This window comes from Cytobacillus gottheilii (assembly GCF_018582665.1).
GTDB lineage: Bacteria > Bacillota > Bacilli > Bacillales > Cytobacillaceae > Cytobacillus > Cytobacillus gottheilii.
Window position 1 is genome coordinate 4174294 of sequence record NZ_CP071709.1, and the last position, 57671, is coordinate 4231964.

The 57671-nt window shown below is 41.1% G+C and carries 48 protein-coding genes and 1 riboswitch (2 of these 49 only partly in view); of the genes, 13 read left to right on the plus strand and 35 right to left on the minus strand.

The annotated features are described in order from the left end of the window. The 5 genes in view from J1899_RS20625 to J1899_RS20645 are tightly spaced (at most 17 nt apart) and all read right to left on the minus strand, a layout consistent with a single transcriptional unit that may run on beyond the window. Positions 1-945, minus strand: partial view of a glycosyltransferase family 4 protein gene (locus J1899_RS20625; protein WP_214476415.1) — the 5' portion only. It extends 162 nt beyond the left edge of the window; 945 of the gene's 1107 nt are visible here — the first part of the coding sequence; it begins with the start codon at positions 943-945; its stop codon lies off the left edge, out of view. Further along, positions 942-1853 (minus strand): PIG-L deacetylase family protein, encoded by a 912-nt coding sequence (locus J1899_RS20630; RefSeq protein WP_214476417.1) that lies wholly within the window; start codon positions 1851-1853, stop codon positions 942-944. Before J1899_RS20630 ends, J1899_RS20625 begins: the two co-directional genes overlap by 4 nt. Positions 1854-1863: 10 nt before the next feature. After that, the gene (locus J1899_RS20635) at positions 1864-2901 is read right to left on the minus strand and encodes a GNAT family N-acetyltransferase (RefSeq protein WP_214476419.1); all 1038 of its coding nucleotides are present in this window, start codon (positions 2899-2901) and stop codon (positions 1864-1866) included. A gap of 16 nt (positions 2902-2917) precedes the next feature. Next, the gene (locus tag J1899_RS20640) at positions 2918-3631 is read right to left on the minus strand and encodes a WecB/TagA/CpsF family glycosyltransferase (RefSeq protein ID WP_066442402.1); all 714 of its coding nucleotides are present in this window, start codon (positions 3629-3631) and stop codon (positions 2918-2920) included. A 17-nt stretch (positions 3632-3648) separates the two neighbouring features. After that, a complete protein-coding gene (locus tag J1899_RS20645) occupies positions 3649-4926 on the minus strand; it encodes a nucleotide sugar dehydrogenase (protein WP_214476422.1) in 1278 nt (425 codons plus the stop codon). A gap of 419 nt (positions 4927-5345) precedes the next feature. Between J1899_RS20645 and csaB the strand changes: the two genes are divergently transcribed. From csaB to J1899_RS20665, 4 genes are all read left to right on the plus strand, one after another. Next, complete coding sequence (gene csaB / locus J1899_RS20650; protein WP_214478954.1) at positions 5346-6455, plus strand: polysaccharide pyruvyl transferase CsaB; 1110 nt, start codon at positions 5346-5348, stop codon at positions 6453-6455. A gap of 18 nt (positions 6456-6473) precedes the next feature. Next, positions 6474-7649 (plus strand): glycosyltransferase family 4 protein, encoded by a 1176-nt coding sequence (locus J1899_RS20655; RefSeq protein ID WP_214476424.1) that lies wholly within the window; start codon positions 6474-6476, stop codon positions 7647-7649. An 84-nt stretch (positions 7650-7733) separates the two neighbouring features. Beyond that, positions 7734-9257, plus strand: a complete 1524-nt coding sequence (murJ, locus tag J1899_RS20660) for a murein biosynthesis integral membrane protein MurJ (RefSeq protein ID WP_214476426.1) — start codon at positions 7734-7736, stop codon at positions 9255-9257. 15 nt (positions 9258-9272) lie between these two features. Beyond that, the gene (locus J1899_RS20665) at positions 9273-10853 is read left to right on the plus strand and encodes a glycoside hydrolase family protein (RefSeq protein ID WP_214476428.1); all 1581 of its coding nucleotides are present in this window, start codon (positions 9273-9275) and stop codon (positions 10851-10853) included. Between the two features lie 63 nt (positions 10854-10916). Here the strand turns inward: J1899_RS20665 and J1899_RS20670 are convergent, their stop codons facing one another. The 12 genes from J1899_RS20670 to J1899_RS20725 form a co-directional block, all read right to left on the minus strand. After that, complete coding sequence (locus tag J1899_RS20670; protein WP_214476430.1) at positions 10917-12926, minus strand: S-layer homology domain-containing protein; 2010 nt, start codon at positions 12924-12926, stop codon at positions 10917-10919. A 244-nt stretch (positions 12927-13170) separates the two neighbouring features. Then, on the minus strand, positions 13171-14163 hold the full coding sequence (locus J1899_RS20675; RefSeq protein WP_214476432.1) for a C40 family peptidase: 993 nt from the start codon (positions 14161-14163) through the stop codon (positions 13171-13173). Between the two features lie 278 nt (positions 14164-14441). Next, positions 14442-16343, minus strand: a complete 1902-nt coding sequence (locus J1899_RS20680) for a S8 family peptidase (RefSeq protein ID WP_214476434.1) — start codon at positions 16341-16343, stop codon at positions 14442-14444. Positions 16344-16557: 214 nt separating this feature from the next. After that, positions 16558-17934 carry an N-acetylmuramoyl-L-alanine amidase gene (locus J1899_RS20685; protein ID WP_214476437.1) on the minus strand — a complete coding sequence of 459 codons (1377 nt, stop codon included), beginning with the start codon at positions 17932-17934 and terminating at the stop codon, positions 16558-16560. A 573-nt stretch (positions 17935-18507) separates the two neighbouring features. Continuing rightward, complete coding sequence (locus J1899_RS20690; RefSeq protein WP_214476439.1) at positions 18508-24432, minus strand: SpaA isopeptide-forming pilin-related protein; 5925 nt, start codon at positions 24430-24432, stop codon at positions 18508-18510. After that, positions 24429-25127 (minus strand): class D sortase, encoded by a 699-nt coding sequence (locus tag J1899_RS20695; RefSeq protein WP_246586539.1) that lies wholly within the window; start codon positions 25125-25127, stop codon positions 24429-24431. Before J1899_RS20695 ends, J1899_RS20690 begins: the two co-directional genes overlap by 4 nt. Before the next feature lie 341 nt (positions 25128-25468). After that, positions 25469-26608, minus strand: a complete 1140-nt coding sequence (locus J1899_RS20700; RefSeq protein WP_214476440.1) for a response regulator — start codon at positions 26606-26608, stop codon at positions 25469-25471. 126 nt (positions 26609-26734) lie between these two features. Then, positions 26735-27742 carry a MupG family TIM beta-alpha barrel fold protein gene (locus tag J1899_RS20705; RefSeq protein ID WP_214476442.1) on the minus strand — a complete coding sequence of 336 codons (1008 nt, stop codon included), beginning with the start codon at positions 27740-27742 and terminating at the stop codon, positions 26735-26737. Continuing rightward, positions 27739-29100 carry a PTS transporter subunit EIIC gene (locus J1899_RS20710; RefSeq protein WP_214476444.1) on the minus strand — a complete coding sequence of 454 codons (1362 nt, stop codon included), beginning with the start codon at positions 29098-29100 and terminating at the stop codon, positions 27739-27741. Before J1899_RS20710 ends, J1899_RS20705 begins: the two co-directional genes overlap by 4 nt. Before the next feature lie 72 nt (positions 29101-29172). Beyond that, positions 29173-30027, minus strand: a complete 855-nt coding sequence (locus J1899_RS20715) for a MurR/RpiR family transcriptional regulator (RefSeq protein WP_214476446.1) — start codon at positions 30025-30027, stop codon at positions 29173-29175. A gap of 30 nt (positions 30028-30057) precedes the next feature. Then, entirely contained in the window at positions 30058-30966 is a 909-nt protein-coding gene (gene murQ / locus J1899_RS20720; RefSeq protein WP_214476448.1) for an N-acetylmuramic acid 6-phosphate etherase, read from the minus strand. A gap of 101 nt (positions 30967-31067) precedes the next feature. Further along, positions 31068-31928, minus strand: a complete 861-nt coding sequence (locus tag J1899_RS20725) for an HAD family hydrolase (protein ID WP_214476450.1) — start codon at positions 31926-31928, stop codon at positions 31068-31070. A gap of 418 nt (positions 31929-32346) precedes the next feature. Here J1899_RS20725 and J1899_RS20730 point away from each other — a divergent pair, with 418 nt between their 5' ends. Continuing rightward, complete coding sequence (locus J1899_RS20730; RefSeq protein ID WP_214476452.1) at positions 32347-33549, plus strand: glycosyltransferase family 4 protein; 1203 nt, start codon at positions 32347-32349, stop codon at positions 33547-33549. A gap of 50 nt (positions 33550-33599) precedes the next feature. Here the strand turns inward: J1899_RS20730 and J1899_RS20735 are convergent, their stop codons facing one another. The 3 genes from J1899_RS20735 to J1899_RS20745 all read right to left on the minus strand — a co-directional run bounded on the left by J1899_RS20735 (position 33600) and on the right by J1899_RS20745 (position 37372). Next, positions 33600-34334 (minus strand): SIS domain-containing protein, encoded by a 735-nt coding sequence (locus tag J1899_RS20735; RefSeq protein WP_214476454.1) that lies wholly within the window; start codon positions 34332-34334, stop codon positions 33600-33602. A gap of 569 nt (positions 34335-34903) precedes the next feature. Continuing rightward, positions 34904-36913, minus strand: coding sequence for a penicillin-binding transpeptidase domain-containing protein (locus tag J1899_RS20740; RefSeq protein WP_214476455.1), 2010 nt, complete (start codon positions 36911-36913; stop codon positions 34904-34906). Positions 36914-37141: 228 nt separating this feature from the next. Then, entirely contained in the window at positions 37142-37372 is a 231-nt protein-coding gene (locus J1899_RS20745) for a hypothetical protein (protein ID WP_214476458.1), read from the minus strand. An 89-nt stretch (positions 37373-37461) separates the two neighbouring features. Beyond that, a riboswitch (cyclic di-GMP riboswitch) is annotated at positions 37462-37575 on the minus strand. A gap of 168 nt (positions 37576-37743) precedes the next feature. On the opposite strand from J1899_RS20745, the gene J1899_RS20750 reads away from it, so the two are divergent. Further along, on the plus strand, positions 37744-38700 hold the full coding sequence (locus J1899_RS20750) for a methyl-accepting chemotaxis protein (RefSeq protein WP_066442383.1): 957 nt from the start codon (positions 37744-37746) through the stop codon (positions 38698-38700). Between the two features lie 49 nt (positions 38701-38749). Here J1899_RS20750 and trhO read toward each other — a convergent pair whose 3' ends face one another. After that, positions 38750-39700 (minus strand): oxygen-dependent tRNA uridine(34) hydroxylase TrhO, encoded by a 951-nt coding sequence (trhO, locus tag J1899_RS20755; protein WP_214476460.1) that lies wholly within the window; start codon positions 39698-39700, stop codon positions 38750-38752. Between the two features lie 112 nt (positions 39701-39812). Next, the gene (locus tag J1899_RS22780; protein WP_281420587.1) at positions 39813-39944 is read right to left on the minus strand and encodes a hypothetical protein; all 132 of its coding nucleotides are present in this window, start codon (positions 39942-39944) and stop codon (positions 39813-39815) included. A 177-nt stretch (positions 39945-40121) separates the two neighbouring features. Between J1899_RS22780 and J1899_RS20760 the strand changes: the two genes are divergently transcribed. From J1899_RS20760 to J1899_RS20770, 3 genes are all read left to right on the plus strand, one after another. Continuing rightward, positions 40122-41159, plus strand: a complete 1038-nt coding sequence (locus tag J1899_RS20760; protein ID WP_214476462.1) for a C40 family peptidase — start codon at positions 40122-40124, stop codon at positions 41157-41159. A 177-nt stretch (positions 41160-41336) separates the two neighbouring features. After that, the gene (locus tag J1899_RS20765) at positions 41337-42956 is read left to right on the plus strand and encodes an SWIM zinc finger family protein (RefSeq protein ID WP_214476463.1); all 1620 of its coding nucleotides are present in this window, start codon (positions 41337-41339) and stop codon (positions 42954-42956) included. Continuing rightward, positions 42949-45765: a DEAD/DEAH box helicase gene (locus J1899_RS20770; protein ID WP_214478958.1), complete on the plus strand. Its 2817-nt coding sequence runs from the start codon at positions 42949-42951 to the stop codon at positions 45763-45765. The genes J1899_RS20765 and J1899_RS20770 overlap by 8 nt, the downstream gene beginning before the upstream one ends. A gap of 59 nt (positions 45766-45824) precedes the next feature. On the opposite strand, the gene J1899_RS20775 is transcribed toward J1899_RS20770, so the two are convergent. The 3 genes from J1899_RS20775 to J1899_RS20785 all read right to left on the minus strand — a co-directional run bounded on the left by J1899_RS20775 (position 45825) and on the right by J1899_RS20785 (position 47048). Next, complete coding sequence (locus J1899_RS20775) at positions 45825-46178, minus strand: hypothetical protein (RefSeq protein WP_214476464.1); 354 nt, start codon at positions 46176-46178, stop codon at positions 45825-45827. A gap of 277 nt (positions 46179-46455) precedes the next feature. After that, on the minus strand, positions 46456-46686 hold the full coding sequence (locus tag J1899_RS20780) for a hypothetical protein (RefSeq protein WP_214476465.1): 231 nt from the start codon (positions 46684-46686) through the stop codon (positions 46456-46458). Between the two features lie 5 nt (positions 46687-46691). Further along, positions 46692-47048, minus strand: a complete 357-nt coding sequence (locus J1899_RS20785) for a single-stranded DNA-binding protein (protein ID WP_214476466.1) — start codon at positions 47046-47048, stop codon at positions 46692-46694. Positions 47049-47315: 267 nt separating this feature from the next. Between J1899_RS20785 and J1899_RS20790 the strand changes: the two genes are divergently transcribed. Beyond that, positions 47316-47735 carry a YwpF-like family protein gene (locus J1899_RS20790; RefSeq protein ID WP_066442376.1) on the plus strand — a complete coding sequence of 140 codons (420 nt, stop codon included), beginning with the start codon at positions 47316-47318 and terminating at the stop codon, positions 47733-47735. Positions 47736-47863: 128 nt separating this feature from the next. On the opposite strand, the gene J1899_RS20795 is transcribed toward J1899_RS20790, so the two are convergent. The 6 genes from J1899_RS20795 to J1899_RS20820 all read right to left on the minus strand — a co-directional run bounded on the left by J1899_RS20795 (position 47864) and on the right by J1899_RS20820 (position 52108). Further along, complete coding sequence (locus tag J1899_RS20795; protein WP_066442375.1) at positions 47864-48244, minus strand: hypothetical protein; 381 nt, start codon at positions 48242-48244, stop codon at positions 47864-47866. Between the two features lie 301 nt (positions 48245-48545). Next, positions 48546-48872: a hypothetical protein gene (locus tag J1899_RS20800; RefSeq protein WP_214476467.1), complete on the minus strand. Its 327-nt coding sequence runs from the start codon at positions 48870-48872 to the stop codon at positions 48546-48548. A 449-nt stretch (positions 48873-49321) separates the two neighbouring features. Then, the gene (fabZ, locus tag J1899_RS20805; protein ID WP_151573832.1) at positions 49322-49744 is read right to left on the minus strand and encodes a 3-hydroxyacyl-ACP dehydratase FabZ; all 423 of its coding nucleotides are present in this window, start codon (positions 49742-49744) and stop codon (positions 49322-49324) included. A 359-nt stretch (positions 49745-50103) separates the two neighbouring features. Next, positions 50104-50376 carry a DNA-directed RNA polymerase subunit beta gene (locus tag J1899_RS20810; RefSeq protein ID WP_214476468.1) on the minus strand — a complete coding sequence of 91 codons (273 nt, stop codon included), beginning with the start codon at positions 50374-50376 and terminating at the stop codon, positions 50104-50106. A gap of 13 nt (positions 50377-50389) precedes the next feature. Beyond that, on the minus strand, positions 50390-51238 hold the full coding sequence (locus J1899_RS20815) for a flagellar hook-basal body protein (protein WP_214476469.1): 849 nt from the start codon (positions 51236-51238) through the stop codon (positions 50390-50392). 30 nt (positions 51239-51268) lie between these two features. Continuing rightward, positions 51269-52108, minus strand: a complete 840-nt coding sequence (locus tag J1899_RS20820) for a flagellar hook-basal body protein (protein ID WP_066442370.1) — start codon at positions 52106-52108, stop codon at positions 51269-51271. 151 nt (positions 52109-52259) lie between these two features. Between J1899_RS20820 and J1899_RS22785 the strand changes: the two genes are divergently transcribed. Then, positions 52260-52385 (plus strand): hypothetical protein, encoded by a 126-nt coding sequence (locus J1899_RS22785; protein WP_281420589.1) that lies wholly within the window; start codon positions 52260-52262, stop codon positions 52383-52385. On the opposite strand, the gene mreB is transcribed toward J1899_RS22785, so the two are convergent. Together mreB and spoIIID are read right to left on the minus strand one after the other, a co-directional pair. After that, entirely contained in the window at positions 52378-53379 is a 1002-nt protein-coding gene (gene mreB / locus J1899_RS20825; protein ID WP_066442369.1) for a rod shape-determining protein, read from the minus strand. The genes J1899_RS22785 and mreB overlap by 8 nt on opposite strands. A 499-nt stretch (positions 53380-53878) precedes the next feature. Further along, on the minus strand, positions 53879-54151 hold the full coding sequence (spoIIID, locus tag J1899_RS20830; protein WP_066442368.1) for a sporulation transcriptional regulator SpoIIID: 273 nt from the start codon (positions 54149-54151) through the stop codon (positions 53879-53881). A gap of 716 nt (positions 54152-54867) precedes the next feature. Here spoIIID and J1899_RS20835 point away from each other — a divergent pair. Then, positions 54868-55524, plus strand: a complete 657-nt coding sequence (locus J1899_RS20835) for a LysM peptidoglycan-binding domain-containing protein (protein WP_214476470.1) — start codon at positions 54868-54870, stop codon at positions 55522-55524. Positions 55525-55668: 144 nt separating this feature from the next. Here the strand turns inward: J1899_RS20835 and spoIIQ are convergent, their stop codons facing one another. Then, positions 55669-56658, minus strand: coding sequence for a stage II sporulation protein SpoIIQ (gene spoIIQ, locus J1899_RS20840; protein WP_214476472.1), 990 nt, complete (start codon positions 56656-56658; stop codon positions 55669-55671). A 141-nt stretch (positions 56659-56799) separates the two neighbouring features. On the opposite strand from spoIIQ, the gene J1899_RS20845 reads away from it, so the two are divergent. Further along, positions 56800-57234: a VanZ family protein gene (locus J1899_RS20845; protein WP_214476474.1), complete on the plus strand. Its 435-nt coding sequence runs from the start codon at positions 56800-56802 to the stop codon at positions 57232-57234. 274 nt (positions 57235-57508) lie between these two features. On the opposite strand, the gene spoIID is transcribed toward J1899_RS20845, so the two are convergent. After that, positions 57509-57671: the final stretch of a stage II sporulation protein D gene (gene spoIID / locus J1899_RS20850; protein ID WP_214476476.1), read on the minus strand. The gene runs 857 nt beyond the window's last position; the window shows 163 of its 1020 coding nt (coding positions 858-1020); the start codon falls outside the window, past its right edge; the stop codon is at positions 57509-57511.

A 57671-nucleotide genomic window follows, 5' to 3' on the forward strand; every position in this document is an offset into this window, starting at 1 on the left:
GGACTTGTCATCTTTAATCGGTACAATCCAGCCAGTGCTCCCTGGTTCCACCAGTTCTTTTACGCCGCCAACATCGGTTGTGATTAGTGGGACATGCTGATTGGCCGCTTCCAGCAGGGCAAGCGGAAAGCTTTCACTGTAAGATGCGAGCAAAGCTACGTCTGATGCTCTGTAAATGCTATCAACATCCTGGCGGAAGCCCAAGAAGGTTACTTGAGCTTGAAGTCCTTCTTTTGCTGCCAGCTCTTCCAGTTCTTCTTTAATCGGTCCGTCTCCTACTAAAATCAGCTTCATGTCCGGGTTATTAAGACTTTTGATCGCCTTAAACACCACTTCATGTCCTTTGATTGGATGCAGCCGGGCTACCATTGTCATCACGAAATCATCTTCGCTGACGCCAAGGCTTTCTCTAGAAAGCGGAGCTGCCTTTTCTGCCGTAAACTCAATGCCATTATAAACGGTCTGAACTTTAGCAGCAGGAATGCCAAGACTTACAAGATTTTGCTTAAACGTTTCAGAAACAGCAAAATATCCGTCCATCTTCTTTAGTGCAAACATATTCAGCTTCGTAAAGGCTTTCCCTTTCACACCTGTTTTCATAAAATCAAGCTTTGGATCACTGTGCACCGTTGTTACCCAGATAATATCCAGCCTGCTTTTTAAATACGTTCCAAAGAGGTTGGCGCGCGGTCCATGGGTATGCAGAATGTCAAAAGAGTTATCCTTGATAAAACGGATCAGTTTATTTAGAACACTGAGGTCGTACCGGGAGGATTGCTTAAAGACATGCACATCGATGCCTGCTTCCTCGGCTTCCTTTGACAATGCACCTTCCTGCAAAACGACGAGTGAGACAGAGTCTTTAGGAAGCTTGGAAAGCAGCGTAATTACATGCTTTCTGGAACCGCCTGTTTCTCCTCCGCTAATAAAGTGAAGTATCTTCAACTTTGCTTCACTCCTTCTGCATTCCGGCTTTTCTGATACCATTCTTTTTTCAGATCTGCATTTTTCATGATGCCCCACAGTAAGGTTGCGGCTTTGTTGACCTGTTTAAAGATGCTGCTATATGAATGGCCTTCTGAGTCAATAATCCGGTATTGCGCCGAGAAGTGCTGCGCTGGAATCTCAAGAAAGGTTTCCACCGCTGCTACCTCAGAATCTGCCAGCATGTTCGTTTTTATTTTGCTCAGCTCGATAAATCCATCAAAGTCGATTGCCTGCGATTGAAAAATATCAACTGCTTTTTCCTTCACAACCGCTTCAGAAGAAATATCAATGACCGTATTAATCGCACTTGGCGAAATCGGGCAATTGATTTCGTATAAGCGGATAACACCGTCAAAAGAGGTGTCTGCAATCACATCAGCCAGAATTCTGCCTGTTGCGACATGATCCCGGTGACAGTCAATAAAGGTTGTACAGTAAATGATGCCTGGCTTTGTCTCATCTATAAGCTTCTCAAATGCCGCTCTTGTCTGCGCATTGCTTTCAATCGCTCCATCCGGAAAATCAAGAAAAACAAGGTTTTGAAAGCCCAACAGCTTCTGAACTTCATAGGCTTCATCTTTTCGCTTCTGCATCAGTTCGCTTTTGGAGAGGGAGGAAACACTGCCTGCTCCATCTGTGATATAAGCAACCGTCACTTGCTGGCCGTTTTTCACATGCTTTAAAATCGTGCCGCCAAGACCAATCGTTTCATCATCGACATGCGGAGCAAGCACAAGTACATTACCGTCACCAAGTTCGGCAGGTTTCAGGCTGTTCTGATAAAAGCTATTCAGTTTTTTGCGTGTATAGGGAAGGACAAGCGGCTTTGCCGCATTCAAAACAGTCCTTTTTATATTCGAAGCCATAATGTCACCTCTAAAATGAATCTACATCTGCGGGCGTAATGTACCAGTTTTCGATTGAATCATCTTCATTCATCGATTCATCCGCTGGTTTGCCGACGAGTGGCATCGGGTTGTCCTTATGAATAAAACGAAGTTCTCTTAATTGTTTAAAATAATTCGTATGCTCTAAAGCCCAAGTTTGGATAATCCCTGCTTCCTTCAGCTGCTCTAAAGCGGCATCCAGTAAAGTTGCTTGGACTTCCTCACTGTTTACACTGAGAAAATCTACAATCGTTCCGTTTTTCACGGTGCCGCGGCCAAATGACTTTTCTTCTATAGAAGTAACGGCATAGCCGACGAGTTCTTCATTAGCGTAAAGGGCAAGCATGTTATACTGCTTGTCCGGATGATGATGAAATCTCCAGTTCAGATAAGCTGCATCCCTTTTTAAAACAATCGGAGCAATGTTTTTTGCTTTTTCCCAGAGCACATCGAATTCTTCTGAACAGTTAGTGATCTGTTTTACGGTATATGGACTGTCTTTTCTCTTTGCAGGACGATGTTTAAATGGAAGGTCCACAATTGAGAGGAGAGGTTTCACGAAGGAAAGAAACGGGAATTTCCCAAGCGCTAAGCTTGAGGGGCGATTAAATTTCATTAAGCGCGGTATTCTCGCGATCTCCTTTGCACCAGTGTAGCGAATAAATAACTGTTTCGCTTTTTCAGCTGGGTATCCATATAAATAGTTCATTCCTCTTTCATTGGCTTGAACAAGCATCTGATTGTTCAGCTGCTTGTACAAACCTTTCCCCTGGTGTCTGGGAGAAACCATTGTGTCTGTTCTTGCCCCAAAGAGAACTTCCCTGCCATGCCACATCGCTTTAGCCGGCATAAGGGCGACATGTCCTGCCACCTCACCGTCTTCATCGGCAATTGTCATGACAGATTCTCCTGCCGGGTTATGTTTATATTTCCATTCCCAGTGATGGGCACTGCGCTCTTTCCCAAACACTTCATGGAACAGTTTATTGATTTCTTGCTCATCATGTTGTTTGTATGGACGGATCATCCTAAAAAACAACTCCTTAACGGCTTCTTAACACCTTTAATAAAAAGATTGGCAAATTCATTTGGCGCTTAAGCCTTTTCGGCTCTTTCAGCAAACGATACAGCCATTCAATTCCAAACTTGCGGAAAAATGCTGGAGCTCTTTTCGTCTTGCCGGAAAAAACATCAAAGCTTCCGCCGACTCCCTGGAAAACCTTTACGTTTAAAGAGCTCATATGTTCTTTGATCCACAGCTCCTGTTTCGGACTGCCGAGTGCAACAAACAGAAGCTGTGCACCTGAATCATTGATTTTTTTTACAAGTGCTTCGTTATCCTTCACATAACCATTTTCATAGCCGGCTACATTTAATGAAGGAAAACGATCTTCAATCTTTGTTTTTGCCTCTGAAACAATCTCTTCTTTTGCTCCATAGAAGAAGACCCCAAGGTCCTCTTCTGCAGCAAAACGCAATAGCTGTTCCATCATATCAATGCCTGTTACCCGTTCAGATAGGTCGCCGCCTTTGATTTTAGAGGCTAGGATCATGCCGATGCCATCGGGAATTTGATAGGTGGAATCATTGATCAGTTCTTTGACAAGCGGATTTTGATTGGCTGTGATGACCTTTTCAGGGTTTACAGCAATCACCGTTGACTGTTTTCCATCTTTGATACGCATGCGCAAGTCGTCTAATATTTCGCTGTACGTCATAACTGAAACGTTAACGCCTAAATATTGTTCTTTTTTCATCACGTATTCCTAACTTTCTATTCTTGGATCGATTTAAGGTTCATTAAATTACCAATTCGATAAACCGTTAACTGTTCTTCATCTAAGTTTGTGCAATTTTTCGTATCAAACACGACTGGTGTCCTCATTAATGAAGCTAATTCTTCACCGTTCAATGACTTAAATTCATTATGATCGGCTAAAACAACAACCAGATGCGCATCTTTCACTGCTTCTTCAAAAGAAGATAGCGGGAATTCTACTTGCTCCTGCTGCACGTGCGGATCATAAACTTTCAGATCATAGCGTTTATTGTCTAACAGCATTTCAACAATCTCGAGTGCCGGGCTTTCGCGGACATCATCAATATTGCCTTTATACGTTAATCCGAATACAGCCACTCTTGGCTGATCCAGTTCTGCTGTTAAGCGATGCACTTGTGTTGTCACAAAATGCGGCATTGAGTTGTTAATATCGCGGGAAAGCTTAATCAGCTTCGCTTCCTCTGTCGCTTTTTCCACGATAAAGTACGGATCTACTGCCAGACAGTGTCCGCCGACTCCTGGTCCTGGGTGGTGAATATTCACTCGAGGATGCTTGTTGGCAAGCTCGATGACTTTATGAGCATCAACGCCAAGACGCTGTGAAATTTTTGCCAGCTCATTTGCCAGGGCAATATTTACATCACGGAACGTATTTTCCATTAGCTTTGACATTTCTGCTGTCACAGCTTCCGTTTCAATTACATCACCAGTGACAATTTTGCGGTATACATCAGCAGCTTGCTTCGCCGCTTCTGGTGTTGTACCGCCAACGATTCTTGTATTTTCAACAAGCTCAATTAAAATGCGGCCAGGCAATACGCGCTCAGGACAGTGAGCTAAGTATAGATCTTTCTCTGTATCAAAGCCTTGTTCCCTTAGGATTGGAGCAACGACATCATCCATTGTGCGCGGAGGAATGGTTGATTCTACGATGACAATATTGCCTTTTTTCAAGTATGGCGCGATCGCTTTTGTTGCGCTGATCACATAATCTACATTGGCTGTTAAATCCTCATGAATTGGTGTCGGCACAGCAATGATGAAGACATCCGCTTCTTCCGGTGTAACCGATGCACGAAGTTTGCCTTCATTTACCACCTGTTTCACGATTTCCGGCAGCCCAACTTCTTCAATATGAATTTCACCACGGTTCAGCTTTTCGATAACGCGTTCGCTGACATCTACACCAAGCACATTGTAGCCTGCGCGTGCAAAAATCGCAGAAGTTGGAAGACCGATATACCCTAAACCGACAACACAAATTTTCTCCATTTATAAGGACCTCTCTTTAATATGAAAATTTCTACATTATAGGAATTAATTTTGTTAGCTAATGAACATAGTAAAACATGTCATAGTTCGACACAAGTGAAGGTGGACTTAGTTCCAAATCACTCTAAGCCTGCTATAGTTTTTGCGTGCTGCAATGCTAAGAATGTACAGCATGCCTGCATTCCAGCAAAAAAACAGCCAAGCTATGCCGAAGTTCGACACAATCCTAACATAGTATAACAAATTCAACCAAACGTTGCACCAATTACATTGAATGTCCACCATGCTAATGTTAAAATAAAGTTTAGCTTTTTTATACTAACAAGCATTCTAACCTAATCAATAAAGAAGAAATTAGAATGAAGGTAAAGGAAAGCTATTTCCGCATGGATAAAATGACACAAGGAGGAAATACTTCTTTGAAAATAGTGATCTCTGGATTTTATGGACTTGGCAACACAGGTGATGAAGCAATTCTTGAATCAATTGTTGATAATTTAAAGGATGAGCTCGACCACCCTGATTTAACCGTCTTCTCTCTATCTCCGAAAAAAACGGCTGAAACGTATGGTGTTAAAAGCGTTTATAGAGGATGGCGCCATGATTTTAAAGGAAAAGTGAAAGCGCTCCGCGAAGCTGACTTACTAATTAGCGGCGGCGGCGGTCTTCTTCAAGATACGTATCCAACGAAGTTTTTGTTCGGCCCCCTTCCTTATTATTTATTAATTGTGTTTCTTGCCAAGCTTTGCGGCACTAAAGTCATGTTCTTCTCGCAAGGTATTGGTCCCGTGAACTCAGCCTGGGGGAAAATATTAATGAAAGTATTTGCCAATATGGCAAACTTTATTACGGTTCGTGACCAGCACTCGAAGGATCTTCTCCATAAGCTCGGCGTGAATCGTCCTGAATCAGTCGTGACAGCTGATATCGTGTTTGCGTTTCAGAAAAAGGAGGATACAGCCTGCATCGATTCTCTTCCATTAAAGGGAGATGAAAAGCTTGTTGCTGTCTCTGTCCGTCCATGGTTCCAGCATACAGACCATTACAAACAGATCGGCATCGCACTTGATCAGCTGATTGAGGAAGAAGACATCACACCTGTATTTGTGCCGATGGAAGGTCATCATGATGTGAAAGCTTCCAATTTTGTATTGGAGCATATGCAGCATGGCGACCGCTGCTATGTATTAGGACCAGACTTCTCGCCAAATCAATACTTAAACTTTATCAGCAATTGCGACCTTACAATCGGGCTGCGTTTGCATTCGCTTATCTTCTCCGCTCTTGTTGCTGTTCCGCATATCGGGATCAGCTATGATAAAAAGGTGGAAAGCTTGTTAAAGCGTTCTGGCATGTGGACATACTCTTTTCCGCTTGAAACATTGGATGCTGCACAACTTGTAGATAACAGCAAAAAGGTTCTTGCCAATCATGCAGAACTGAAGGCAATGATTGAAACAAATGCACAGGGCATGCGCAGGGATGCTCTTGAAAATATTGACATGATGAAGGAACGATTTTTGAAATAACGCAAGGGAGAGGGCATTATGAAAATCCTAATTACGACTGTCTTCGATTACCCTCATGCTGGGGGATTATCGACACATGTAACAACATTAAAAGCAGGCCTTGAAGCAAGAGGACATGAAGTCGATGTTCTTTCCATCAGTGACGCGCCAGGCTGGCAAAAGAAATTTTATGCGCGTGGACCAAGCTTTGTGTTAAACAAAGTGAAAAAAGGCAAAGGCATCATTTGGAGCCGAAAAGCACGCCAAAACATGCTTCACAAGCTGATTGTAGAAAATAAATCGAAAAACTACGATATTATCAATGCCCAAGACGCATTTGCTACCTTTGCTTCATTGGAATCTGGCATTCCGACGGTTTCTACTGTTCATGGCTATATGGCTTTTGAAGCTGTCAGCGCCGGTTCGGTTGAGGAAGGCAGCGAAGAAGCGAAGCTATTGCAGGAGATGGAAAAAAAGGCATATAGCTCTACTCGCAAAGTCATTACGGTTGATCAGCGCATTAAAGACTATGTGAAAAAGCAGGCAGGAGTGGACGGCACCGCGATCCGCAACTTCATTGATATTCACGACTTTCAACCGGCAACTGATAAGAAAGCTGAGCTCCGCAAAAAGCACGGCTTTTCTGATGATGACCTGGTTTTCTTTGTACCGCGCCGTTTAACAAAGAAAAATGGCGTCATCTATCCGACCCTTGCTTTCCCAAAAGTATTGGAGAAATTCCCGAATGCAAAGCTTGTTTATGCAGGAATGGGCGAAGCGTTTGAAGAGCTGAAGGCTCTAATCGCTGAAAAAGGACTTGAAAATCAAGTACAGCTGCTTGGCGCCGTGCCGCATGCGAAGGTAAAAGAATTCTTCGCGTTATCGGATGTTGTTCTAGTGCCAAGTGTGCACTCTGCTGGTGTAGAGGAAGCGACCTCTATTTCCGCGCTTGAAGCGATGGGTTCAGGGATTCCGCTTATTGCCTGTGCAGTTGGCGGTTTAAAGGAAATCGTCAACCATGAGCATGACGGATTATTGGTAGAAGAGAAAAATGTGGCAGAGCTAGAAGATGCGATGCTGTTTCTGCTGGAAAATCCGGAAACGGGTGCACAGCTTGCGAAAAATGCCCGCCAAAAGATTGAAGACGAATACTCTCATTTGGCAGCAGCAGAAAAATATGAAAGCATCTACTTATCCGCATTAGAGAAAAACTAATTCACAGATCTTTTTATCAACTGAGACGTGCAGAGAATATGCTCTGCACGTCCTTTTATGAAATCGTCAGGAAGTGAAAAACGTATGGCTTCATTAAAAAAATCTGCTATTTTACTCACTTTATTAGCAATTGTCGTTAAGCTCTCAGGCTTTTTGCGCGAAAGTATAATGACAAGCCAATTCGGCGCCAGTCATTATACAGATGGCTATATTATGGCCTTTTCTTTTATTACCCTTGCCCTTGCTATGATTTCGGGCGGATTCAACAATGTGTTTCTGCCCCTATATGTAAAAAATAAAAAAGAAGATCCGAAAAAAGCAGAACAAAGTGCCAATGGCATTATGAATGCTACAGTCCTGATTTTCCTTGTTCTGTCTGTGATCGGCTATTTTATTGCTCCTTATCTTGTTCCGCTTATCTTCCCAAGTGCGCCAGCTGATACAGAAGCAATTGCAATCAGTATTACGCAATTCTTTATTCTTTTTATCAGTGCAATTGCGTTAAATGGAATACTGGATTCCTATTTGCAGGGAAGACGGATTTTTGTTCCTTCGCAAGTATCAAAGCTTGTCGCTACCATCATGGGTGTTGTGTTTGTCCTGCTCTTTTCTGAACAGTGGGGCATCAACAGTCTTGCTTATGGATTTATCGCTGGAACGATTTTAGGTTCAGCCATTCAATTCTATTATTTGCGGAAAAGCGGCTATCACTGGCAGCCTACCCTGAAGATTGAAAAGGAATTCGGCAAGACATTGCTCGTGCTGCTAGTTCCTTCTTTGCTGAATTCAGTTGTTGGCCAGATTAATATGTTCGTCAATAAGTCCTTCGCTGCCAGTACAGGGCTAGATGGAGTTGTCACCTATTTAAATAATGCTTCGATGCTTGTGACCATTCCTCATGCGATTTATGGAACAACGATTGCTGTTATTATCTTTACCCTTTTATCAGAGCAGCTTGATAATCCAAAGAAATTTCAGTCAACCTTTTTTACCGGCATGCAAATTTCGTTTGTCACATTAATGCCGATCGCGGTTGGATTACTGCTTGTTGGTGAACAAACTCTTTCCTTTATATTTGAAAGAGGAAAATATACCGCAGAAGATACGCATAGCGCCTATCTTGCTTTAGTTTTTTATGTACCTATGATTGTCACACAAGGTTTACAGTATATCGTTTCAAGATCAATGTATGCCCGCGGCAAAACAGCCATCATTTTCCGCATCAGTGTGACGACTATCATCTTAAATGCCTTTTTAAACTGGCTATTATTAAAACCTTACGGCTATACCGGACTTGCTTTATCCAGTTCCTTTGTATCGATGTATTATTTAGTGGTTTCAGGTTTTGTCGTGTATAAGGACTTTGACCGTTCTGAACTTTTCAAACTGCTGAACCTGATTGTCCGTGTCTTAATTCCAACCGTAATTATGGCCGTGCCCCTTTATCTGCTGCAGAAATTCACGGCTATTACAGAGTTATATTCGCTTGTACAATTAATGATCTTAATTCCGCTAGGAGCTGTTTTATATACGGGCGGATTATATGTATTTTATAAGGACGGCTTCAGACAGCTGCTTGCGATTGTGAAGAAAAGGAAAAAGGCGTAAAAGGAGGCATAACAGATGAGAAAATTAATAGCAGCTCTTATCCTCCTGATTGTTCTTTCTGGGTGTGAACAGCCAGAGGAACCGGAAGATTTTCGTCTTTCACTTGGAAATACAGATATAACGATAGCATCTGTTGTAAAAGAACAAGTAGATGATTCCAGCCTGCTTCCGGTTTATGAGGATCAAACCTATACACTCGAACTTGAAGAGGCTGGAACACTCGTTTTAAAAACGCGCTGTATCGATAACGGTGACTTTCTCGTCACGGCTCAGCTAACAGGTGATGAATCCGAGAAAGCGACCGCGAGCCTAAAGCTATCCGTAGACGAAGCCAATCGGATTGAACTGAATGATTGGGATCAAACCTTTATTGAGCGTCCTCATGATAAAAATACGGGCGAGGATCTAACCACCCAGCCAATTGGTTTATTTACTTCCAGTTCTTTTGAAGAGCAGCGCAGTCAAATTGTGCTGGGCAAACAATATGTTTCTACTGTCTTAACCACTAATTATGAGAACGATCATAAAAGTACGGTTCGGGTGTTAGAGAACGAAACAAAGAACTACCAAGTGCAGCAGACTGATGAATCAGTTTCCCTAGAAATCGAGTTGAAAGCGGAGCCTGGTGAGATCGCAGAGAGCTGGTTTATGGTGTCTGACGAATCATTCTTTTCTTCTGCAGAAGAGGAAGAAAGCTGGGTCACATATGTGCTTGAAGATTATAAAGAGGCAAACGGCTGGCTCACGATCGGCGGACCGATGAAAAAATTGCCTTGGTCCATAGAGCCTTATACACAGGAAGGCTATGGCCGCAACCTTGGAGTCATGGTCGACCGGGAAGCCATTGACCGCTTTGGTGAAACAGGCGAACGCTATTATTATAACTTGATGATTAATAGCGCTGCAGATCTTTATGAATATCGGAAAGAAAAAGGCACAGACGTATGGGAAACTGAATACACGAGCACTTGGCTAAAGGATGCATATGGTCTGACAGCGCCTTATATTGATACAAGACATAATGAATTCATCGGTTTATATTTAGCAATGATTGGTGATTATGCGGATTTGCCGGATCTAAAGCAGGCTCAGTTGGATTATGCCGATTACCTGCTGGAGCAAATTGCGATTGACAATGTGATTCAAACAGAAAACGGCTTCTATATTGCTGATTATTTTTCGCCGTATGATATGAAGCAGAAAACACATGCTTCCATGAATCACGTGCTTGGCGGAGCCAATCTGCTGCTTGATAGTTATATAGCCACAGATGATGAAAAATATTTAGAGGCCGCGAAAAAAATCCGCACAGCGATCGAGGATCTTGCGGATGAATGGGTCCGCGATACTGGCGACCTCTGGTATCAGGTTAATCCGGATCTAACCTTCTCCGGCAATGACTATGAACAGCTCACTTTACTGGATTTGCTGAAGCACCAAAACAAATGGGAAGCTTCCGGCGATACCAAAAGTGCTGTCATTGATGACTTTATCACATCAAAAACAGCGTACTTACTAGAAAATGATGTGGTGTTGATTGATGAAATTCAGGAGCTTTTAGAAGAGCAAGGATTTGCTGAAGAATTGGGGATTTAGAAATTTTCCTCTATAGACAAAAAAGAACCAGATTCCCTTTATTGGGATCTGGTTCTTTTCATTTTAATTCGTTTCAATTTTATCTGCTAAGTCAGAGCGGATATACGCGTATGGATTTTTTCCAGTCGTATCTGCATCAGATAAAATTTTATACCAGACATAGCCGTCAGCTGCTTTTTCTTCATCAACGATCACAATTGGCATTTTTGCCGCTTTGTACGTATATACTAAGTTTGTTGTACCTACAGCTGATGATGGTGTGCTGCGAATATTTGTACCAGGTGTATTTGTCAGCGCCACTACTTGCTTGTTATTGTAATCTTTAAAGCCTAACGCTTTGTCGATTCGGTACATATGGCCAGCTAACTTAGAGCCCCAGTAAGCATCTGTTGCGTATCTTACGTTAAAGCCCATTCCTTTGTTTCCTGGTGCAGCACCGTTGCTTCTCCAATCACCTTGGACTGCATATGCCTTATTTAAATATTTATCAACAAGCGCATCCACACTGTCTGTCGGCTTTGGATAAGCCTTCGCTCCGGATGGATCGCTGTCATACGCTTCAATTCCAAAGAGATTATTTAATCTTAATGCATTATTACTCATTCCGTACTGGCTTTCATGCATTGCCCATCCAAGTACTAAAAGTGCATTAATATTCGATTCAGCTTCAACCTTTTTCAGGTATGTGCCAAGTCCTTTGACTTTGCTTTTCTCAGTTGCATCTTTATAGACTGATAATCCAGTAGCTTCTAATTGAGCTAGTCTTGTATCAATATAATTATCTAGTTCAGCTGCTGTATATGGTGTTTTCGTACGTGCAGATAGAAATTGATAGTATGGGTAAAGTTCTTTTCCTACATAAGAAGTAGAAGTGCCTAGATTGTTGGTATAGAACTTTGTACCATCCCAGCTGTAATATCTGACTCCTTGCTTTAGCGCTGAAGGAGCTTTGCCAATTTCATAAGAACCATACTGGTTTGTTCCAGGATTATAAATGCTGTGAACAAGCTCAGCTCTTGCATTGACAGTATAGTAGTTTTGATTCTTAATCATTTTGGCAGGGACAAGATGGATATCCGAGTGTTTCACGTAAGCTGTTCGGCCGCCAATATATACCTTAACAGCTTCTTCAGTTGACTCAATATATTTTAACTCTTCCTGAGCTGGCACCGCAGCTTGAACAGATCTCAAATCTGATCCGCTGTATAAGCTTGTCGTAGCATTTCCGATTGAAGGACTCGCATACGCCAAGCCTGAAGCCATTTTTATAACTTTGCCCTTGAGGGTAATAACCTCTGAAGAAGAATTCCAGCTTGCTTCAGCTTCTGCAAAGGTTTTATATTTTTTAGCTGATTCTACTAATTCTCCATTTTGATCAATCTTAGAAATCACATAAGGTTTTTCTTCAATAGGCTGTCCAGGTTCGCCCGGCAGCTGATTTTCAAAGTCTTCCATTGCGTGAATCATACGAATGATAAATGCAGCAGCTTCTGCTCTGGAAGCTTGTCTTGCTGATTCAAAACGATATGTTTTTCCATCACTGTTCGGAAAACCAATTGTAATGTTAAGTTTTACGCTAGCTGCGATCGCTAGACGCGAAGAAGAAGCTGTAACAGTATCAAAATCCGTCAAAATGGATGGTTTTTCGAAAGGTACATCTATATTTTTATAATCAAGAGCATTTTTGATCATGATGACCATTTGCTCACGTGTGATTTGGTTATCTGGCTTAAAGTTTCCATCTGTTCCGCCTGCAATGATTCCTGCATCAGCAGCAGCATTGATTCCAGGTGCCAGTTTGGATGTTACAGCCACATCGGAGAATTTATGCGGAGCTTCCGGAAGCTTTAAAGCACGTGCAAGGAAAGTAGCAAACTCGCCTCTCGTTACTTTGTTGCCCGGTTTATATACGCCTTCACTATATCCAGTCAGAATTCCTTTTTGAATCGCTTCTCTCAATTCAGTTTCGAGCTTGATACCCGTGATGTCATCCGTGGCAGCCTGTCCAATTCCTGCTGGCAATAACGACAATATAAGAGCGACGGTAAGCAACAGAATCTTTGCTTTTTTCAAAAGTATTTCCCCTCTCTTTTCCGTTGTAAAGTGGCAATCTAAAAATCACTAACTATCATTCTACCAGAAAATTTCCGTTTCATGGTCGTTTTCGGCTATTTTTTTATAGGGAAAATATCCTATTCTATTTTGAAACTTTTTTGCTTCTTCATACGTCTAATATAATAAGAAACAATCAAGTGAACTTTTTAAAAGAAAAAAGCTGACCTTAGCAGTTGCACTGCCCGAGCCAGCTTACAAATAATTATTTTTTAACATTCATAGAATTGAAGATCGCTGCTGTAAAGAAAGCTCTTGTCGCACGATGTGTTGCATAATAACGATCTGTATCAAAGATTGTCGTGCTATCGATACTGCTCATCGTTACGATTGCATCATGAGCCCAATATGCTGGAGTAATGTCACTATATGAACTCGTATTTGCTTCAGCAATTTTCATTTCATTCAATTTAAATGCGCCTTCAAGAATGACAGCCATTTCCGCTCTAGTCATGTAAGCATCCGGACGGAAAGTACCATCTTTAAATCCATTGATAATGCCTAATTCTTTTATAGCTGCAATATCTTTTGCAAAGCGTGAACCTTTTGGAACATCCTTAAATGCGCTAATATTCTTTGGAGTCTTCTTCAGTACGCGGTTAATGATTGCTGCAGCTTGTCCTCTTGTTACAGCTTGGTCTGGACGGAAAGTGCCATCTTCAAACCCTTGGATGATTTCGCTGTCGCTTAATGCATAGATTGCTTCAAAAGCAAGATCCTTTTCACTAACATCAGAGAATCCTTCATCAGCTAAAATTCTTGTTGCACCGTAATACTTTGGTCCCCAGTAAGAGCTGCTTAAAGAATCAATCTTAATGCCGCTGCTTGAAGTTGCGCTGATAAATTCATTATTTCCTATGTATATGCCGGCATGTGTGATGCCTGCTTTGCTATATGTACGTTCAAAAAATACTAAATCACCAGGCTGCAGGTTTTTCTTCGCTACTTTTGTACCTGCATGATACTGACTTGATGAAGTACGAGGCAGATCGTAGCCTGCTTTTCCGAATACATACAAAACGAATCCTGAGCAGTCAAAGCCTCGCGGTGTTGTTCCTCCATATACATACGGAACCCCCAGCTGTGCTTTGGCAATTTTTATGATTTCTTCTTGGGATGATTGTGCGAAAGCTGTCGTGAATGGAAGAACCGAAAATATCAATACTAGAAGGATCACCTTCGAAAACTTTTGTCTCATCTTGCCACCTCTGCTCATTTCATTTCATATTTACTCGTAAAATATCAAATCTTGGAGTATGTAGTTACATTCTACCAAATGAGGAAGGTAATTTACTTTACTATTCTATTACAATTGTAGTAGAGGTGTTTATTTGTATGGCGAGTGGGTAAATACCCGTTTGGATAAGGGATAAGCGAATTAAGGGGATTTCTTTTATGAATTTATATTACAATTGTGTTACAGAAGTATCATACATGAAAAAAGATGCTGCCAAAGTTCTGCAGCATCTTTCTATTTTAATAGAGTCCTTCTGCTCTTGCGATGAAGACGGAGAAGGTGGATCTTGCCATTTTTTCGTAAGGTCGGAATGTGCCGTCGCTGTATCCTTCTGTAATGCTGGCGGCAGCTAAGCGGTCAATCGCCTCATAGCCTGTTACTTTTTCATTTACGTCTTTAAAGTTCATAGAGACTGAGTCTTGCAGGTCGTAAGCATTGGCAATGAGGATAGCCATTTCCGCTCTTGAAACCGGCTCATCCGGACGGAATGTGCCATCAGGATAACCTCGCAGAATATTATTTTGTGCTGCTGCTTCTATATATCCTGAAGCAGAATTGCCGCTCGCCACATCTTTAAATCTTGTTGATCTTTTCTCACCATTGTAGCCTAAAGCACGGCCAATCATGGCAACAGCTTCCGATCTTTTTACAAGCTGAGATGGACGCAGTTCATTCTGATCGTATCCTAATAGGATCGACTGATGATTTAAATACATCATATACCTGCTATACCAGACAGAATTATCAATATCTCTATATGTCGGCTTTGCTACATCGACATTAACAACAATGCCCGCTTTTCTTTGCTCAACACCGTTTTGCAGCGGAATAATGGTGTATTCAATGCGTCCTTTTAAACCATAGTCTTCGAATGTGTGATAAGATGCTGCAGCATTAATGACTTTATCAAAGCGCTGCACTTTATATTGACTATATTGCTTTAGAATTTCGCCCATCTCTAATGTCACTTTTCCTTTTTGATCGACATTATAAGAGATCGAATCAATTCCGCTGTTATCTTGCTCTAATTGTGCTAAACCAAAACCATAAAAACGGTCACGCCCTGTAGGTCCGAGATCTTTTGCTGTTTCTTGAAGCAGCTGTCTCATTTCAATATGTGTAAGAAGCGGATATTTTTCTTTATATAATGCAGCTAACCCCGTTACAAACGGAGCAGCCATTGAAGTTCCTGTCATTTCTGCATATCCATCTGCCTTAAGCGCTGTTGGATATGTACTATAAATATAATCTCCCGGAGCCGTCAATTCCACTTCCATTCCGGTGGAAGAGGTTGGGATTCTCGTCTGATTTTTGCCGAACGCTGATACAGCAATGACATTGGAGAATTTAGCCGGATACATGACCGTTTCACTTGTCCCTAATTCTGTTCCTTCGTTCCCTGCTGCTGCAATAACTAGAATTCCTTTTTGGTAAGCTTTATCTATCATTGCCTTAATCCCCAGATCTTCCACATCTGTTGTTAAGCTTAAATTGATAATGTCTACATCCTTGGATATTGCCCAGTCAAGCCCTGCCATAAAGGTCGATGTCGTTCCTCTTCCTCTAGAGTTCAATGCTTTAATCGTATAAAGCTCTGCATCTGGGGCAACTCCCACAATACCGATGTCATTGTCCTTTGCTCCGATAATGCCAGCTACATGTGTGCCATGTCCATTATCATCGTTATAGGAATCTGTACATTGAGATAGAACACATACGCCATCCGTAATATTTAGATCGGGATGATTTCGATCCACACCAGTATCAAGAATCGCAATCTTAATGTTTTTCCCTGTTAGAACAGTGGACTGTCTTTCTGGGATCTGCATTGTTTCATGTCCCCATGGTGTTACTTGGGCACTCGTTTGAACAGGCTGATCGGGTTCTGCTTTCGTGATCATATTTTTATCTGTTAGTTCCTGGATTTGCTCCGACGTTGCTTTAACCGCTGCAGCATGTATGTTCTCAAAAGATCTAAGTACGGTAAGACCTTCTGCCTCAAGTTGGGAATCTTCTATATCAGCAGATAAGAAAACAATATAATTTTTATAGCTGGTCTCGGCAGACGCAGCAGCCGTGCTTGAAGCAAACCATACTGCCAGCAGCAAGCCAGCTAGCATTCCTACCCATTTTTTCTTCAAAGTCCAGTGCCCCCTTTTCTATTACGCTTATAATTTATAATAATAGCATATTTGTATCACTGCTTTGGTCTATCAGGCGATGATTTTGATTTCCATTTGCCCAAATCGCTGCTGCCTGATATGAAAAAAACAAAAGGCTATCCAGTTGCCTAGAATAGACCCTAGTGGATAGCCTTTATTTAGAAACGTTTATTCACTTTTATAAAAGGGTAGATTAATATAAATTAGAAACGTCGAAGCCTTTTGCTTTATAGTAATCTAGGATCCCATAATAGATCGCTTTTGCTGCTGCATCTCTCCACGAAGGTGATGCAAGCTTGGCGTTATCTCCCTTATTATCAATGAAACCTAATTCTGTCAGAACAGCTGGCATGCCGTTTTCGCGAAGAACATGGAAGTTGCCGTTCTTCACTCCTCTATCACTTAGCTTGCCGGCAGCAATAAGTCTGTCTTGAATTTTTGTAGCAAGCAGTTTGCTGTCTGCAGAGTTTGTGTTTTTCGCTGCATAATAATAAGTCTCAGAGCCTTTAGCAGAACCATTAAATGCATTCGCATGAATGCTGACAAATACATCTGCGTTGGCATCTTCAGCAATGTCAACACGCTCATCTAGAGTAAGGTACACATCGGTATTTCTCGTCAGCTTATGCTGAAACGGAGTTTTTTCTAATAACGCTTCTACCTTAAGAGCCGTGTTTAGAACAACATCTTTCTCTTTCAATCCATATCCTATTGCTCCAGGATCATGCCCTCCATGACCAGCATCAATAACGATCATTTGCTGACTTAATCTATTATCATTCCCTGTATCAATGTCGGCATCCAAGTAAGCTGAATGAACCAACCCTTCAGTGCTGCCTGAGCGAACATATACCCATTGGCCAACTGAATAAGCCACTTCTACCTTCGTTCCTTTTACTAGGCTGCCAACTGCAGGATAGTAAGTTGAAGGACCAGAACGCACATTTAAGGATGATGCTGTAACTGTTCTCTCAAGACTGAAATTTTCAGTCGGATTCAGTCTCAGCTTGTAATTGATGGCTCTGGCAAGAAACACAGAAAAGTCTGCCCGAATCGTTGCTAAATCTGATCCAAACGTACCATCAGCCATACCTCCTGAAATTCCTCGGTTCATTAGTGCTTTGGCTGCTCCAGATAATGTGCCTCCAAAATCGTAGTTAAAGGCTTTGCTTAGGATAACGGCCATTTCACCGCGGTTTACAGGATTATCCGGCCTAAAGCTTCCATCACTGTATCCCGTAATGACTTTGGCATCTGCTGCTGCTTGTATGTAGCCAGAAGCAAAATATTGTGAACCTACATCCGAAAACTGTGTGCTTCTTTTGGTCTCGTTCAGATTAAGGGCACGGCCGATCATTGCTGCCGCCTCACCTCTTGTTACAACCTTCCCGGGGTTAAAGTAGCCATCAAGCGATCCAGTGACAATTTTACCATCGAACAGATACTTAATTTCTTTGTAAGCACGGTGGCTAGTGCTCACATCATTGAAGGATGAAGCTGCTTTGGACACGGTTTCTGACAAAGGTAGAAACAGCAAAGCTAGCACAACCGCGAGAACAATTTTCCTCATTAGCTTACTCCTTTCGGCATTTTCCTACATACTATCATACTATTATGATATTTTGAATCACACAAATTGGCTAGTTTTAGTAGAAATTTGTCTAATTCAGTCTCTATCTATATCGACATTGTTTTTAAGAAATTTATAGGTATAGTGGAAATAAGTAGAGTTATTTCCATATGTAATATTTTCCAACTTCATTTCCATCTAAATATCTGGCAGGTATAAAAAGTAGCTTTGATATCTTAAAATAATATTTCTAAAATACAATCATTAAAGTCATGGTTTGGAAAGCAAGCCCGTTGCATTGCGCTGCGGACACTCGCTTTCCGAGGGGAGGAAGCTGAGCCTCCTCGGAGCACGCTCCTGTGGGGTCTCAGCTTTTCCTCTACTTCCCTCCGGAGTCGAGTGTCCTCCGCTCCATTTCACTCATGTTTTTTTAAAAAATTTTTTAGTAAAAAAAACTGAATGATTAGAAGATATACCTTTTAATCATTCAGCCCTATAGTTTTGTAAATACTTATGTTCCATCATCAAAAAAAGCCAGCTTAAGAATTATCTCAAGCTGGCTTTCTACTATTATTATTTCATATCTGGTTTCCTGCGATTTGATACTAGTAGTGCTGCACCAATTAGCAAGAATAGTAAACCTGAATATACATAGATTGAGTTGCTTGCTTCCCCTGTTTGTGGGAGTGTTTTCCCTGGTGTTGGTTTTTCATTTTGGTTATCAGGAGTTTTAGCTGGATTTTCACTTGGGTTTCCTGGTTTACCTGGCTGTTCTGGTTCACTTGGATTCCCAGGGTTTACTGGTTCGTTTGGATTGTTCGGATTTCCTGGATTTCCTGGAGTGCCTGGTTCACCCGGTTCGCTCGGTTCGCCTGGTTCGCCTGGTTCGCCCGGTTCGCCCGGTTCGCCCGGTTCGCCCGGTTCGCCCGGTTCGCCCGGTTCGCCCGGTTCGCCTGGTTCACCTGGTTCGCCTGGTTCACCCGGTTCGTCTGGATCTGGATAGACTGGGATAAGCTGATTGCTCATCGTTAACTCTGTTACAGTCAGCTGATTTTTTACGATTTTAAATTCAATTGGTGTTTTATCTACATAATAGCCAACTGGCGGCTTAACTTCAATCAGCTGATAAAAGCCTGGTTCAAGGTCTTCCACGTAAATCTCGCCATTTTCATCTGTCGTTAACCTAGTTTTCCCGTCAACTTCTTTATACTCTTCTGTCTCTGTTGCTTTATACATTAGGGTAAAGATAGCACCCTCTAATCTTGTTTTTTCATTATGGTACGCAACTTTTTTTAGCTTAAATGCCTGCATAATTTTATCATTCTCGATTGTAATTGCATTTTCAGCTTGATCGATCGTAATCGTAATATCAGCGTCCGTTGAAAGAAGGTAGCCATTTGGTGCTTTGATTTCTTTTAAAGTATAGTGACCGTATGGAATTTTTGACAACTCTGCTTTTCCATCTTTATCGGTTACTAATTTGCCAATAAGCTCATTATTGTTATTGTAAAGTTCAAACTCTGCACCTTCTAGTGATGAACCTGTTGCTGCATCTACTTTGTGAAGGCTTAGATCTCCTTTTCCATGTTCATTCTCTTTTTCTACCTGCACAACAGCTGTTTGCTGGCTGGTGATCATGAATGGAACTGGTGTCTTATCTAAGTAGTAAAACTCTGGTGCTTTGACCTCTACAAATTGATACTCTCCTGCTTCCATATCATTGACAATGATGCTGCCGTTTTCGTTCGTTTTATAGCTACCGATCGTGATATAGCCGCTGTCTGTTTTCTTTTGAAGCTCAAATTCTGCGCCATTTAGCATTTTCGTACGATCTTCACTGTCCACTTTCTTAAGCTCGACTGCGCGGATAATCTTGTCGTTTTTCACAGTGACTTCTGGTGATGGTGCAGCAGAAGATAGCGTCACAGATTTCGTGTTTTCTGCATTAAACACATACCCTTCAGGAGCTTTCACTTCCTTCAGTGTGTATTGTCCGTATGGCAGATCTAAAATCTCCGCTTTTCCGTTTTCATCCGTCACTAATGTTCCGCTTAGCTCATTGTCACTATTGTATAGTTCGAATTCAGCTCCTTCTAGTGAATTTCCTGTTGCTCCATCCACTTTATGAAGGGTTAACTTTCCGATTCCTAATTCATTTTCCTTTGTCAGCTGAACTTTAGCAGTTTGCTTTTCTGTAATGGTAAATGGTACAGGTTCGGAATCTAAAAGATAGAATTTAGGAGATTTAACCTCAACAAACTGATAGTCTCCTGCCAGTAATCCTTTTACTGCGATACTTCCGTTTTCATCTGTTACATAAGTACCGACAGTCACATAACCGCTGCCTTCTTTCTTTTGCAGCTGGAATTCAGCACCCTGCAGTAACTTGCTTGAATTCTTGCTGTCCACTTTTATTAGCTCGACATCACGTATGATTTTATCGTTTTTCACTACTAGGGATGGTGAAGGTGTATCAGCGAAAACAATGATATTATCTGCCTCAATTTTTCCGATCACATAGCCTTCAGGTGCTTTCACTTCTTCTAAAGTATAGTTGCCATAAGGCAGGTCTAAGAATTCAGCGATTCCATCTTCGTTCGTTTTCAGTGTTCTGCTTACATTATTCTGGCTGTCATAGATTTTGAATTCAGCATCTTTAAGCGGCTCTTCAGTAGCGCTATCCACTTTCTGAATCGTCAGCTTGCCTTTGCCGCGCTCGTTTTGTTTTTTCACCTGTTTTGTTTGTATCTGATCATCATCAATAGTGAATGACACAGGGTCAGCGTTTAACACGTAAAATTCCGGTGCTTTCACTTCTATAAATTGATAATCTCCAGGCTCCAGATCCTTTACGACGATGCTGCCGTTTTCATCTGTTACATAGCTGCCTTGCTTCACATACTCGCTGCCTTCTTTTTTATGCAGCTCAAACTCTGCATCCTGCAGCAATTTTTGATTTTCTTTATCTTCTTTTATTAATTGAACGTCGGTGATGATTTTGTCATTCTTTATGACCTTTTCAGTTACCTCTTGTTCAAGCGTAACGGCTTCTGTGTCATTAATGCCGACCACATAACCTTCAGGCGCCTGATCTTCTTTCAGCAAATAGGTGCCAAGCAATAAGCGATCAAATGTAATTTCTCCGTATTGATCTGTTTCTCCGCTTGCAATCTCAGCTCCACTATCTGCGTCTAATAAAGTAAAGACTGCGCCGCTAAGTTTTTTGCTTTCATCATTTCGGTCCACTTTTGTTACCGTCAGGCTGCCAAGGACACCCTCGCCCGTTCCCATGCCCGTCGTATGTTTAACGGTGATAGATTCTTCTGACTCTGTGATCTCATCCGTAATTTCTTTTCCTGTAAAATTAACATCATTTGTAATCGTATCTCCAACTTTTGCGAGGATCATGGATTGATACTCCAGGATATATGGTGAATCAATTTGATTCTTAAAAAGAATTTCAAACGTTTCTTCACCATCGTCTCCTTCATTGATCGTTAGAGTGTATTCTTCTGGATCAAGCTTTGCTCCTTTTGCAACGTTCCCGCCGCTATCTACACTCGTTTCATATAGCTCAAAGGAATTTTGCAGCAGTTTTTGGTTGCTGCTTGGCGTATCAAAGATTTTTACGTCTGATACCGTTGATTGGCCAAAGTTAATATTAACCTTCCAATCTATAATTTTCCCATTTTGTCCACCAGACTTTTTCGCATAACTTCCGCCGTTATTGACAGAAACAGATGCTGTTAAATCTGTGACCTTTTCACCTTTATTATTCAATGTGGCTGTGTTGCTGTAGCTGCTTTTAATCATTTTATCTTCAAGGCTGGTATTAAAGGAAATTTGATAAGGTGAGTTTATGGCTTCTTTAAACTTTACTTTAAAGCCTTGCTTGTTCTCAGGATCCCACTCTACTGTGTAATCCTCATCTTTTACAAGTTCTTCTTCCTCTGTTCCATTTGGATCGCCTGTCAGTGACATTTTTCTTACTGTAAGTGACTCTCTGTCTAGTTTTTGATCATCAGTAATATAATCAACAACTTCCGCTTCTTCCAATTGCTTTAGGTTGTAGTTAACTCCTACCTTCCAGGTAATTTCTTTTGTTACCGCGTTATAGGAACCACTTTTAAACCCATTTGATTGTGTGTAGCTATCCGGTTCAAAGCTGGCAGTTGCTTCCTTGGATCGCGAATTATTTTCTTCATCTTTCCATGTCAGCAGTGCTTTGTTCTCAAGTTTCTTGCTGCCCTTGTCTTTACGGGCTTCATAGTTAAAGGTTGTAGCGTATGTGATTGTAACTTGTTCTGTTACATCCTTTAAAAAGTCAATATTAAAGCCGTTAGGAGTAAGCTCGACTGTATAATCTACGCCTTTTTCGTATTCCTTTTCGCCTTTAATAACAAGAGTGTCTTCTATAAACTCCAGTCCTTCATTTGGGAACGTATCTGTCAGCACAACACCACTCATCGGATACTTATCTTTATTGAAGACAATTTCCCATGAAGCCCTTTTCGTTTGATAGTTAGCGCCTTTGTAGCCTTTTGAAAGAATCTGCTGACTGATCCATCTTTTTCCTTCAGCACTTATATCACCGTAAGTTACTTTATTGGCGATTTCCGTGTTATTAAATACACGATCAATTGCTTTTGTTTTATACGTAATCTTGTGTGCTTTATTTATGTTTTCTTGAAACTTAAATGTAAAGCCGTTTTTGCCATCTGCTGCGGGAAGCTTTGTTACTGCGTATGAATGTTCATCAACTGGAGCAGTTCCTGCTTCATTTCCATTTTGATCAATCGTGACTTCACGTACATCAAATGAATCTTCAATTAATGTTTGTGTGTCATCAAAAAGATCTGTTAAAACGGCATTTCCGGCAGTAATTGGTTTTTCATTGTAGTTGTATTTGATTTCCCATGTGATTGTTTGTGTAATTGCATCATAATGTGCTGATCTTTTTTCTAGCGGCTTCCCTCTTTGCACACCAACGCTTGCTTCTGCTTTTTGCTCAGCATAATCGTCACCGCTTATGAATGCAGCATTTTTGAAGGAAGTGCCTTCTTGGTCTGTAACATCTGTTTTAAATGTGATCTGATATGCGCTGTTTATGTTGCCAAGCTGAATCTGGAAGTCGCCGCCGTCCGCTGTTTTCTCTAGAGAAACATTTACCTTTTCTCCGCGTTCAACACTGCCATTCAGCTTTGTATTGAGTTTATAAACTTCAACGGAATTTTCCTGCAGCTGTAATCCATTCGGAATTGGATCTGTAAAAACAGCATTTTCAATGTTATTCAGATGTTTATTTACATTGACTGTCCATGTAATTTCATCAGTATTATAGCTGCGGTTTGGAACTCCTTGTTTATCAATAGTGTTCCCGCTTGGTTCATATTTGATCGGAATATCTACTGATGCTTTCCCCTCAATCGGTGTTACCCTGACAATGCGTTCCTCTGTAACTGTAGTGGTTTCCCGAATGTTAGTTAACACTTGAAGAGTTCCTTTAATGTTGGAGCGTTCTTCAATAAATTGATTGAAAACAACTGTAGCATTTCCTGCCAGATCTACAGTAAAAGTACCGATCGATTGATTATCGAACATGATTTCCGTATTAACTGCCTCATAAATGGCTAATTCGGTAGGCACCTTAAAATGGTATGTTGCTCCATCCGTATAGCCATGGCCATTACGCAGAGCCCAGTCATAATCTACAATAATCGTTGTCTCACGCGTAACTTCGTTTACTGTTTCGTCATTGCTGTTTTTAAACGTAAGTGTAGCGTTTGTTAAGATTTCTTCGTTAATATCTATGTTTGGTTCTTTTTGCAGCAGCTGCTTATCATTTTCTTCTGCTTCATCTTTTATTGCATCACTATCTTCTGTACCTTCCTCAGCAGACGTCTCTTCACCCGTTACAGGATCTGTTTCAGATGGATTTTCGCTTGGAGGTGTTTCCTCACCGTCATTTTTTCCAGCTTCGCCTGGATCTTTTGATTCGTCAGACTGGTCTGGATCTTTAGGTTCTCCGGTTTGATCTGAATCCTTTGGTTCTTCAGTTTGGACTGGTTCTTCTGATCCGTCAGATTCTGCAGGAGGTGTCTCCTCATCAGCATCAGCCTCTCCAGTGATCGTGATTGATCCAGAACCGCTCAGTTCTTCTGTATGAGCCAAAACGGTTACAGAAATAGAACCATCTGTATTCACTGTATAATTTCCGATGATCTGCTCCCCTATTAACAGATCACCATTTTGCTCATCTACACTCACAAACTCCTCTGGTGCATTGAAATTATACGGTTTATCTTCCGTTCTTTCTGCGGCACTGTAGTTCCAAGTAAGTACTGCCGTCCCTTTTCCTTCTTCATCCAAGGTAAGATCTGATGGTGTCAGTGTAAAATCTTCCGGCTGGCTGTTTTCATTTGCCAGGGCACCAAGCGGACTTAAAAAACTTTGCAGAATTAATATAAACATAAGTAAAACTAAGCTTATTTTCTTCATACTTCCTCCTTATTTACCAGTTTTCCTTGTACAATTAAGCGATCCGTCGGATTTTCCTCCCCGATTGGTGTACATGTAACCAAGGTAAGATAAGGGCTCTCTTTATCTGAAAGGACATCCACCTGCTTTTGATCAACGACGAAAACTTTGTCGACAATAAATGTGTAGTCTTCCTGATCCATTTTCACATGGAGTTCATCTTGAACCTTCAATTCATTTAACCTATTAAATTGTTTTCCAAATGTGGCTCCGCGATGTCCGGCAATACTTACATTGTGAACACCCATCTTTTTTTCTGGTTCAATGATGCCTGCTCCCTTATTGAGTGCATCCACACTGACTCCGTCGAAAAAAAGCATCTCAAGATCAATGGCAGGAATAGACAGCATTCCCCTTGCATCCTTCGCTGCCACATATTCGGCCTGCTCATTCTGCTCCGGCTCTCCATCAGCTAATGCGGCTGTTTCCCATTCCCCAAGCTGTTCAAAAGCTGTGATTAATTCTTCCTGCTCCTCATGATATGCCCTTTTTTCATACTGCGGGAACAAGAGAAGCAGCCCTCCAGCTAAAAGGAACACTACCCCGACGACTGAACGAATCTTCTTTTTGTTGCTCATTTTCTCTCCAGTAATCCCTCCTTGCTTCCATAAAGCACTTCCAAAATTCGGAATGCCTTCCATATCATAAGGTTTCATTCTGAACAAATTTTGAACAATTCTGCGTTTCCTATGTAGGGTGAAAAAGTATGATGATTATGGTTCAAAATTGCTGGTGATCTATTCTAGTCTCTTGATTGTCTATTATGTATTGTGCAGGTGTTTTTGCTTCAATGGGTGGGTGTGAACATCTGGGAAGGAGTGATAGAGCTGCCACTGAGTCAATTACAGGGGATGTAACCAACATTGGTTCAAACGAAACACTTTGATATTCGGCGAATAAGTATTTTCTCACAATAAATCACCTAAATTCGCCAACACTGTGGGTCTACCCTCATTTTTAGAAAAAAAATAACCCCTTTTTTATTTGGGGCTGGCAGTCAGCTTTTGCTGGCTGTGAACTTCGTATTTTGAAAGCTGCTTTTATATAAATCAACCATTTCATGCGGAACATCTATCCCAAGCTCTTCCTGATAAATAAGCTCAATCTGTTCATATCGGACTAGCATTTTTGAAAGCTGTTTTGTTTGCAAGAAAAAGTTCATTTGGAGAAGCATATATTCTTCGTTATACGGATCAAGCTGCTGCAGTTTTTCTAGACATTTTTCAACACTGTCAGCAAATAATGTATGTTCCCAGTTCATCTGAACAAATTTCTCTAAAATTGCTTGCACAGTCTGCTTTAGATTTTGCCTTATTTGACTTGCCCAAAAATAATCTTCATCTTCAAGATAATCAGACTTATATAAATATAGGATTTTTAGCATATTCTTTTCTGCAGGTTCAGAATCATTCAGCAGTTCCTGAAGCTCCTGCCTGTCGCTTTGAAAATCAGCATCCAAGGAATATGTATCATTAGCCAATATGATGGGGTTTGTTTCAAGACCTGCTTCTTTAAGTGTTTTGCGAAGCTGATAAACAGTGGTATGCAGCAATGTCATTGCCTTATCAGCATGGATATCAGGCCAAAACTGATCGATTATTTTTGCTTTATGAACTGGATTCCCGCTATTTGACCATAGATAAGCAAATAGCTCTTTGACTTTTTTAGTCCGCCATTTAATCTCCATTCCGCTATTGTTCACTAAACGCAAGGATCCAAAAGAGGAGATATACACTCTTTGACTTTGAGGCTTTGTTTTTATAAATTCTTTGTAGATTTTTATTTTTTCTTTTACTCTTGAAATTGCCTTTTCTAAGCGTGCTTTTGAGACAGGCTTTAATAGATAATCAGCAGCATTCACCTCAAAGGCTTCTAACGCGAATTGAGGATGTGCAGAAACAAATATAATTTCTATTGACAATTGCTTCTCCAGTAATTTTTCAGCGAATTGCAGGCCATGTTCTCCGCCTAACTCCATATCGAGGAAAATGACATCCGGCGGGTTCTTCCGCATTTCAGACAAAGCGGCAGCTGGATCAGTAAAACTGCCTATAATATCTATCTCTTTATAGGATTTCAGCATTTTTTCAAGCATTTTAACAGCATACGTTTCATCATCTATTATGAATGCTTTCATTTCTTCTCCTCCCGCCGAGAATCATTCTCATTTTCTACTATTATACTATATTCTTATGAGAAATTTCCTTAATTTTCTATAAAAATAGGGTTTTTTTCGCAAAAAAAGAGGAGAGAACCCCCTCCTCTAAATCAGCTTTATCTTATGCTTCGGCTTGATGAACCTCAGCACCTCGATATCTGACTCTCTTATTCTCCCGATGATGTTCACACGTTCATCTGCAGGCAGGTCCCGCAATGTAATCGAGACTTCCCCATTGTATCGTCCATACTTCTCATTATCAGCTGTAATACAGCCTGTTTTCCGTTCGATCGTATTAGCAGCTGGTATTGGCTGTGCTGTTCGTGTGTTCATGAAACGCAGCACATCACGGGCAAAATCCGGTCTTGGTGAATAAACGTCTGCCGCGAAGGAAGAATCCTCCATATGCAGCGGAACAATGCTTTCAACTTCTAATGAGATCAGATTTTCAAGTAAACCTTCTCCACTATCAGGGTCACCGATATAAATATCATCCACACCCGAATCCATCAGTTCCAATGCTGCTGCCATTGGATTGTGCTGCCGATGCTTTTCAAGAGTTGGCAGACCGTCAAAAAGAGGACCGCGCTTCTCGCCAATACCTGGAATGAAGGCACTGATTTTAATGCCATAAGCTTGAAACAATTGATTTTGCTTTATAAAAAAGTTCTCATCCAAGCCTGTTTCTTTTTTCGGGTAAAAGTTATGCCAGGCGATGAGCTGCTCTGCTTTTAGTCCTCTTTCAAGCAGATCGATTAATTCTCTTTCCGGCACTGTACTTGCATTGATCGCCAGCTTATATTGCTGTGCAAGACTGAGAACAAAATCAGTGTCGAAGAATTCATCAAGCCGCAATCCAGCGACACCCAGATTTTGAAGCTCACTGAAATCGGAAATGCCTAAATGCTTTAATGTATGCTTCGAAACATCTGTATATACTTCCATTCCAGCTTCTTTCGCAGCGGAGAGCAGCTTTTTTGCCCGTTCTGCCAAGTTTCCGGATTCTTCTGGGATATGAAGCGAGGTAAACGCCTTGTTGACGCCGAGCTTTCCAGCTTCAGCAATGCGTTCCTCTGCCTTCTCATCGTTCAGGTAGAAGGAAATGCCGATCAATCAAATTCACCAGCCATTTCGTCTTTAAAGCCGAATAGGTAAGTGAAAATGAAACCTGCTACATACGCAATCACTAATCCGATTAGATAGTAAATGACTTCTCCCGGCACAACGATAAAGGCAAGCGGCAGCCCGGAAACCCCTACAGCCACGGTTGCGACATTATAGATCGCCTGGAAAGCTCCGCCGACACCGGCACCAAGACATGCTGTTAAGAACGGGCGGCCAAGCGGCAAGGTAACACCGAAAATAAGCGGCTCCCCGATTCCAAGGATTCCGGATGGAAGCGCCCCGCCAATTGCACGCTTTAAACGCTTTTTCTTTGTTTTCATATAGATCGCAAATGCAGCTCCAACTTGACCTGCTCCACCCATTGCAAGGATCGGAAGCAGCGGGTCATCACCAATCGAGTTGATTAACTCAAGGTGAACTGGTGTTAAACCTTGGTGCAGGCCTGTAACTACTAACGGAAGGAATGTAGCGCCAAGAACAAAACCAGCAACTGCTCCTCCGATATCTAATACAGCTAAAAGACCGTTCGTAATGCTATCAGAGATAAAGCCGCCAATTGGCATAAATACAATATAAGTTACAATACCAGTAATCAATAAAGCAATGGTTGGCGTTACAATAATATCAACAGATTGCGGAACGAATTTACGTACATTTTTCTCAACAATCGCAATGAAAATCGCTGCCATGAGGACCCCAATTAAACCGCCGCGTCCAGGCAGAAGTTCTTCGCCAAATAGAGTGATCGTTGCTGCAGCCGGGTTAATGATGAGAATGCCGGCCAAACCGCCCAATGCCGGTGATCCGCCAAATTCCTTCGCTGCATTTATACCGACTAAAATGCCCAGATACGTAAATAGTCCGCCGCCGATAACGGTTAAAATAATCGCAATCTGTGAATCTGCCGCCAGCCACTCTGCCTGAATCAACGCTTTTGAAATACCGGTAATTAATCCGGAGGCAACAAGGGCCGGAATCAGCGGGATGAAAATGCTTGCAATTTTTCTTAGGAAAAGTTTAAAAGGTGTTGCATTCTTTTTATTTATCTCAGATTTCACACTGGCAGCGCGATCTTTTAGATCAATTCCGCCCTCTGATTCTACTAATTTACCAAACTCTTCTGTTACAGAATTGACTTTTCCAGGGCCGATGATAATTTGCAGTGTTTCTTCTTCAACTAGGCCTAGTACTCCATCTATTTTTCTTAATGCATCTTTATTGACGAGACTTTCATCAGATGGCTGAACACGCAAACGAGTCATACAATGTGTATAGCTTGAAATATTCGATGCTCCGCCAAGTTGTTCTAGTATTTCTTTGGCTAATTTCTGGTTTTCTCCTGCCATTTTTTCTTTTCCCCCTTTTTGATTTGTCCTTCATCTGTGTAAACAACTGATTATTTGCTTACACCACCCCCCTTATTGATGATCCTTTAGAAATTGAATCGCTTCTCTAGTTTTATCAATGTGCTCAATGGTTTCACCGTATTCAGCGGTGGCCATGCATAAGAAAATAAAATCAATGATCAGAAGCTGGGAAAGTCTTGATGTAGTGGCTGCGCTCCGGAATGGCGCTTCTGTTGAGTCAGAAGTATATAGATGAATATCCGCCAAAGAGCTGACTGTGTTTTGTCCGTATTTTGTTAAGCTGATCGTTTTCATGTTTTGTTTCTTTGCCAGTGAAACGATGCTGACTGCCTCAGGTGTTTCGCCAGAATAAGAAATAGCGAACAGTACATCGTCTTGATCAGCGTTGGCAATAAGTGTTGCTACGAGATGAACATCCGTAAAAGCAGTTGCCCTCCTGTTAATTCTCAGCAGTTTCTGCTGAGCATCAACCGCGATAATATGGGAAGCGCCAATGCCAAAAAAGTGAACATTTTTTGCCTTTAAAAGCACCTCTATGGCGGTTTCCAATTCATCATGATGAAGCAGCTCAGTCGTATCCTTCATGCTCTGTATACTGTTGCTCATCGTCTTTTGAACGATGGAGTAATACGATTCGCCAGGCTCGATATCACGATAGCCCTGCTCCTCAGGTTTCATAAGGTCGCCTGCTATGCGCATCTTTAACTCCTGATAACCTTTTAAACCAAGGGATTTGCATAATCGAATGACGGCTGCACCGCTTGTATTGGCCTCTTGGCCAAGTTCGCTGACAGTGCGGTCAATCACAGCCTGCGGATGCGCTAAAATATATTCTGCAATTTTCCGTTCTGAAGCCGGCAGCTGCTCCAGTGTGTTTCGTATAATCTTTAAACCTCCGCTTGCCATTGGGTAACTCCTTTTTCCTGTTCTTCAGGTTTATTTTGAGGATAGCTGGATCGCTTTGCGCACATAGCCGCCAGCTTCAGCGAGCAAGCTTTGCGCTTCTGCTTTGCTTACGTCTGCTGTGATCATAATGATCGCTATTTTCACCTGCAGATCCGATTCTGTCAGCGCCTGCTCTGCTATTTCCCTATCTGCCTTCGTGATTTTTTGAATAATGCCAATGGCACGTTCTTTGAGTTTGTGGTTGCTCACATGCACATCAACCATTAAATTTTCATATGCTTTGCCCATAAGGATCATGGAGGATGTAGAAATCATATTTAAAATCATTTTATGAGCCGTCGCTGACTTCAGGCGGGTTGAGCCTGTTAAGACTTCGGGACCGACAATGACTTCTATATTAATTTCTGCTTCCTTCCCGATAAGGGATCCTTTGTTGCAGGACAATGCGACTGTGCCGGCCCCAAGTGCACGGGCGTATTTTAATGCTCCAATCACGTAAGGCGTTCTGCCGCTGGCCGCAATACCGATTACCGTATCATTTGCAGTAAGAGCAATTTCTTGTAGGTCTGCTTCACCTAACTCCGGCTTATCCTCTGCACCTTCAACTGCTTTAGTAAAGGCTCTTTCACCGCCTGCAATGATTCCTTGAACAAGTTCAGGGTCGGTGCTGAATGTTGGCGGACATTCAACCGCATCGAGGACGCCAAGTCTGCCGCTCGTGCCTGCGCCGATATAAATGAGTCTGCCTCCCTGCTTAAATGACTGAACAACCTGCTCAACCGCTTTTTCGATATCTGCCGTCACTTCTTTTACAGCAAGTGCAACCTTTTGATCTTCTTCATTAAATATACGTAAAATCTCCCCAGCGCTGGCTGTATCTATTTCCATTGATAACTCATTACGCGATTCAGTCGTAAGAGAAACTAGTTCACGATCCAATGTAAACGCCTCCAATTTTTCTTTCTAGCTGTTTCTGTTCTTGATGTTATTTTAACGTGATTGAAATATTAATTCAATATATTTTATTATATTTTAAAATTTTATTTCAATATATAGTTTTCAATGGCATAGGCAACTCCTGCCTCTTCGTTTGTTACAGTAGTGAAATTGGCAGCTTCTTTTACCTCTTCTGGTGCATTGCCCATGGCGATTCCCAGTCCTGCTGCTTTCAGCATACCAAGATCATTATAATTATCCCCAATGGCGGACGCTTCGTTTAAGGTGAAGCCCAGTTCTTCTACGACGGTTTGAAGTGCGTATTCTTTTGTGCCGTTTAGCGGTGAGATTTCTAGATTGGCATAATTTAAGCTGCTGCTGATGTGTATATTGAGTCTTTCCTCGTGCAGATCTCCGGCACACTTCATTGTTTTCTCTCTTTCAGCAATAATGGCGGCTTTGCTGATGTTTGGTGTGTTTTTCTCTAAGTATGTGCGAAGGTTCTCCGTATGCTGCACTGAACATTGGCTGCGGTAATAATCGCATCTTTCTTTGCTGGCGCCAGACTGCTCCAGTGCTAAGATGTTGTGTTCAACCCAGTGCTCATTCCGGTTGTTTTTCTCCGAAACAATAAGCTGATCACCTTCGTAAAGCTGTAAGTATAACCCGTTTTCCTCACAATAGGATGCTATTCTCATCAGGTCATTCTGTTTGAAATGGAGGGTGCTGCGAATTTCTCCATCATAGTTTTGAATGACGGCACCGTTATAGGCAATGATGGGTTCTGCTAAGCCGATATATTCTGCCAGCCAGCGTGTTGATAGAGGGGACCGGCCGCTGCACACAATGACATGCCCGCCTTTGTTGCGGTACTCCTGAATGGCTTCTACATTTTTTCTGCTAATCTCTCTGCTCTCGTCTAAAAGAGTGCCGTCCATATCAATTGCTAATACATGATACTTCATTACCTCTCCACCTTCCGATCTGCTCTGTCCATTTAATATGATGTATGCATAAATTTAAACAAATATTTCACTATCAGCATAATAGCTGTGAAAAAATATTTCAAATTACGATTGGCGTTTTATTTACCTTTCAGCCAACTTAACCGATAGCAAACCGGCAGAACCGCTGCTTGGTTCCTGAAACTTTTTATTTTTGAGTTTCGTTGTATGTATAGGAAGTAATTGTTAATAAAGGAAGGCTCACTGCCGATGATTATGTTTTTTTTCGTGCTGTAAACTTTGCATGATATTGGATTAGAATCCCTTCTCAAAATATTAAGAAAACTTCATATTAATTTAATACAGTGTTAATGATACTGAACTATACTTTCTATGGATTAACTGTATTTTTTAAGCATTAAAACTGGGGGACTACAAAATGAAAATTTTGATTACGACTGAATGTTATTCTCCTGTCATTAATGGAGTGGTTACTTCGATTGTGAACCTGAAGAAGGAATTAGAAAAAGCAGGGCATGAAGTCAGAGTTCTCACATTATCAGATGAAGCAAAATCATACATAGCAGACGACGTCACTTATATAAGTTCTTTAGGGATTGACAAGATTTACCCTGGTGCACGCATCACGCTCTTTAAGAATTATAAACACCTTCAGGAAGTAATCAATTGGAGACCGGATGTTATTCATACGCAATGTGAATTCAGCACCTTTCGTTTAGCAAAATATATCGCAAAGTGCCTTCGTATTCCCATTGTACACACGTATCATACCGTTTACGAAGATTACACCCATTATTTTTCACCAAACCAAAAATGGGGCAAAGCGATGGTTGCCCTTTTTTCCAGAAAGGTTTTGAAAAACGCCTCTTATGTGATCGCACCAACTGAAAAAGTCAGCACTTTATTAAAGGGTTATCGGGTAACACAGCCAATTAAAGTCATTCCAACTGGCATTGACTTATCGAGCTACACGCAAAACAAATCCATAGAAAACAGAAATAAAATTAGGGAAACTCTGCAAATTCCCGAGCAGAATCGCTTACTGGTGTTTGTTGGCCGTTTAGCTAAAGAAAAGAACCTGGAAGAAATCTTGTCCTATTTTTCACAAATTGACAATCAGAATTTGTCTTTACTCATTGTGGGCGATGGACCGCATAGGCAGTTCCTTGAAAAATATGTAAGGAATCTAAACATTGAGCATAAGGTGATCTTTACAGGGATGGTGGCCCCAAAGGATGTTCCAGCTTATTATCAGGCAGCTGATCTTTTTGTGAGTGCATCAAATAGTGAGACACAGGGCTTGACGTATATTGAAGCGCTGGCGAGCGGGCTGCCTGCACTCTGCAAGAAGGATGCTTGTCTGGAAAATGTAGTGGAAAACGGAGTAAATGGCTGGCTGTTCGAGACATTCAGTGAGTTTGAACGCTATATAAATGATATTTTCATCGATTCTAATGAATACAAAAAGCTGTCCGCTAACGCTGAAAAGAAAGCTTTTGATCATTACTCTTCTGTTGCGTTTGCCAAGCACGTTGAGAGTGTGTATGATCACGCCATCTCTTTCTATCAGAATCCCAGAAAGGATCTTGTTTACTTGAATCAAAGTGAATTGAATCAATGAATGAAGCCACAGCTAGCATAGTGCTAGTTGTGGCTTTTTCGTTGCCAGAGTTATTTCAATAAAGGGATTCTAGCCTGATATTTTTGGATGAGTTTTTCGTTATGTTCATCGGATCCGTCGATGTTGCCGCTTAGGAAGATGGGCGGCTCGAAGCCATTGTCGGCCATGAGTTTGATGGCTTCGGCAAAGATGGCATTTAGAATGACAGATCCAACTGCGGTTGAGGTTGGAGCAAAAGGCACCTTTACTTTTTCATAGGAAAGGATCGCGTCTCCTTTTACAGAGTAGTTGTCGATGGCTAAATCGACAGAATTATAAAGATGCTTGCCACTATTATGTCTGGACGGCTGGCTCTTAGAATATTCCATCGATGTGAGAGCGATGACATACGCTCCATTCTTTTTCGCTTGCAATGCAACGTCGACGGGTACAGGGTTTCTGCCTGAAGTTGATAATACAAATACGATATCCTCTGGCCGGATTTCAAACTGTTCTAGAATGGGGGCAACATAATCGTTTTTACGCTCTAACTGAGAAGATCTTAGCGCTCCCTCATGAAGCATGAGCGGCTCAATGAGGATCGGATTGATTGGCACAAGACCGCCTGCGCGATAAAATACTTCTTCTGTTAAAATATGCGAATGCCCACAGCCAAACAGCTGGATGATTCCGCCGTTTTGGATAGAAGCCGCTACCTTTTCAGCAGCCTTGATCATCTTTTCCTTTTCATTTTCCTGGACTAGCTGAATTCGTTGGATTGCTTTTTGGAAATATTGGTCGAGCATGTATGTATTCCCCTCCTTGGATGGAAATTTTGTGTTTTTTACTGAGTTGAATGGAAAGTTTTTGATGGTATTATGGCTTTTAAATGACAGAAAAGCGCGTATCGATGGGTTTCGGTCATTTGTATGTGTTTTTCGGTTATTTGGGTTTGTATTTCGATCATTTCGGAGAGCTTTTCGATCATTTTGATTTGTATTTCAATCATTCAGGAGAACTTCTCGATCATTTCCGTTTGTTTTTCGATCATTTTTAGAGATTTTTCGATCATTTTAACAGTTTTACGCCTTTTTTGGCTAATTTAAAAGCGATAGGGCTCAATTTTATTATTCTTCTCTTTAAAAAGCGGAAGGATACTCCTTTTTAAGGAAGGGCGGGACTCGGTTTCCATCAAAATTTTCGGTTTTCCTATCAAAATTTTTGGCTTTCCTATCAATTCGCAGCCGTTTCCTATCAAATTTTTCATTTTTCCTATCAAACTGCAAAAATCCTCCCTAACCAAACGCAAAAACATCCTCATCCATTATCCCCCAACAAAAAAACAAGCCAAGAGTTTTCCTCTTGGCCTATCCGTTTAGAACCGCTCCATATTCTTCTCAAATACATTTTTCACTTTTTCCACAACGATGCCGGATCCGCCTGCGTCTTCTACACTTTCAATCATCATGGCAATGAGCAGCTTTGGCGAATCTGGATTGTATGCAACAAACATCCCATTTTCCTGACCTTTCATGCCTACATTTAACTTAAGCTCGGCTGTGCCGGTTTTTCCGGCGAGCGGGTAATCGTCCATTTTGGCAGCACGGCCTGTTCCGCCTGGCTCTTGGATGACTTTTCGTAAAGCCGAATTCATTATAGCTACGGTTTCTTCACTAATGATATTTTCTTTCCAAACTTGGTTTTTTTCTTCGTTTTCTAACAAAACCGGCTTAATGAGTGAACCTTTATTTATGAATGGTGTGTAGCTGGCAGCAAGGTGGAGGATATTCATTTCCACTTCACCTTGACCATAACCGGAATCTGCCAGTTTTATTTCAGTGTCCATGTTGCCTGTATGTGAAGATTGAAGCGGATACACATATGGGATTTCTTCTTCAAAGCCAAATGCTTTTAACCCTTCCATGAAAGAATCCTTGCCTAACTGCAATGCTTCTTGAGCAAAATAAATGTTGTCAGAGTACATCATAGCCTGGTCGAAATTGACTGGTGAACCCGGATCTTTTACCCGTGTGACTCGATAACTTCCCCATGAGGTGTCCTTTTGCCAGCGCAGACCTTTAATATCTTTTGTTTCGTCTGCTGTTGTGATTCCCTCTTCAAGGCCAATCGCTCCTGTGATTGGTTTCATAACTGAGCCTGGCACATAGTTATGACTGAAACGGTTAAGGAGCGGCTGCTGCTCATTTTCTTCGAGCGTCTTCCACTCTTGTACTGTTAATCCTAATGAAGCAGCATTTGGGTCAAAGCTTGGACTGCTCACTAACGCCATTGTCGCACCTGTAACTGGGTCAATGGCGGATGCAGTGCCGGCATTGCCCTTCAATTCCTCATATAGATCTTCTTGGACAGTTAAATCTATTGTCAGCTGAATCTTTTCTCCATTTTCAACCGGCTTCTCCGCCAGCACTGCCTCTGATCCGTCTTCTTTCGTAATGCTGATTTTAATGCCATTTGTTCCTTTTAGCTGCGTTTCCAGTACTTGTTCAAGGCCCCGTTTTCCAATTAGATCTGTACTGGAGTAGCCTTTGTCTTCATTTTTCTCCAGTTCTTCAGCAGTAATTGGACCAACATACCCAATCAAATGTGCTGCTGATTCTCCAGCTGGGTAGACTCTGCCTTTCACATCCTGTTTTAAAACACCAGGCAGAGAAAATACTTCATTTAGAAGCCCTTCATTATCAGGAGAAACCCTTTTGATCGGTACAAAATGACCAGGCTGCACCCAATCTGCATTCAAGGCATTTTCAATACTCTCCTCGGAAATTCCTAAGCTCTGAGATAGTCCTTTAATGGTTGTTTCCTCATCATTTCCCATTTCCTCCGGCACGATGCCGATTTCATATAATGTGCCATTAAAAGCAAGCATATCGCCGGTGCGATCAATTATATCACCTCGCTGGGCCGGGATAGAGGCATAGTTTATTTTGTCATTAGCGCCGAGCTCCGGGAAAATAAGCGTTGTATCCCACTCTACAAACCAATTTTCCCCATCCTCATGCTCTTCCTTTATAAGTGTTGCATCATGCGTGAATTCTATTTTTCCTGCAGCACTATTCATTGACGCTGAAAAGGGAAGTGCTGCGCTTTCTTCCTCAAATTCCTGTTCTTTGTCTGCATTCGATGTAACCTCTATATCAGAGATTTGCAGGTCATTATACACTTTTTCATATCGATCTACAAAGTCATCCTCTGATATGGATTCCTTTGCTTTTGCAGAGAGTAAACGATACATATCGGTAAATTCTTGGTTATTCCAATGTTTAATATATTGCGAAAACTGATCTTGAGGCATAGGTTCTTTTGAACAGCCTGCTAAAACGATAAAAATCAGGAAAGAAGCAGCCAGTAACCATCTTTTTCTCATGAATCCCCCTCCTACTATATTCTATTTTATCATTCTCATTAGACAAATTTCTACAAGTTGCTCATGCTGAAAATGAACGTATGATGAAAAATTTTCACTAATGAAAAAAGCTGAACCTGCACAGGCAAATACTAGATGTCTGGGCAAGTTCAGCTATTATATATATGCGCTAATGGCATTCTTATTAATGAAAAATAGGAAAAGTATAAGTTCAGTAAATTTACGTTTCTAGCAGGGAATCTTTTCTAGCTTTTGATCCGTGGCTTGAAGCAGTTTCTTTGAAGCATGTGAAAGATTTTGCAGGCATTCTTTTCTTAAATCTTCATGGCACACGAAGTTAAACTTAAGATCTAATTCCAGATTTTCAGCAATCTGAGCAATTTTATTTTTCTCTTCTTTTAAAACATGACGCTGAATTTCCTGTTCAAAGTAAGCTACTGTTCCAAATAGTACCTCCATCGTCCTCTCTCCTTGTCTAATTTTTTAACACCCGTTCATGCTGGCAGCCCGACCATCATAGTCCAATATAATTAGAGATACTCCTTCTTTTCGGCAGCAAGACTAATAGCCTTTACTTTCATGCCAAAGGTAAAGAATGTCTATCAGACCTTAGATTCGCGGCTTTGCGTCCTTATTTTTCAATAAGTTTGCCTTTAAACATCTGTTACTTTTATCTTAAGTCTTTATTCTCATTATTTCAACAACTTTCAACCATCTTCAACAATTTCCCCGGAAATATTTAAAAAGAGTGATATGATGCACAAAAGATAGGAAATAGTGCCGATATAATAGAAAGGACGACCATAAATCATAGGGATTGGGGTAATAACATGCTGCTGATAGGAAAGAAGAATACAAAAAAGCTAGAGTTAGAACGGAAAGAGTTAGAAGATTCTATTCGAAAGCAAGTTGAGGAAGAAATGGCACATAAGGAAGCCGCACTGCAAGAGACTATTTTCGATTTTCTCCATGACTTACAGCACACCCTGCATCAGCACGAAATGGTAAATGGACAGCATCATACACTTGGCTCATTAGTTGGCAGCATTAAAACTCACTTTGATCACGTTAAGTCATTAAGTGAAGATTCAGTTCTGAATTCAAAAGACCTTTCACAAAAAGGAGAGGTTCTCATTCATTCTGCTGGGGAAATGGTGTCGCGGTCAAACGATGGCAGAGCTTCAATCTTAAAATCTGAAGAACTGATGAAGCAGCTTGGCGCTCAATTGGAGGAAAATTCCCGTAAAATGGAGCAGCTCAATGAGCGATCGAAGGAAATTGAAATGATTGTAAAAGTAATTAAAGAGATTGCTGATCAAACCAATCTGCTTGCCTTGAATGCTTCAATAGAAGCTGCTCGTGCAGGAGAACAAGGGAAGGGGTTTGCTGTTGTTGCAGAGGAAGTTAGGAAACTGGCGGAAAATACAGCTGAGAGCACAGCAAATATTAGCAGTTTGACTAAAAACATTCAGCAGGATATTGGGGCAACTCTGCAATCAACCCTGCAAAGCTCCCATCTCATTCAAGAAGGCATGGAGATCAGCAGCGGTTCAACTACAGCGATTGATTCTATCAGCAGCATCATTAGTACCGTACAAAAAGAAGTTGGTGAAGTCATGCAGCAAATCGGCAAGCAAACATATCAATCTCAGGAAACAGCAGACGAAATCAGCAAGACTAAACATATTTTTGATGAGGTAAACGCTTTGCTGAAGCAGCATATTGACGATGCAAGTGTTGTAGACGAAAAGCTTGAAAAGGTTATTGATCAGCTTTCCAATAAATAATAGCAGAAAAAAGGGCACCCAATCTGGATGCCCCGTTTTATTCATTGATTTACGCTTCAATTGTTTCTAAACGATTCTGTACTTCTTCCTCGCTCAATTCATGCTGAATAATATAGCGGTTGCGCGGATTTGTACGGCATTCATCTGAGCAGCTGCGCATATATTTATGCTCATTTTCTTCAGAGCATAAGATTTTTTTGTTGCAGGCAGGGTTTGCACAGTTTACATAGCGCTCGCAAGGTTCGCCCGAAAAATAATCGCGGCCGACGACCACATGCTCTTTCTGATTAACAGGTACGCCAATTCTTTCATCGAATACATACAACTGACCATCCCAAAGCTCACCTTGGACTTCCGGATCTTGGCCATATGTGACGATGCCGCCGTGAAGCTGAGCAACGTCTTTAAAGCCTTCCTTCAACAGCCAGCCTGAGAATTTTTCACAGCGGATTCCGCCTGTGCAATACGTAACAATCTTTTTATCTCCAAGCAATTCTTTATTTTCACGCACCCATTGTGGAAGGTCACGGAAGTTTATGATATCCGGTCTGATCGCACCGCGGAAATGACCAAGATCATACTCATAGTCATTGCGCGCATCTAAGACCACAGTGTCTTCATCATTTAAACGCTCGTAAAACTCTTTTGGGCTTAAATATTGCCCAGTCAATTCATTCGGATTCACATCATCTTCAAGACGAAGTGTAACAAGCTCCTTGCGATGGCGAACCTTCATTTTCTTGAAGGCATGTTCCTCTGCTTCATCAATTTTGAATATCATTTCAGCAAAGCGAGGATCAGCTTTCATCGCAGACATATATTGATCTGTCTGTTCAATAGTACCTGAAACTGTTCCGTTAATGCCCTCATCAGCGATTAGAATTCTTCCTTTTAAACCAAGCTCCTGGCAAAAAGCAAGATGCTCTTGCGCATACTCTTCAGCATTTTCAATTGGGACATACATGTAATACAGTAATACTCGATAATTCTTTTCACTCATTCTTTTTTCCACCTATCAATTGTATATTTGCAAGATATATTTGTATTCAATAGGTTTTAAACACAATTCTTACGTTTTACAGTATAACAAAAGTGTATATAAGTGCGCCAGATTACACTCCAAGTAATTTATGCCACCCATTCCAGCCATCAATGGCTCCCCATAACCCACATTTAACAGTAATGGTTAAAGAATACGCAAGCGTCAGCAAGCCAGAAAGCTGCAGCCAAAGGTTTAGCTTCACCCCTATTTTCTTCTAAAATAAGCAGATTTGTGAACTTTTTCCCAATAGATTATTATTCGATAGTACAAAAAGAATGAAATTTTTTATGAAAATAAACCTATTTTCAGTAAAACTTTCCACTTTTATGCCGATATTAGGAGAAAACACCCGATCTAATAGAAGGAGAGATTAAGAGAAGTGAAAAAGGAAATCGTATCTATTGCTGCAATAGCGATCATCTCTTCTGCTTATGCTGCCCATGCTTCCGCCGATACGCATGTGGTTCAAAAAGGAGATACACTTTGGCAGTTATCAAAGAAATATAGTGTTTCTGTTGCAGAGCTTAAGAGTATAAACGGATTATCTACAGATTTTTTAAAGATCAATCAGCCTATTAAAATCGCTAAAACTGTAACAGCTCCTGCCACAAAACCAGCTCCTCCCGCTGTAAAAGAGCCAAGCAAGCCCAGCAGTAAACCCGTAACACATACATACACCGTTGCATCAGGCGACACCCTATCAAAAATTGCTATAAAACATAATATTAGTCTGCAAACATTGATGAATTTAAATGGTCTGACGACACATCTTATTTTCCCAGGGCAAACATTGAAAGTCACATCTTCATCCAGCCAGGGACCAAAAGAAGATGTGAAGCCTGCTCAGCCATCTCAGCCAGCACCTGCTCTTACACAGTACATGGTAAAAAAGGGTGATACATTAAGTAAAATTTCTGCACAGACGAAAACAAGTGTAAGCGACTTGAGAAAGTGGAATGGCTTAAGCGGCGATTATATTTTTGTTGGACAAGTGCTGATGCTTCAGAAAAATACAGCAATTGCTCCTGAAGGTCCTGCTGTTCAAGTTCCAAATGATTTTCAGGAAATCATTTCAGCTGCTAAAAAACTTTTAGGCAAACCTTATATTTGGGGTGGATCAACCTTAACAGGGTTTGACTGCAGCGGATTCATCTATTACGTACTAAAACAAACTGGTTCACAGATGGGCCGGTATTCAACGGATGGCTATTATAGCCGCTCCTACTATGTATCCACGCCGCAGCCTGGCGATATTGTCTTTTTCGAAAATACGTATCGCAAAGGAATTTCTCATATGGGCATATACTTAGGAAATGATGAATTTATTCATGCAGATTCAACACTAGGAGTCACCATATCAAACATTAATAATGCTTATTATCAGAAACACTTCGATGGGTTTAAACGTTTTTATTGAATAAAACAGTCTTTGCTGCCTTTCTTAAGGCAGCTTTTTTTGCGTTTGGTCAATGGTTTTTTGTCTTCCCTTCTACCTCCCACTTTGAAATGTTATAATAAAGAAATGCAGAAAATGAGGTGACCGTCACCTTCAGTTTTCATTATTGAACGTGGAATTAAAAGGAGGCTTGGCAGAATGAGAGGAATTCCAGAGCATTTAGAGGAGCCGTTGCAGCTTGCTTCTCAAGAACTTAAGGGTATGCTTCATGCAGATGCCGAGGATGATGTAAAGCTTGTCCATAAAGGTCTGATGCTTTATCGGCAAGGGCTTGTCGGCAACCTTAGTGTACAGGGCGAAACCATTTCGGCAGCAGTTCAGGATGTGACGCCTGCGAATGTTTTGCTCGATCTTGATTTTTTTTCAATGAGTGAATGCTCCTGTCCTGCCGATGGTTTTTGCCGGCATCAAATGGCTGTGTTTCTTCAGCTGCTTTCACGGGCACACAGTGTTTCCGAATGGGTTGAAGAATGGCGCAAACCGCTAAAGGAAATGCAGGATGCTAAAGGCTGGGGTCTGCAGAAAGCACGCGACTTGCTGAAAACAGCAGGTATGATGAAGCCTTCTTATGATAAATGGATTGAAACGTTTGAAATTAGCTTTGAGGAGCTTTTTTATAGCAAGGGCATTATTAAACCTTACATTATTCCAGAAATCTATTCTATTTATATACGCCGCTTACGAGCAGGAGCGCCTACTGAGCGGGAATGGCGTCTTCTATACGAGCTGATCGGCTCTATCTACACATTCCGGAAGCTCGCAGACTTATCACAGCGATTTGAATATGAAGAGGCTGTGATTCACCGTTATTATGGCCATGTGTTTCAGTCGATCATGGACGATGTTTTCGAACGCATGAGGACTTTATCCGCGCAGTCTTTTCCATTTGCCTTTGATGACTTTATTGAGAGAATGAAGGATGATTCCATAGAGATTTTAAAGGGAGATGCTCCATTAGAGTATGAACGGATTCATCTGTATCGAATTCTCTGGACGACCTTCTTCACGAAAAAAAACTGGCGGCAGAATGAACGTGAAAGGCTGCAGGAAAGTAACGATTCCAACTCCTTCTCTTTAAGTGCTGCAGCAATTCATATTGATTTTCTGCTGCGGCAGGATGAGGATGCCTTACGTGCCCTTAGCGAAAGGGATTCAAGCCTTACCACCTATATGCTTTATTGGATCGAGACGCTGAATTCGCAAAAGGATTGGAAGCGGGCAGGCTTATATCTAGAAGTGTTTATCAGTAAGCTGCACGATTACTTGCAGCAGCAGCCTGATTACTATACATGCCGGGATTTCACCAGATTTGCCATTAAGGTTATTTCTCCATTCTGCACAGAAACCGGCAGCATGGACCTTTTCGAGCGTGCACTTGAAGAAACTCTGCCATATAGTTATAGCGAGTATGAATATCTTCTTTTTGAAAATAAGGAATACGAAAAATGGGGCGATTTGCAGGCGTATATTGGTTTTGATATGGGAATCCTGCAAAACGACCGGATTAAAACACTAGAAAAGGCCGATCCAATCGTCCTTCTTCCTCTATATCATCATGGAATTCAAAGTGATATTAATATGAAAAACCGTGATCATTACAAAGCGGCTGTCAGGAAGATGAAGAAACTGCGAACACTTTACAAAAAGCTGAAGCGAATGGATGACTGGTCGCTTTATCTGGATGAGATTTTACTTAAAACAAAGCGCCTTCGCGCCTTTCAGGAAGAGTGCAAAAGGGGTAAGCTGATTGATGCTTAAAACAAGATATCTTCATATTAAATTGGATAGAGCCGCTGATGGCCGTTACTTCCTTTATGCCGTGGACGAATATGGAGCTCCATATGATCCTCATCATTGGAAACAGCTGCTCTTTGGCCGTCATGCAGGCAGCTTTTATGGAACCATGCTGACGGAGGAAAACCGAAACGGCGTTAGCGGTGTCATGTTAAACGGATGGGAGCTTGTTTCGCTTTTTTCTGCAGAACAGTTCAATAAGCTGATTGAATGGGATTGGGATGAATATACACAGCTTTGTCTGGCAGCTGCTCCAGCCTTATATGATTCGATTATTCATAAGGATTGGATTCCCGACTTTACTGTCTGGGAACAAGATGAGTTTCGCTGGGAGCTTCCTAAGAATGTACTGCATGAATTTGATCCATCCTTTTGGGAGCAGAATGTGGAGGATATCCCTGTACAAACCTTCATCGGTGACATGTTCCATTATGCACTCGGAGAATATTTAAACCGCAACCGGGAAGCACGAGCAAGCTTTGGTGAAAAACTTGAGAAGCTGAACAGCGAACATTTATCCGCAGCGCATCTTGCTGCCTATTTTGATGAAGAAAGCTTTCAGCGCTGGATGGGGATCAAAGTAGACGATACGCCTTTTACGATTGGTCTTAAGGTTGAGGAGCCTGGTGAAGCAGAACTTCATTGGAATGTGACGGTTTTTCTGCGCGGAAAGGCTGACCCTGAACTTTTTGCTGATTATAAAGATTACTCTAATTATCAAACAGATTGGCATGATCATGAAGATAAAGTAGAGCTTGAGCTCCAGAGATGGCTAAAGCTGTTTCCATGGCTTAGTAATGGCAAAAATGGGATTACCACGTTTCTGACTGAAGATGAGGCTTGGATGTTCCTAACAGAAGCTAGTGAAACATTGCTTGCACTAGGTGTGGACATTCTGCTTCCTTCCTGGTGGCAGGCCATGAAAAATGCGAGCATGAAGGTAAAAGCACGGGTAAAGAGCTCGCAAAGTCATCGCCCATCCTTTGTTGGCCTGCAGTCGATGCTTGATTATGACTGGCGTATTTCAATGAATGGAGTCGATTTGACCGAGGAAGAATTTCACGGCATGGTCGAAGAAAAAAGAAAGCTTGTATACATTCGCGGCCGTTGGATCAAGCTCGATCCTCAGTTTATTCGCCATATTCAAGATATGATGAAAAGAGCGGAAATGGAAGGCTTGCATGTACGGGATCTTATTGAACAGGAGCTTTTAGCGGAGGAAGCTGGACATGATGAAGAGCTTGAAAACCCGCAAAGCTTTGCACGTATTCAAATTGAATTAAATCGTCAATGGAAGCAGATGATCAAGCAGCTGAGAAATCTGAAAGAGATTCCTTTAGCTGATAGTGCAAAAGGCTTCCACGGCGAGCTTCGTCCATATCAGCAGCTCGGAATGAGCTGGCTTCTGTTTCTGCGCCGTTATGGATTTGGCGCGATTCTTGCTGATGATATGGGGTTAGGAAAAACGATTCAGCTTATTTCCTACCTTTTAAAAGTACGGGAGATGGAAGAAGGGCCGGCATTGATTATTTGTCCGACCTCTGTGCTTGGCAACTGGCAAAAAGAGATTGAACGATTCGCACCAGATATGAAGGTGTATTTGCATTATGGTCCAAGTCGTCCAAAAGGCGAAGCATTTGCTGAGACCTGCCGTGGTGCAGATGTGGTCCTTACCTCTTATGGTCTGACACACTTAGATCTTGAGGAGTTTGAAGCGATGGATTGGAGCTCTATTTCCATTGATGAAGCCCAAAATATTAAAAATGCCGGGACAAAGCAATCAAGAGCAGTGCGCAAACTAAAGGGCAAACATCATATTGCTCTTACAGGAACACCGATGGAAAACCGCTTATCGGAGCTATGGTCCATTTTTGACTTCACGAACCATGGCTATCTCGGCAGTCTTGGACAATTTCAGAATAAATATGTCCTTCCCATTGAAAAGGATGACGATAAAGACAAGGTTCGTCAGCTTCAAGCCTATATTCGTCCATTCCTTCTAAGAAGGACGAAACGGGATGAAGAAGTTGCTCTGAATTTACCAGATAAGCTCGAGCAAAAGGAATATTGCCCGCTGACAGCCGAGCAAGCTTCCCTATATGAGCAGCTTGTCCGCGATACATTTGCGCAAATTGAAACATTAACCGGACTCGAACGCCGCGGCATGGTCCTGCAGCTGCTGGGCCGCTTAAAACAATTATGCAACCATCCAGGACTGTATTTAAAAGAAGAAAAGCCAAAATCCCTCCTTTCGCGTTCTTCTAAGCTCGAAAAACTGCATGAGCTGATTAGCGCTGTTCGGGAACAAGGGGAAAGCTGTCTTATTTTTACTCAGTATATTGAGATGGGCAGGATTATTCAGCAGATGCTGAAAAGTGAATTCCAGCTTGATGTGCCATTCTTAAATGGAAGTGTGCCAAAACAGGAGCGCGACAACATGATCACGCGTTTTCAAAACGAGGAGTTCCCTGTCTTTCTTCTGTCTCTAAAAGCCGGAGGAACTGGGCTGAACTTAACAGCTGCAAGTCATGTCATCCATTTTGACCGGTGGTGGAACCCAGCTGTAGAGAACCAGGCAACTGACCGTGCTTATCGGATTGGCCAAAAACGATTTGTTCATGTTCATAAGCTGATCAGCACCGGAACTCTTGAGGAAAAAATAGATGTGATGCTTGAGAAGAAACAGTCCTTAAACGATCAGATTATTCAAAGTGAAAGCTGGATTACGGAGCTTTCAAATGATGAATTGCACGATCTTGTTTATTTGAGCTGATTTATCTTTCATCATGTTTGAAGCAAGCGGGAAATATTCCATATTCCCGCCTGCTTTTTTTATTGCAATCGACCTATGTTCCCTTTCGCCAGTGGTTTTTTTCTTGCTGCTGGATTCAAAACATAACTGACCCAATTTCCCTCTTTTATTAAAATACTATAGAAAAATTCCTTTCCATCTGGCTCAGGGAAACAGATTTCTAAATGATTGTTATGTAGTTGGTATTGAACCTGATTCTTTGGGTGATTTGTATTATATTGAAGTGTCAGCGGCATGTTTTCGATTAGCGGGAGTCTTTGATAGGATTTGATCTTTGGACGCTTACTCAGAAGTACAGCATCTCCAAAACTTGGACGATGCATCGTGTCAATTTCATTACAAATCCCTTTATAGAAAAGAAATTTCTCTTCCATGGTTTCACCTCCTCTTACCTAAATTTTTACAACAAACAAATACTAAGCATTTACTCTCAGTTCTTTTCTCCTATAACTTTCCATAATCCTCCTTTTATCTTCTTTTTTCTCCACTTTTTGTGTCAATCCTGTGAATTTGCAAGTTATATCCTTTTAAAACCAGTTAGAAAAAAACCAGTGCAGCTGCACTGGAAAATGGGGATTAGGGGACGTTATTTGATTTTCTCTAATGAGGCTGTGTTTGGGGAATTCCTTTTAGCAGTATTGGATGTTATCATTACTGAGCTTGCTGGCTTTGTGCTCCCTGGTGTGTCAACACTCTCCTTTCTTCCTCTAAGTCAACCAGCTGGCGGGCATGCTCATTTTTGCTTTGCGAGAGGATGATGAGCTCAAGCTGTCCCACTCTTTTTGACAGCTCTTCTACTCTTTGATTCGATTTTCCCTGCATTCTAATCAAACTCTCAAGCATGCATTCGACCGTGTTATCTGAAGCAGCTCTATCATACATAGTTGTTAAAACTCCCTTCCTGCTGGTACTTCAACTGATTCTTTCCGTTTATCAAGGAAACGGACGCTCTCTGCAACAACCTCGGTTACATAAACTCGTTTTTGTTCATTGTTTTCATAGTGCCTCGTTTGGATTCTGCCTGTAATGCCAATCAGTGAGCCTTTTTGGCAATAGGACGCTGTGTTCTCAGCCGTTTTCTTCCATAGTGTGCATTGAACAAAATCAGCGTCAATTTCTCCCTGCTGGTTTTTGTATTGACGATTGACGGCCAGCACCACATTTGTGACCGGCTTGCCATCCTGTGTTCTCTTCAGCTCAGGATCCTTTGTAAGACGCCCGACGAGGGTGACTTGATTAATCATTGTATTTCCAGCTCCTTTCTTTTGATGATCCCAGCTTAATGGAAATCGACAGCATATGTAAAATCGCCAAAATTCAATTTTTGAACATAATCATTTAAAAATATTTATATTTTTTCTAAAAGGAAATAGCTTTTTTGTTTTTTATAATTCAATTTTACAATTTCAGACAAAAAAATTCGTTATGTCGATTCTTTTAGGAAAATTCGTTTTCATTCGGCAATGTGTTATACTTTTACTAATAAATAGGATCGAATGGAGGCAGCGTGCATGAAGACGTTTAAGTTAGTTTCGATGCAGGTGGTCGAAGAGGATAAGCTCACGGATATTGTGCTTGATGACGGTTTGATCATTAATAAAGAAGACGAGAACAGCACATGGCTTTTGGAAGCATATATAAACAGTCAGTATAAAAGCTATTTTCAGCAGAAGTCAGATCAAGAACTTGTTGTTCAAGTAGTCATTTCTAAGAAGGAGAACGATCCGGCTGCTTTCTTAACAACCATTTTATCGATGAACGAATTTGATGACCATATTAGCATTTTATTTAAAGGTCAATTAAAGCGCACAAAAAGTGATTTTGCTGAAATTCTTCTTCAAGATCTATTAACACAAGGTTTAACCGGCGAAGACCTCATGAATGAATTTAAACTAAAAATGCGGAGCCGTCCGAAATTAGCCGCTAAATAACGTTCCTATGACCCGCACGATTTCTATAAAAGCTTTACTAAATACAAAAAAACAATCCATTATGAGGATTGTTTTTTTATTGTGTTGTCACTTTTGGCCGACATGCCTTATTTGGCAGTGTGACATTATTATGCATTTTTCAATTGCTCAATTACATATTTCGCTTCCATTTTACAGGAATAGTCCATTTCCTTGCCCGTCTGCTTTTGGAGAGATTCGATCTCCTCCATTTGTTCATCTGTTGGCTTTTCTGAGAAGATTTTCTCGATTATTTCGTTAATTTTCGCAGCAAGTTCTTGATGAAATTCAGGGTCAGCTTTCATTTCGTCACTGACTTGGCTATACCAGGAAGAATGATTCTGTATATACTCCTGCCACTCAGAAACAAAGCGCTGAATATCAAATTGCTCTTCGTCCCATTGAATATTGCTCATATACCGTTCAAAAGAAGTTGTAATGGAACGAGATACACTTATTTTGATTCCTTGCGAAAGATCTTTAAACGCCATGCTTTTAAAAGTACCCCCAATCTAAGCTCTGCAAATGAATAAAGTCTATTTGTAATCATACCATAAAAATATTGTAATTAGTAAACAGTAAATGTCATAAATAGTCGATTCTTATATAGTTTTTTACATAATTAGAGAAAATATGTCTTACTTTTCATCTTTAGGTCATACTCTATTTTAAGCTTAACATGTATTAAATTTTGTTTAAAGGAATATTGGTGTGTTTAGGTCACTGGAGGATGTCGTGTTAAGTAGCTTATTTGAAGAAAGGACAGGCTCTAAAGCCTGTCCCTAATTAGAATTACTGATTATCTTCTTCGTTATCTTTCATTTCATCTTCGATCATATCTTCGCCAGGATTGTCTTCGCCTTCAGTCTCTGTATTCATACTAGGATCGCCAGTGTCATTTGCATTTGGATCAGTAACATCGTCGTTACCTTCATTCATTTCCGTATCGCCGTTGTCACCCTCGTTCATGTCCATATCCATGTCCATGTCTTCGTCACCAGCTGGGTCCTCCACATTGTTATCCTCTGGCGGCGGGTCCTGCTCGTCATTTCCGCAGCCTGTAAGAAGCATGGCTGAAAGTAAAGAACCTCCAACGATCTTTAAAAGCTTGTTATTCATAATGTTAGCTCCTTTCTTCGTTGTTTATTGTCGACCTGTGATTCGGTCTTTTTTTATGTTTCCCAAAACAACAAACAACTTGCATGAAATATTTTAAAAGCAGTTAATTTCTGATCTTGCCCTTGTATATTACATACATACACTTATTGGTTAGGTTATAAACGCTGGTTGATTGTCCAATAATATCCAGTTTATTAGGTGAAGAAAGCGGTTAATTTATATGATTTTCCCATCTAAAAATGGGCGGAAGCAAAGCCTCTCCAGCAAGTCTGCTTATCTCAGCTTTTTCTTTTTGACCAGCAGGGTTTCGATTACTACATTTCAACCATGTTTTAAAATTAATTCGAAACAGCAAAGCAGTAATAAAAAAAACCGAGTGATCAGAAAGGTTATTCTTTCATCACTCGGGTTTATATTTGATTTTAAATTTAAGCCAGCATAACTTATTCTTATTTCAGCGCAAACATGATTTCTGCTTCGCATACGATTTCTCCGTCTACGGTTGCAGTGCCTTTGCCTTTGCCGATTGGACCTTTCACACGAATAATTTCAACTTCAAGCCGAAGCTGGTCTCCTGGTTTTACTTGGCGCTTAAAGCGGCAGTTATCAATGCCTGTAAAGAAGGCAAGGCGGCCTCTATTCTCTTCTTTCTTTAGCATGGCAACTGCTCCAACTTGTGCAAGTGCCTCAACGATTAGGACACCAGGCATCACTGGGTAATCAGGGAAATGGCCGTTAAAAAACTCTTCGTTTGCTGTTACATTTTTAAGACCAATCGCTTTTTGTCCTTCCACGACCTCTAACATTTTATCAATAAGCAAAAACGGATAACGATGCGGAATGATTTCTTTAATTTGTGTAATATCGAGCATTTTTAGTACCTCCTCCTATTATTAGGTATTATTGTACTAAAAAACCCGTTGAACCGCAAAGTTAAATGGGGAAAGAACAAGGATCAGAGCCGTTTTTGTTAAAACCAGCACGTTTGGTACAAGTTTTTATTGTTTTCCCCTATTGAATGGTCTTTTCACATAATAAAAACTACAAATAGTAAAGTTAGTCGAGCTATTTATAGTGGATATCCGGTGTCCAGAAAATATATCCGCCGTAAAAAAATTTATTTCCACCTTTATTTTAATATATTTGCCGAAAACACCCAGATATCCGCCAAACTCCACTCACCCTCCGAACATAAAAAAAGCAGACCTCCTAATAAAGTCTGCTAAACAATTTATTCTTTTTCGACGAGATCGATTATATGGGTCCAGGTTGATTTTTTAAAGATGTCTTTTGCATCGCCATCCCCCATAACTCCATACCCGACTGCAGCACCAGCAATGGCACTGATTACAATCAAGACAGCGACAATTATAATCCGAAGCCAGATCGGAATAAGACGAATGCGGATTCGTCTTGCACGCGGTTTTTCTTCATTTACTTTTCGCTCATTTTTAACTTGTTCGCGCGTTTTCGCCGCTTCTTGATTATGACTGTTTACTGACATGTTCTAAGCTCCTTTAGCGAATTCCGTTGACTAGACCCATCATTTGGTCTGCCATCGAAATCGATCTGGACTGAAACTGGTAGGAACGCTGAAGATTAATCAGCTCGGTCATCTCTTTTGACAGGTCAACATTGGATTGCTCCAATCTTCCCTGAGCGATTCCGATCTGATTACGAAGAGGTCCATTTAACTCTGTTAAAATCTCTTCTGCTTCTACTCCCAGATCAGCCATATTTTCAGGCAGCCCTAATAGGTTTCCGCCCTTTTGTTCTAAAAACTGTGGCTTATTCACATATGAAATTCCCAAATCATAACTTGCCGTTCCTCCGCCAGGGACATCAACGGTTAGTCTGCCTGTTTCCGAAAGAGCAAAGTTAGAAGCTTGTGCGTTAATGGTGATTGGATTATCATTTTCATCCAGGACAGGATAGCCATTTCCCGTTACAAGCATTGTTTCGTTTTGAGAGATCGGCGTTAAATAAAAGGCACCGTCTCTTGTATATCGAATGGCAGAACCATTATCATTCTGTTCAAGCACTCTGAAAACCTGACCTTCTGCTGTTAGCGCCATATCAAGTGGACGATCCGTTGTTTTCAGGTTGCCCTGCGCCATTACGATTTTTGAAATCGCAAGCTTTGCACCTGTACCCTGACGAATGCCATTCAGTGTCAGCCTCCCAGCATCCCCTGCCCCTGGAGCACCTGGTCCATTGTTAAATTGCTGAAACAGCAGATCAGTGAAGTTCGCTTCTCTTCTTTTGAATCCATTTGTATCAATGTTGGCTACATTGTTGCTGACAATGTCCATTTGCTTCTGCAGCTGTGCCAATGTATTGGTTGCCGTGATCATCGTTCTATTCATAGTTCTTCTCCTTAGAAAGTATAGACATGATTATCCGATGCGCCCGACTTCATTTGCAGCCTTTTCCATGCTGCGATCATATGCCTGCAGAACCTTCTGATTCGCTTCAAACGCGCGATAGGCTGTCATCATGTCGGTCATCGTGCGACTGACATCTACATTTGAGCGCTCAAGGAATCCCTGCTGAAGGTTAAACTGCACACCGCCGGCCAGATAGGCACTAGGCAAATTGTTGCCATCTTCTGTCCGGTAAAGGCCATCCCCTTCTTTAATCAGTCTGTTGGCATTGTCTGTATAAGCAACTCCAAGACGAGCCACTTCGCCATTTGCACCTGTCAGGATGCCTTCCTCATTAATAGAGAAGTCATCACTTGTCAGCTGAATCTGCTGCCCTGCATCATCAAGTACATACAAGCCGCTGGCAGTTGTTAAATATCCTGCTCCATCGAGAGTGAAGTTTCCGTTACGGGTATAACGCTCTTCTCCAGAAGGCCCGGTAACAGTGAAGAATACTGAACCAACTGCATCTTCCTCCCCATTGTCAGGGACATTCACATTGATTAAGGATACATCTGTATTTAAACCTGTTTCTTTTATATCACCTTGAAGGAAATTAGGAATCACTTCCTGCATATACACACCTGTGCTTATGCTGCCAATGGTTGTGTTTCCTGGTATATTTAAACCCTTCTCTGTCGGAATAGATTGCTGATCCATACGCTGAAGCAGCATTTCCGGGAAGCTTCTAATAGCAGACTGATCTGCTTTAAATCCTGGTGTATTCGCATTCGCCATGTTATTGGAAAGCATTTCTGTTCTCCGCTGCTGAGCAAGCATTCCGGAAGCCACTGTATAAAATCCTTTAAACAAAATTCTCACCTCTTAAAATACTGAACGTCTCCTGAAAAGACGAAGCAGCGGATCAAAAACGCAGAAAAAATAAAAGCTCTTTACGTCTTACTTTTATTATAAAAAAAAAATCAACAATATACATTAAAAAAATAAAGGAAAAAGTCATATTTTGAAAAAAATTGGCGAAGCATGTGCAAGCTATTATGAATTGCCGATAAAGCATGTCTTCATGTTTCACTATGTTACTGAAAAAAAGCTGCCAGAATTTCTCACTGGCAGCTTTTTAATTAACTAAATTTCCGCTTAGGCAGCTTGTCAATATTATCAAGCATAATGCCTGTTCCAATTGCTACACAATCCATTGGATTTTCGGCAATAAGCACAGGAACCTTCAGCTCTTCTGCTAAGAGCATATCGATGCCGTGTAGCAAAGCGCCGCCGCCTGTTAAAATAACACCTCGGTCAATAATGTCTGCTGAAAGCTCAGGCGGTGTACGCTCAAGTACGCTCTTAGCTGCCTGAACAATAACAGATACCGATTCTCTTAACGCCTGCTCAATCTCTTCTGAATACACAGTAATGGTTCTTGGCAGACCTGAAACCATATCACGGCCGCGAATATCCATTTGCTCACTTCTTGAACCAGGGAAAACGGTTGCGATCGTTGTTTTAATATCCTCTGCCGTTCTTTCCCCGATTAAGAGTTTATATTTTCTTTTGATATATTGAAGAATTTCATTATCAAATTTGTCGCCAGCCATTTTAATGGATGAAGAAGTGACGATGTCGCCCATTGAAAGAACTGCTACGTCTGTAGTACCGCCGCCGATATCAACTACCATGTTTCCACTTGGAAGGAAAATATCCATCCCCGCACCAATTGCAGCGACTTTTGGTTCTTCTTCAAGATATACCTTTTTGCCGCCGCTCTTTTCTGCTGCTTCTTTAATGGCTTTTTGCTCAACGCTTGTAACATTGGTCGGACAGCAAATTAAAATGCGCGGTTTTGATAAAAATCCTTTTACATCAAGTTTGTTGATAAAATATTTTAACATTGCTTCTGTTACATCAAAATCAGCAATTACGCCATCTTTTAAAGGACGAATTGCCACAATATTTCCCGGTGTACGGCCAACCATGCGGCGGGCTTCTTCGCCAACGGCAAGTACCTTGTTTGTATTTTTATCAATTGCCACAACTGAAGGCTCGTTCAAAACTATTCCGCGGCCTTTCACATGTATGAGCACATTAGCCGTCCCTAAATCAATTCCAATATCCCTAGCAAACATTCTCTTTCTTTCCTCCTTGAAATTTTGGCCCGCACTGTCCGCAGCGGCTTAAGCAGTAAGACACAGACATTGATGATCACTTCAAAGCCTGAGGTGGCCTATATCAGTTTTAGTACAGTACATATCTTTATTTTCCTTTGAGAAGTTCTTCACAATTAGCGCAAATCATTCTCAGCAAACGATGTCTTTATGAAAAATTGCGAGCAGAAAAAGACAGACAAAAAAGAGCCTTTTTTCCCACATCTATTAGCTAAACTAAGTTATTATCCTAATTGTATATTTTAGCACATCTATCTATAATAAAGTAACTTTTTGTCAAATTATATAGAACAAATTAAAGAATTTGTCGAATTCGTTCCTATCCAGTTTATCGACCTAATTTCTGGAAGAACCTAGGTCCCTTGTCCATCATATAAAAAACACAAACGGTATACATAGAATACAGAATACATTCTTTGCATACCGTTTGTGTTACGTCTTATTTTGTGTGGTTCCCTTATTAATTGATGGGCTCCCCCTCTAGCTCTTCCTTTTTGTACTTCATTTTAGTGGCTTCTCCCCCACGGAGATGTCTGATGGATTTATGATAATCTAAAATTTCCTTTACTTCATTTGCAAGATCGGGATTAATTTCAGGAAGTCTTTCTGTTAAATCTTTATGGACTGTACTTTTGGATACGCCAAACTCCTTCGCAATCACGCGAACTGTTTTTTTCGTCTCCACGATATACTTTCCAATCTTGATAGTTCTCTCTTTGATGTAATCGTGCACACCACTCGCCCTCCCTAAATTGGATGTGAGAAGTGTGAAATGAGACTCGCTTTTATCTTTGTCCTATACGATAGTCCGCACAACTTTCCTGCGGCAGAAAGGCAAAACCTTTCCATTTACCTGCTGTAAATAATCATCTGCTCCTGCTCATTCACTGATAGCATTAAAACGATACCCACCTCAAACATTCTCTTTGTAAGGTTTGTAACATTTTATTAGCTTGGATGAAGATATATGCACAATTTCATGAATCGGGACAAGTCATTGCTTATTTTTTTCAGAAAACTTACAAATTTGCTTGTTTCTTTCGGCAAGTTTTAAAAAATTTGGCTATATCATCCGTATTAGTCCGATAGTTTCGTGTAGTATGACCCATTTCTTTCAGCTGATTAAAAAATACCCTTAGGACAATATCTCTTAAAATTCTGCTGCCTTTCCCCCATTTGCATCATAAAAAAGGACAAACCTTATTCTCTCCGTATCCATCTGCCTAGCAATTCAATAATTCCTTTCCAATTTTGCAGTTCTATTCGTCTATTGAAGAGTTTTGTACTCACAATTTACGTGTATATAGTAACAAAAGCCATTATGATTTCTTGCCTATTGTCGCTTTGGGTCTATTCACATACACTTATGCTGACTAAAACGTTCATAAATATGGGTATACAGCCAGATTCACCCAAACATATATAAAAGATAAGTAAAGGAGATATGAGATGGAAAAAGCTGTTTTAAGACCTAGGAAGGCACGAATTGATGAAACGCGAAAGAAAAAAATGAGGATAAGAAATACAAAGCTTGCGACAGTCACGGTGGCAGCCGCTGTCACAGCTTCTGCTATTGGCCTTGGCGGAAAAGAAGCAAAGGCATCTGCAGGCACGTATGAAGTGGAAAAAGGCGATACGTTGTACCGAATTTCGAAGGATTTTGATTTAACCGTCCAGCAGCTCAAGGAAATGAACGACTTACACTCGGATAAAATTTTCCCCGGACAGAAACTGGAGGTGCCAACTGAATATCACACAACAGAAACCTTCCTTCAGCACGCAGCTATTTACACAGTAGTCCCCGGTGATACATTGTGGAGCATTGCAGACCGTTATGGCGTGCCAGTATCTGAATTAAAAAGCTTGAATCATCTTCAAAATGATATGGTGCTCATCCACCAGCGCCTGATCATTATGGAGGATATCGCTGTTCAATCTGCTAAAATTATCGGAGCAGCTGATAATTTTACCGTTGAATTTCAAACAGGCGGCCGCCATTTCGCCTTAAAAGTTCCTTATGGCACGGCACAGGAATATCAGCGCCTTGCGGGAAAAACGGTCATTGTGACACATAAAAATGGCTCTGTTATTAATATTCAGAAATAGAAGAGAAATTAAGTTTATCCTAGTGAATGTAAAGCTGGTGCTGCTTTTCACCTCAAATTCTTGAGTGCCATGCATACAGCTGAATCTAGTTCCTAAACAAGAACAAAAACCCGGACATTATGTCGGGTTTTCGTTTTTATCATCTTATGCGTTAGCTGAGTCCTCTTCAGAATGGTCACCAGTATGGTCCCCTTCTTCTTCAGAGCCGCCTTCTGTATCAGTTTCTTCATCAGAAGTGCCTTCATCTTCAGCTTGGTCATTTGGATTTGTTGTGCTGTCTTCACCAGGTGCTGTTTCAGTGCCTTCTTCTGGAGCAGAGCCATCTTCAGGCGCTGTTTCTTCTCCATCTTCAGGTTTTGCTTCCTCATCACCTTCAGGAGCAGAACTTTCTTCAGAGCCATCTTCATTGTCAGCTGCCTCTGTGTCTCCAGATAAATCAGCTTCCTGTAATGCACTTAGAGATTTGTTAAAATACTCATGCGGATTAACTGCCTGTCCATCCTTGCGAATTTCAAAGTGGACATGTACACCTGCATCTTCATTAAATAGACTTTGTCCTGCTTTAGCTAAAACATCGCCTTGCTTAACTTGATCGCCAACCTCAACATTCATCTCAGTAACAGATTGATATTGTGTTACAATACCTTCTGTATGTTCGATTTCAATTTTGTTTCCAAGCGTTCTATCTTCCTCGACCTTTGTCACTGTACCGCTTAGTGATGCAAGGACATCAAATGTCTCCCCATCCTTCATAGCGATATCTATACCAGTGCTAGGATGGTAGATGTTATTATAAACGATGAGCGCAGCCTCTTGATCTGCAGTGTCAGCACTATGATCATAGAACTGTGTTTGAATAACAGCAGTATCTTCATCAGCTACAGGCATTTTGAAGTCTTCTAGTGAATTTGTTACTTCAATTGCCGGTTCTTCTGTTTTGCCAGTAATATCGGTAGCTTCATGATCAAATTCATCTGACTCTATCGCGCTATCACTGCTATTTTGATACCATAGAACCGCCGATAAAATAATAGCTGCACTTGCAATGTAGATTGCTGGGAATGCCCAACGCTTCTTTAAAAAACGCTTAAAACTTGAATCTTGAGAAGATCGTTTCTTTTCTTCCTCTCTCATTATCATCACCTCAGCAATCAGTCTGAACAGATTGCAAGGATTATATACCTTTTTAAAAATATTTTTTTAGATGTTATTTTTCGACAAAGCTGATTGAATTATTCATATTTCTTATAACTTTTTTTCAAAGGAGTTTTTATCATGTTAAAATGGCTGCTTCGCCTCCTTCCTATTTCTTATATGATTCTTATTTGGATTCTATCAAGTCTCCCGCATAATGCAGTAGTAGAGTTGCCAGACTCCGCTTTTGATCGTTTCTTTAAAGAATCGATGCACCTTGTTGAATTTGGCATCCTCTATCTTCTGCTCGTTGGAGCTGCTTTCACTTTTAAACAACCCTTTACGTTTAAAATCAACCTGCTCCTGGCCGCTCTAGCCTGTCTCTATGGCGTTGTAGATGAAATACATCAGTACTTTGTGCCGTACCGTTCTGCAACCCTTATTGACGTTGTGAAGGATGTTATAGGTGTGGCAGTTGCTTATTGGGTCATTTCTCAAGCTGTTTTGGGAGAAAGGTTTCAAAAAATCGGCCGCTTTCTGGAAAGTATTAAAAGGGTGACGACTGCGCGGAAGTAATTGTGGTATTTTAGGTGAAAGGGAACGATGTACTAGAGTGACTTAGTGGTTCTCTGCTGTAAAATGGAGCAGTGATTGCAATATAGCGGAGTCTGGCATGTGGATATTCGCTGTCCTGGAAATATATTCGCCGTTAGCATAAACTTATTCGCTGTTAAAACATTATTTTCGCCGTTATCTCCATTTTTTCGCCCAAAATAATAATATATTCGCCAAACCAAACTTTACAGCAGCAAAAGCCGCCGAATGCCTTCGGCGGCTCTTTTGTTTCTGTCTATTTTTTCGCCATCACTTTAGCGAGCATCGTATCAGACGTTGAGATCTCGACTCCCTTATAATAATGATTGACGATTTCTTTATATGTTTTTCCTTCTGCAGCCATGCCATTGGCTCCGTATTGGCTCATGCCAACACCATGTCCATAGCCCTTTGTTTGA

Bases quoted from the DNA above. Each gene is read 5' to 3' on its own strand.
- J1899_RS20745 (WP_214476458.1), bottom strand. From the start codon at position 37,372: ATGGAGGTACTATTTGGAACAGTAGCTTACTTTGAACAGGAAATTCAG.
- J1899_RS20635 (WP_214476419.1), bottom strand. From the start codon at position 2,901: ATGATCCGTCCATACAAACAACATGATGAGCAAGAAATCAATAAACTG.
- J1899_RS20655 (WP_214476424.1), top strand. From the start codon at position 6,474: ATGAAAATCCTAATTACGACTGTCTTCGATTACCCTCATGCTGGGGGA.
- J1899_RS20775 (WP_214476464.1), bottom strand. From the start codon at position 46,178: ATGGAAGAGAAATTTCTTTTCTATAAAGGGATTTGTAATGAAATTGAC.
- J1899_RS20835 (WP_214476470.1), top strand. From the start codon at position 54,868: ATGGAAAAAGCTGTTTTAAGACCTAGGAAGGCACGAATTGATGAAACG.
- J1899_RS20710 (WP_214476444.1), bottom strand. From the start codon at position 29,100: ATGGCAGGAGAAAACCAGAAATTAGCCAAAGAAATACTAGAACAACTT.
- J1899_RS20800 (WP_214476467.1), bottom strand. From the start codon at position 48,872: ATGAATAACAAGCTTTTAAAGATCGTTGGAGGTTCTTTACTTTCAGCC.
- J1899_RS20780 (WP_214476465.1), bottom strand. From the start codon at position 46,686: ATGTATGATAGAGCTGCTTCAGATAACACGGTCGAATGCATGCTTGAG.
- J1899_RS20795 (WP_066442375.1), bottom strand. From the start codon at position 48,244: ATGGCGTTTAAAGATCTTTCGCAAGGAATCAAAATAAGTGTATCTCGT.
- J1899_RS20770 (WP_214478958.1), top strand. From the start codon at position 42,949: ATGCTTAAAACAAGATATCTTCATATTAAATTGGATAGAGCCGCTGAT.
- J1899_RS20725 (WP_214476450.1), bottom strand. From the start codon at position 31,928: ATGAAGTATCATGTATTAGCAATTGATATGGACGGCACTCTTTTAGAC.
- J1899_RS20675 (WP_214476432.1), bottom strand. From the start codon at position 14,163: ATGAGACAAAAGTTTTCGAAGGTGATCCTTCTAGTATTGATATTTTCG.
- J1899_RS20815 (WP_214476469.1), bottom strand. From the start codon at position 51,238: ATGAATAGAACGATGATCACGGCAACCAATACATTGGCACAGCTGCAG.
- J1899_RS20750 (WP_066442383.1), top strand. From the start codon at position 37,744: ATGCTGCTGATAGGAAAGAAGAATACAAAAAAGCTAGAGTTAGAACGG.
- spoIIQ (WP_214476472.1), bottom strand. From the start codon at position 56,658: ATGAGAGAGGAAGAAAAGAAACGATCTTCTCAAGATTCAAGTTTTAAG.
- J1899_RS20740 (WP_214476455.1), bottom strand. From the start codon at position 36,913: ATGAGAAAAAGATGGTTACTGGCTGCTTCTTTCCTGATTTTTATCGTT.
- J1899_RS20785 (WP_214476466.1), bottom strand. From the start codon at position 47,048: ATGATTAATCAAGTCACCCTCGTCGGGCGTCTTACAAAGGATCCTGAG.
- J1899_RS20735 (WP_214476454.1), bottom strand. From the start codon at position 34,334: ATGCTCGACCAATATTTCCAAAAAGCAATCCAACGAATTCAGCTAGTC.
- murJ (WP_214476426.1), top strand. From the start codon at position 7,734: ATGGCTTCATTAAAAAAATCTGCTATTTTACTCACTTTATTAGCAATT.
- J1899_RS20730 (WP_214476452.1), top strand. From the start codon at position 32,347: ATGAAAATTTTGATTACGACTGAATGTTATTCTCCTGTCATTAATGGA.
- J1899_RS20715 (WP_214476446.1), bottom strand. From the start codon at position 30,027: ATGGCAAGCGGAGGTTTAAAGATTATACGAAACACACTGGAGCAGCTG.
- J1899_RS20630 (WP_214476417.1), bottom strand. From the start codon at position 1,853: ATGGCTTCGAATATAAAAAGGACTGTTTTGAATGCGGCAAAGCCGCTT.
- mreB (WP_066442369.1), bottom strand. From the start codon at position 53,379: ATGTTTGCTAGGGATATTGGAATTGATTTAGGGACGGCTAATGTGCTC.
- J1899_RS20810 (WP_214476468.1), bottom strand. From the start codon at position 50,376: ATGTCAGTAAACAGTCATAATCAAGAAGCGGCGAAAACGCGCGAACAA.
- J1899_RS20640 (WP_066442402.1), bottom strand. From the start codon at position 3,631: ATGAAAAAAGAACAATATTTAGGCGTTAACGTTTCAGTTATGACGTAC.
- J1899_RS20645 (WP_214476422.1), bottom strand. From the start codon at position 4,926: ATGGAGAAAATTTGTGTTGTCGGTTTAGGGTATATCGGTCTTCCAACT.
- J1899_RS20695 (WP_246586539.1), bottom strand. From the start codon at position 25,127: ATGAAACCTTATGATATGGAAGGCATTCCGAATTTTGGAAGTGCTTTA.
- J1899_RS20765 (WP_214476463.1), top strand. From the start codon at position 41,337: ATGAGAGGAATTCCAGAGCATTTAGAGGAGCCGTTGCAGCTTGCTTCT.
- J1899_RS20685 (WP_214476437.1), bottom strand. From the start codon at position 17,934: ATGAGGAAAATTGTTCTCGCGGTTGTGCTAGCTTTGCTGTTTCTACCT.
- fabZ (WP_151573832.1), bottom strand. From the start codon at position 49,744: ATGCTCGATATTACACAAATTAAAGAAATCATTCCGCATCGTTATCCG.
- J1899_RS20790 (WP_066442376.1), top strand. From the start codon at position 47,316: ATGAAGACGTTTAAGTTAGTTTCGATGCAGGTGGTCGAAGAGGATAAG.
- J1899_RS20845 (WP_214476474.1), top strand. From the start codon at position 56,800: ATGTTAAAATGGCTGCTTCGCCTCCTTCCTATTTCTTATATGATTCTT.
- J1899_RS20700 (WP_214476440.1), bottom strand. From the start codon at position 26,608: ATGAAAGCATTCATAATAGATGATGAAACGTATGCTGTTAAAATGCTT.
- trhO (WP_214476460.1), bottom strand. From the start codon at position 39,700: ATGAGTGAAAAGAATTATCGAGTATTACTGTATTACATGTATGTCCCA.
- J1899_RS20690 (WP_214476439.1), bottom strand. From the start codon at position 24,432: ATGAAGAAAATAAGCTTAGTTTTACTTATGTTTATATTAATTCTGCAA.
- J1899_RS20665 (WP_214476428.1), top strand. From the start codon at position 9,273: ATGAGAAAATTAATAGCAGCTCTTATCCTCCTGATTGTTCTTTCTGGG.